This window comes from Kordia sp., assembly GCF_022447245.1.
Taxonomy (GTDB): Bacteria; Bacteroidota; Bacteroidia; order Flavobacteriales; family Flavobacteriaceae; genus Kordia.
Genome location: NZ_JAKVBC010000014.1, coordinates 57,672 through 115,342, shown reverse-complemented (window position 1 = coordinate 115,342; position 57,671 = coordinate 57,672). Strand labels below are relative to the sequence as shown.

At 34.7% G+C, this 57,671-nt stretch carries 43 protein-coding genes (1 of these 43 only partly in view); 28 read left to right on the top strand and 15 right to left on the bottom strand.

What is annotated here, in order from left to right:
* Positions 1–37: 37 nt before the first annotated feature.
* Positions 38–190, bottom strand: coding sequence for an SsrA-binding protein (locus MK119_RS11555; protein ID WP_290678672.1), 153 nt, complete (start codon positions 188–190; stop codon positions 38–40).
* A 519-nt stretch (positions 191–709) separates the two neighbouring features.
* Here MK119_RS11555 and MK119_RS11550 point away from each other — a divergent pair.
* The 6 genes from MK119_RS11550 to MK119_RS11525 all read left to right on the top strand — a co-directional run bounded on the left by MK119_RS11550 (position 710) and on the right by MK119_RS11525 (position 23,830).
* Positions 710–3,103: a hypothetical protein gene (locus tag MK119_RS11550; RefSeq protein ID WP_290678669.1), complete on the top strand. Its 2,394-nt coding sequence runs from the start codon at positions 710–712 to the stop codon at positions 3,101–3,103.
* Positions 3,103–6,591 carry a hypothetical protein gene (locus tag MK119_RS11545; protein WP_290678666.1) on the top strand — a complete coding sequence of 1,163 codons (3,489 nt, stop codon included), beginning with the start codon at positions 3,103–3,105 and terminating at the stop codon, positions 6,589–6,591. The genes MK119_RS11550 and MK119_RS11545 overlap by 1 nt, the downstream gene beginning before the upstream one ends.
* Positions 6,592–6,704: 113 nt before the next feature.
* Positions 6,705–15,368 (top strand): hypothetical protein, encoded by an 8,664-nt coding sequence (locus tag MK119_RS11540; protein ID WP_290678663.1) that lies wholly within the window; start codon positions 6,705–6,707, stop codon positions 15,366–15,368.
* Positions 15,369–15,403: 35 nt separating this feature from the next.
* Complete coding sequence (locus tag MK119_RS11535; protein WP_290678660.1) at positions 15,404–19,597, top strand: Ig-like domain-containing protein; 4,194 nt, start codon at positions 15,404–15,406, stop codon at positions 19,595–19,597.
* A complete protein-coding gene (locus MK119_RS11530) occupies positions 19,598–22,933 on the top strand; it encodes a hypothetical protein (RefSeq protein ID WP_290678657.1) in 3,336 nt (1,111 codons plus the stop codon). It abuts the gene before it with no gap.
* Positions 22,934–23,026: 93 nt separating this feature from the next.
* Positions 23,027–23,830 (top strand): hypothetical protein, encoded by an 804-nt coding sequence (locus MK119_RS11525; RefSeq protein ID WP_290678654.1) that lies wholly within the window; start codon positions 23,027–23,029, stop codon positions 23,828–23,830.
* Between the two features lie 83 nt (positions 23,831–23,913).
* On the opposite strand, the gene MK119_RS11520 is transcribed toward MK119_RS11525, so the two are convergent.
* Entirely contained in the window at positions 23,914–25,656 is a 1,743-nt protein-coding gene (locus MK119_RS11520; RefSeq protein WP_290678651.1) for a M56 family metallopeptidase, read from the bottom strand.
* Positions 25,656–26,015, bottom strand: a complete 360-nt coding sequence (locus tag MK119_RS11515) for a BlaI/MecI/CopY family transcriptional regulator (RefSeq protein ID WP_290678648.1) — start codon at positions 26,013–26,015, stop codon at positions 25,656–25,658. The genes MK119_RS11520 and MK119_RS11515 overlap by 1 nt, the downstream gene beginning before the upstream one ends.
* 196 nt (positions 26,016–26,211) lie before the next feature.
* Here MK119_RS11515 and MK119_RS11510 point away from each other — a divergent pair, with 196 nt between their 5' ends.
* Both MK119_RS11510 and MK119_RS11505 read left to right on the top strand, forming a co-directional pair.
* Entirely contained in the window at positions 26,212–27,159 is a 948-nt protein-coding gene (locus MK119_RS11510) for a calcium/sodium antiporter (RefSeq protein ID WP_290678645.1), read from the top strand.
* 84 nt (positions 27,160–27,243) lie between these two features.
* On the top strand, positions 27,244–27,414 hold the full coding sequence (locus tag MK119_RS11505) for a hypothetical protein (RefSeq protein ID WP_290678642.1): 171 nt from the start codon (positions 27,244–27,246) through the stop codon (positions 27,412–27,414).
* A gap of 119 nt (positions 27,415–27,533) precedes the next feature.
* Here the strand turns inward: MK119_RS11505 and MK119_RS11500 are convergent, their stop codons facing one another.
* Positions 27,534–28,550, bottom strand: a complete 1,017-nt coding sequence (locus MK119_RS11500; RefSeq protein ID WP_290678639.1) for a glutamine synthetase beta-grasp domain-containing protein — start codon at positions 28,548–28,550, stop codon at positions 27,534–27,536.
* Between the two features lie 188 nt (positions 28,551–28,738).
* On the opposite strand from MK119_RS11500, the gene MK119_RS11495 reads away from it, so the two are divergent.
* Positions 28,739–30,922 carry a glutamine synthetase III gene (locus MK119_RS11495; RefSeq protein WP_290678637.1) on the top strand — a complete coding sequence of 728 codons (2,184 nt, stop codon included), beginning with the start codon at positions 28,739–28,741 and terminating at the stop codon, positions 30,920–30,922.
* Positions 30,923–31,102: 180 nt separating this feature from the next.
* Positions 31,103–31,558, top strand: coding sequence for a GNAT family N-acetyltransferase (locus MK119_RS11490; protein WP_290678634.1), 456 nt, complete (start codon positions 31,103–31,105; stop codon positions 31,556–31,558).
* A 78-nt stretch (positions 31,559–31,636) separates the two neighbouring features.
* Here MK119_RS11490 and MK119_RS11485 read toward each other — a convergent pair whose 3' ends face one another.
* The gene (locus tag MK119_RS11485) at positions 31,637–31,855 is read right to left on the bottom strand and encodes a hypothetical protein (RefSeq protein ID WP_290678631.1); all 219 of its coding nucleotides are present in this window, start codon (positions 31,853–31,855) and stop codon (positions 31,637–31,639) included.
* A gap of 175 nt (positions 31,856–32,030) precedes the next feature.
* A complete protein-coding gene (locus tag MK119_RS11480; protein WP_290678628.1) occupies positions 32,031–32,327 on the bottom strand; it encodes a hypothetical protein in 297 nt (98 codons plus the stop codon).
* Positions 32,328–32,797: 470 nt separating this feature from the next.
* On the opposite strand from MK119_RS11480, the gene MK119_RS11475 reads away from it, so the two are divergent.
* On the top strand, positions 32,798–33,979 hold the full coding sequence (locus MK119_RS11475; RefSeq protein ID WP_290678625.1) for an AIR synthase related protein: 1,182 nt from the start codon (positions 32,798–32,800) through the stop codon (positions 33,977–33,979).
* A gap of 62 nt (positions 33,980–34,041) precedes the next feature.
* On the top strand, positions 34,042–34,434 hold the full coding sequence (locus MK119_RS11470; RefSeq protein WP_290678622.1) for a hypothetical protein: 393 nt from the start codon (positions 34,042–34,044) through the stop codon (positions 34,432–34,434).
* Positions 34,435–34,469: 35 nt separating this feature from the next.
* Here the strand turns inward: MK119_RS11470 and MK119_RS11465 are convergent, their stop codons facing one another.
* Complete coding sequence (locus MK119_RS11465) at positions 34,470–34,973, bottom strand: peptide-methionine (S)-S-oxide reductase (RefSeq protein ID WP_290678619.1); 504 nt, start codon at positions 34,971–34,973, stop codon at positions 34,470–34,472.
* 306 nt (positions 34,974–35,279) lie between these two features.
* On the opposite strand from MK119_RS11465, the gene MK119_RS11460 reads away from it, so the two are divergent.
* From MK119_RS11460 to MK119_RS11440, 6 genes are all read left to right on the top strand, one after another.
* Complete coding sequence (locus MK119_RS11460) at positions 35,280–35,684, top strand: hypothetical protein (RefSeq protein WP_290678616.1); 405 nt, start codon at positions 35,280–35,282, stop codon at positions 35,682–35,684.
* Between the two features lie 246 nt (positions 35,685–35,930).
* Positions 35,931–36,023, top strand: coding sequence for an AraC family transcriptional regulator (locus tag MK119_RS24285; protein ID WP_366512796.1), 93 nt, complete (start codon positions 35,931–35,933; stop codon positions 36,021–36,023).
* Between the two features lie 386 nt (positions 36,024–36,409).
* Positions 36,410–36,772 carry a hypothetical protein gene (locus MK119_RS11455; RefSeq protein ID WP_290678612.1) on the top strand — a complete coding sequence of 121 codons (363 nt, stop codon included), beginning with the start codon at positions 36,410–36,412 and terminating at the stop codon, positions 36,770–36,772.
* 30 nt (positions 36,773–36,802) lie between these two features.
* The gene (locus MK119_RS11450; protein ID WP_290678609.1) at positions 36,803–37,348 is read left to right on the top strand and encodes a YceI family protein; all 546 of its coding nucleotides are present in this window, start codon (positions 36,803–36,805) and stop codon (positions 37,346–37,348) included.
* Positions 37,349–37,382: 34 nt separating this feature from the next.
* Complete coding sequence (locus MK119_RS11445) at positions 37,383–37,739, top strand: hypothetical protein (RefSeq protein ID WP_290678607.1); 357 nt, start codon at positions 37,383–37,385, stop codon at positions 37,737–37,739.
* A 5-nt stretch (positions 37,740–37,744) separates the two neighbouring features.
* The gene (locus MK119_RS11440; RefSeq protein ID WP_290678604.1) at positions 37,745–38,596 is read left to right on the top strand and encodes a DUF5777 family beta-barrel protein; all 852 of its coding nucleotides are present in this window, start codon (positions 37,745–37,747) and stop codon (positions 38,594–38,596) included.
* 85 nt (positions 38,597–38,681) lie between these two features.
* Here MK119_RS11440 and MK119_RS11435 read toward each other — a convergent pair whose 3' ends face one another.
* The 3 genes from MK119_RS11435 to MK119_RS11425 all read right to left on the bottom strand — a co-directional run bounded on the left by MK119_RS11435 (position 38,682) and on the right by MK119_RS11425 (position 39,765).
* Positions 38,682–38,993: a hypothetical protein gene (locus MK119_RS11435; protein ID WP_290678601.1), complete on the bottom strand. Its 312-nt coding sequence runs from the start codon at positions 38,991–38,993 to the stop codon at positions 38,682–38,684.
* A gap of 158 nt (positions 38,994–39,151) precedes the next feature.
* A complete protein-coding gene (locus MK119_RS11430) occupies positions 39,152–39,460 on the bottom strand; it encodes a hypothetical protein (protein ID WP_290678598.1) in 309 nt (102 codons plus the stop codon).
* 155 nt (positions 39,461–39,615) lie between these two features.
* Complete coding sequence (locus tag MK119_RS11425) at positions 39,616–39,765, bottom strand: hypothetical protein (protein ID WP_290678596.1); 150 nt, start codon at positions 39,763–39,765, stop codon at positions 39,616–39,618.
* A 193-nt stretch (positions 39,766–39,958) separates the two neighbouring features.
* On the opposite strand from MK119_RS11425, the gene prfA reads away from it, so the two are divergent.
* The 4 genes from prfA (at position 39,959) to MK119_RS11405 (ending at position 43,445) form a co-directional block, all read left to right on the top strand.
* Positions 39,959–41,032 (top strand): peptide chain release factor 1, encoded by a 1,074-nt coding sequence (prfA, locus tag MK119_RS11420; protein ID WP_290678593.1) that lies wholly within the window; start codon positions 39,959–39,961, stop codon positions 41,030–41,032.
* A 73-nt stretch (positions 41,033–41,105) separates the two neighbouring features.
* Positions 41,106–41,921, top strand: a complete 816-nt coding sequence (pyrF, locus tag MK119_RS11415) for an orotidine-5'-phosphate decarboxylase (RefSeq protein ID WP_290678590.1) — start codon at positions 41,106–41,108, stop codon at positions 41,919–41,921.
* Positions 41,922–41,935: 14 nt separating this feature from the next.
* Positions 41,936–42,730: a helical backbone metal receptor gene (locus tag MK119_RS11410; RefSeq protein ID WP_290678587.1), complete on the top strand. Its 795-nt coding sequence runs from the start codon at positions 41,936–41,938 to the stop codon at positions 42,728–42,730.
* 586 nt (positions 42,731–43,316) lie between these two features.
* A complete protein-coding gene (locus tag MK119_RS11405; protein ID WP_290678584.1) occupies positions 43,317–43,445 on the top strand; it encodes a hypothetical protein in 129 nt (42 codons plus the stop codon).
* 97 nt (positions 43,446–43,542) lie between these two features.
* Here MK119_RS11405 and MK119_RS11400 read toward each other — a convergent pair whose 3' ends face one another.
* The 5 genes from MK119_RS11400 to MK119_RS11380 all read right to left on the bottom strand — a co-directional run bounded on the left by MK119_RS11400 (position 43,543) and on the right by MK119_RS11380 (position 47,001).
* A complete protein-coding gene (locus MK119_RS11400; RefSeq protein ID WP_290678581.1) occupies positions 43,543–44,622 on the bottom strand; it encodes a peptidoglycan-binding domain-containing protein in 1,080 nt (359 codons plus the stop codon).
* A 78-nt stretch (positions 44,623–44,700) separates the two neighbouring features.
* Positions 44,701–45,336, bottom strand: a complete 636-nt coding sequence (locus MK119_RS11395) for a hypothetical protein (RefSeq protein ID WP_290678578.1) — start codon at positions 45,334–45,336, stop codon at positions 44,701–44,703.
* 106 nt (positions 45,337–45,442) lie between these two features.
* On the bottom strand, positions 45,443–45,859 hold the full coding sequence (locus tag MK119_RS11390) for a hypothetical protein (RefSeq protein WP_290678575.1): 417 nt from the start codon (positions 45,857–45,859) through the stop codon (positions 45,443–45,445).
* Positions 45,860–45,864: 5 nt separating this feature from the next.
* Positions 45,865–46,068, bottom strand: coding sequence for a DUF2007 domain-containing protein (locus MK119_RS11385; RefSeq protein WP_290678573.1), 204 nt, complete (start codon positions 46,066–46,068; stop codon positions 45,865–45,867).
* 228 nt (positions 46,069–46,296) lie between these two features.
* Positions 46,297–47,001: a DUF4197 domain-containing protein gene (locus MK119_RS11380; protein WP_290678570.1), complete on the bottom strand. Its 705-nt coding sequence runs from the start codon at positions 46,999–47,001 to the stop codon at positions 46,297–46,299.
* A 169-nt stretch (positions 47,002–47,170) separates the two neighbouring features.
* Between MK119_RS11380 and MK119_RS11375 the strand changes: the two genes are divergently transcribed.
* The 6 genes from MK119_RS11375 to MK119_RS11350 form a co-directional block, all read left to right on the top strand.
* Entirely contained in the window at positions 47,171–48,055 is an 885-nt protein-coding gene (locus tag MK119_RS11375; protein ID WP_290678566.1) for an alpha/beta hydrolase fold domain-containing protein, read from the top strand.
* A 54-nt stretch (positions 48,056–48,109) separates the two neighbouring features.
* Positions 48,110–49,039, top strand: coding sequence for an MBL fold metallo-hydrolase (locus MK119_RS11370; protein WP_290678563.1), 930 nt, complete (start codon positions 48,110–48,112; stop codon positions 49,037–49,039).
* Between the two features lie 98 nt (positions 49,040–49,137).
* A complete protein-coding gene (locus tag MK119_RS11365) occupies positions 49,138–52,578 on the top strand; it encodes a methylmalonyl-CoA mutase family protein (RefSeq protein ID WP_290678560.1) in 3,441 nt (1,146 codons plus the stop codon).
* A gap of 176 nt (positions 52,579–52,754) precedes the next feature.
* Positions 52,755–55,796, top strand: a complete 3,042-nt coding sequence (locus MK119_RS11360) for a T9SS type A sorting domain-containing protein (protein WP_290678557.1) — start codon at positions 52,755–52,757, stop codon at positions 55,794–55,796.
* A 350-nt stretch (positions 55,797–56,146) separates the two neighbouring features.
* Positions 56,147–56,620 carry a T9SS type A sorting domain-containing protein gene (locus tag MK119_RS11355; RefSeq protein ID WP_290678554.1) on the top strand — a complete coding sequence of 158 codons (474 nt, stop codon included), beginning with the start codon at positions 56,147–56,149 and terminating at the stop codon, positions 56,618–56,620.
* 5 nt (positions 56,621–56,625) lie between these two features.
* On the top strand, positions 56,626–57,671 hold the 5' portion of the coding sequence (locus MK119_RS11350; RefSeq protein ID WP_290678551.1) for a hypothetical protein. Its footprint extends 55 nt past the window's final position; the window shows 1,046 of its 1,101 coding nt (coding positions 1–1,046); it begins with the start codon at positions 56,626–56,628; the stop codon falls past the right edge of the window.

Here is a 57,671-nt window from a genome sequence, read left to right as displayed (position 1 = left end):
TTAGAATAAATCTACACGATGTCAGTAAAAAATTCTTTCAATCTAAAGCTTTGGTAGTGACGTAATAACGCCAGCCAATGATAGCTAATTGAAATTTAGAAGCCTTGCTTAAATCTAATTGCTTTTTTGAAAAAGAAGGCAATAATATCTTATTCAATTTTGCTAATATTTTAAAAAATGACTTTTTCATTGTTATAAAAATAGTAAAAACAATTCAAAACAATCAGTTTACATTTCATTCTTAATAAAAACTTTTTTATCAAAAGTTGAAAAGTGTGAGTATTACAGGGATATTCGGTAAGTACTGCAACTACAGAATGTTTGAGTTTGAAAAATTACAATTGTGAATAATAATTTGGTTCTTTGTAATAAATATGAATGAATAAAAGGAGTGAAAGTTCTTTTATTGGTTTAAAAAACTGTTATTTTATGTGAAAAGCTTTCAATTCCCTGTGAAACTAATAATAAGTAAACATTAAAATGACAGGTTTTTTGAAATTAAAATAATTCTAAGCAAGAATTTTTGCTGATTTAGAGTTGAATAGCACCAATCTTAGCTATTTAATATTCCCTTCTTTTATAACCAGTAATTCACTATTGATAAAAAGTTAATTACTCCTCCCACGAAATTAAATGCCCAACAGTGATCATGGTGAATGGATTTAAACTATGCATTCATATATACTTTAATTGAAAAAAATAAACGAACATGGAAAACTTCTTTTTCTTTACTGATAAACAGTCATGGGAGAATCAGGATCAATCGAATCAAAGGGAGTTTGGTGCAATAGATGAAAATAAGTATAGGCTGCAAAGCACTCATAAATTTTCAAATTCATATCAAAATTTTGCGATTGCCACATGCAAATCTTTAGTACTCATACAAGAGGCAAGTGGTAATCCCGATTTGATTAATATTGCATTAAAACCTGTGAACCCAGTAGACTGGGAATATGATGGTATTGCTTACTTTATTTATAGAGGAATAAAGAAAGATTCAATCATTATTCCCAATCCAGATACGGGTACAGATTTCCCTGAAATATTGGCTTCTTCTCCAATTGCAGGAGCTCCTGATATAAAAACGGCTGTTATCGAAAACAAAGCGCGTCTCAATGCAGATACGCAAAACCCGGACAATGATCCGGCAATTCCGAGGCATTTAGGATATTCTTATTCAGCCTCAGCTGATCAAACGACAGATGATTACGTCGTAGATGAAGTCTTATTGGAAGAAATCTTCTTTAAAACACCTAACGACATTACATTTCAATTGCCCATAGTAGAAGCAGGTGCAATTTTAGGTAAATTTAGTACAGCGAACCTTGCTGGTTTTGAAATCATTGGTGACCAAATTGGTTTTGAAGCAAACATGGGAACACTTAGAGCATCTGAAGAACATATCTTAGATGTTTCTGCGTATTCAAACAATGAAAAAAAATACTATAAGCAAGAGGTTCTAAACTATTTTGATGCTGCAGCTTTTTATGGAAACTTTATCTTGGTAGATAACGAATTAAAAGCGTTTAACGAAACAAGTGCAACTTTCTCAGAGGTTCTAGATAAAGAACTTTTGTTAAGTGATTTTACAAACAAGCACAAAACGTATATCGATATTCGTCATCAAACAGGGCATTCTTATAATTATTATCAAAATTTCTATTATGAATATGGTTCTTCAACATTAAACAAAAGATTACATCATATTTTAGGAGATTTCATTCCATATCAACACGGAATAAATTCAAATGCATTTCACTATGGTGCTAATAACTGGCCAATATTTACATTTGATTCTATCTCAGCAACAAGACCTGAGGGGAAATTGCCATACTATATTTCTTTTGTAAATCAAGTAAAAAGTCTAGCTAATATTTATCCAACGTTTAATGTAGCTACACCATACAAAACTACGGATGGAGTAGAATGGAAAGATCGAACAAAAGGTCATATTCTAGAAAGAACTCTCTTAGTATACGGAAAAAGTATTTTAGACTTAAATGATGATTCGTATCAAGAAAGCAATTTCGAAGGTGGCAATTATGTGAAATCAATGCCATTGCTCAATTATGAAGATTTTATTGCAAATGGCGAAGATGCTATTTTTATTGGAGAAGCAGAATACAAAGATACCACTGTGAAGATTGTGATAAATAATCTATCAAACGGACCAACAAGCTCCTACCATCATATTAAAATGTTGCTAGACTTTAAGCCGACGCACAGTTTTAGAGGGATTGTCCCAAGACGTATTATAAACCCCGCAAATCCTGTCATAAACGCTAATTTAGAAGAAGCACTATTGAGACACGATGATCATGTACTTGATTTAATGTTTCCAATATTTGATATGAAATTGGGAACTGCTCATACAGCAGGAGAAGTATCAGCACGTGTATATTCTACAGAAAATGCATTTATGACTTCAGGGACTTATGGGTATTATTATGATCAACGATACATTCCAAAAATAGGCTTAGCTGAAGATGATAATAACCTAACTTTTTTTGCTTACATAGAAGAGAAAAATGTATACCGATCTGCACGAGTTAATAACGAACGTGAAATAGCTAATCTAACATCCTTTAAGATATCACAACAAGCAGATTTCCTTTTTGGGCTAACAAAAAAGGATTTAAATGTCACATTACAAAAACAAAGTTTTACAAACATACCGTACAAACGTTTGGTGTTTACACCAAGTGGTACAGTATCTGACTATGTAACCGATTCGGCAAGTCCTACGTTGCTATTCTTTTTGTCGAACAATAGTATCAATGATGGTGTAGAATTCGAACTCGACTTCGAATACTTTGATTGTGTTACCATCTCTAAAGATCAATTCAACACACTAAAAACGCTTAGAGATACTGAATTTGGAGTAAATAATGTCAACCAAGTGTACTTAGGAGTTCGCTACAGCAGTCTTTACGATAAAAAAGCAGAAAATACAACTATTGGTAGATATCAATTATTGCTTAAAGGAGTAGTTGAAAATGGAGGTATACTCAAGGAAAAGCATGTATTTACAAATATGTACATCTACACAAGAATCACGGATAATCGTGAAGAACCAGCAAGTAATTATAAAACAACATTCTAATGGCAATATATATAACAGAAACAGCAGCACAAAATGCGCTTACGCAAGAAGCTGAATTTTACCCAGATAATCAACCGCCATTAAGTTCTGAGTTATTTAGAAGAAATAGAACCTTAAATCGCATCAATATGGGAAAAGGTGCTTCTTTAGCTTTAGATCGAGAAAACAATGAAGAAGCGGTACGCTTATTAAATATTGCGTTATTCACAGTAGTTCAGGAAATACCGGGTATAACACCAGCAGAATTGACAAATGCTCGAAACTTAAAATGGGGACCAGCAGATGTTGATGGAGGTTTTGTAGGAACTTTTGCAGAAATTACAAAGTTAAGCGTAGAAGTTTTTCAGCAAAACACACCAGAATTAGCAGCAATAGCTGACGGTATAGTAGGTAGAAAAACAATTTTTGAGTTAGACAAAGCACTCAACAGAATTGGTGGGTATGATGCAATTAATGGTGGAACAATTATTAATTATGGAGAATCCGAATACATTGGTAAGGATACCGTTGTGTATAATACACCTTCCGGAGTGAATTATGTACGATTATTTGAAGAACCAATTGTAAACGCGAGTCAAGAAATTGTTCGATTAAAAGAAGGAGACATTATTCATGTATTAAGAAAACATCCATCTACAGCAGATGGTTGGTATCAAGTAGTAGTAGTCTCTGCTAGTAAACATACACAAACTCCCGAAGGAGAAGCAGAATTGTTAAGAGCTTTTAAAGATAATATTTCTATAGAAGGACATATTCAAGCTGCATATATATGGGAACATTGGGAAGAAGGACCAAATGGAGAATATAGAGCACCTATGCCTGACGTACATTCAAAATTATACAGAATTCCAGCACGCCCTACGACGCAAACTCCTTTAAATTTTACAAACACGCAATTGAAGGCTATTATTCAAGAACATTATTATGATGAAGTAAAAATATTTCCACAAAATGCAGATGGTGAAATTTTTGATCCAAACGATCCAGATAATCCAAATGCAAGTCCAGCGGATATCATCAGATTCCCTAGTAAAGGAACTTTAATTGAAGATATGCCTTTCTTTAAATTCTGTTTAAATCTGCTTATTTATGCTAATAACCCAGATCCAGAAGGAGATTTGCAGACAGATACTACGAGAAGTATTTATCCGCTGCCAGGGAAAAGCTTTTTTAAGGAAGTAGATCATCGTAGCGCTTATGATAGTTTAGAAACCTACTTGCAAGCAAATCAAAATCCAGTAGATTTATACGATACATTTTTACAGTATGTAACTGGGATAGACAGTAAGTACGATTATATTCATGAAGATGAACCTGTCGATGAAAAAATTCAAGTAAACCTAAATGCAAACGGAAATCACTATATGTGGATTCCTTCCAGACAATGTGCCGAATCGTTATGGCGAATTGTCAATAGAGAGTATTTGGATGCATTAGACAGTGGCGATCCTGTAGTAGAACTAGCAGAATTTGCTATTGAAACCTTGTTTCCTCGACGTTCAGAAGGGAGACGTTTCAAAATACAACTTGGAGCAACTTACGCGTTTATTGGAGCCGATTTTGAAGGAGATGTCTCTATCTGGAGAAAAGATACAGATACCATTGGAGATCATATTTTAAAAATTAGTGCTTTTGGCGAACTCAAAGTAGGAGCAGATGTTGGAGTAGAAGCTGGATTCGGATTTTGGTTTGGAGGAAATAACAGAAAACGTAAAAAAGATGGAATTAGAGCAGCTGTTGGTGCTTCTGCACAAGGTGGAGGAGCAGTCAATGCACTCATAGAATTTGAAATTCCTGTCACAGGAAATGATCCACTATCAAGAGGTCTTGCATCAATGATGTATACAGGTGCAGGAGTTGTATTACCAGTCATAGCGCCTTTTGCATTCTACAGAGCTGCACAAAACTTCAATGTTGATTTATGGAATTATATGACCAAGCTAAAAGTATATACTGGTGCTTATGCAGAAGCAGGAGCTGAAGCAAGTGCTGGTTTAAGTTTTGGGAATTCTGATGATCAAAATGCTTGGGCAAACAATAATGTGGATGAAAAATTTGCCAAGCCTACAAAACTTGCCTCATTATTATCTGGAGCTGCAATATCTGGAGGTATCGGAATAGGTGGAAATTTTGGTTTTGGTTTTGATATTGATGTAAATTATTTTGTAGGAAGTGATTACAGCAAGTGTATGAGAACAGATGGTACACGTGTACCACTCGAAATAAAAATGTTTGCATTTGGAGAAGGATCAATTCATGCTGAATTTTTTACCTCAATTGCTAAAGGGCTTTTTGGTTTCCCAATTCTTCCAGGTTTTGCTTTAAATCAGGGATTGGGAATGAAATTAGGACTTATCTATAATATTTCAGATGAACCAGATGTCATAGATAACGATACAAGTACATTTGATTTTACATTCCAGAAAATGATCAGAAACAGTAAAAAACTGATTTCATTCTATAATTTCTCAGGTGATTTAGATCGTTACTTAGAATACGGGTACGAAACTACATATAACTTTGATCTATCAGGAACCGTTGATGCCATTACAGGAGGATTTAGCGATAGCGCGCTGAAAATTGGAAATTATGCCAATACCACTTCATTTAAATTTGGGGAAACACTTCAAGACATTCTTGACAATCTGGATGGCGTTGAATTTAGAAAACGCTTCAATTTCGCTTATGCTTCAAGGAAGTTGAGGTCCATAAAAAGAAGTCAACGTATCGTTGGAAATCGCTGGATAGGCGCAAAAACGAAATTCATGAACGCTACCAGAGGTGTTGGAGGTTTTTCATTAGCGTCATTCTTAGATTTAGACTATAAAATTGCTGGACAAGACTATATCGAAGGTATCAAAGCTTTGATAATTATGACTCGTATTAGTATTGCACAATTAGAGTTAGATTCTCAAGACATACCTGAAGTCGCATTACTGCAAGACAGACTTGTTACATTCAACGAATTTGATGCTGTAGATGACAGAATAGCTTATGCCTTAACATTATACAATGATACTGCATTAACACCAATATTAGACGCTAATGCAGGTGTCGCAGCCGTATTCTCTAAGCTTCTAAAAATGACTGCAGCCGAAATTGGTAACAGAACTGGATTTTATAGTGGTGATGGAGACTCTTTCTCAAACATGGACCCAGAAATCAAGAAAATGCTGATAGCAATAGCAATGAACTATGTGAGCAAATGGGAAGACATCCGATTGTCGATTCACAATGAGCTTACGTTCGGAGTTGGAATCAGTGGATCATTAGGTCTTGGAGCCAAAGTGCGCGGATTCTTAGGGATAGAAGCAGGCTTAGTAATGCATAGTGATTTAATTGATAATGATTATGTCTATGATAATTATTGGGCAGACTTATTAAAATCACTCTTCGACGTCAACCCGACTGCATTACCAAGTGGAGAAATATTGTCTACTAAAGACAAAGAGACATTAGTTGGATTTCTATTCGATAAGCAACTATAAGCATATAAAGTATCTCGAATACTATGAAAAAACACACAAAACTACGCACTATGCGTATCACAATAACTAAGAACATTTTTTCCATTAAAAACTGTTCATAAATAATATAAATTATGCCGGAAAATAATAACATATTTTATCCTAGTGTAAAAGATCTCATATCTTTTGATAATCTTCCTGCAAGTTTGAGTTTCGTAGAAGAAGGCTTAGATACCATTCTGGAACATATATACTTTAAAGATTTTGTAGTTCACAAAACATTTTATAGAGAGTTTGGTGAATATCGTCTTACCGCAATTATTTTTGAAGATGTCGGAATCTCTTTTCCAGGAACTGATGGATTGAAACTATTACTAAATCCAGGAAATGTTGAAAACAGTATAGAAATTCCAATTGTATTAAATTACTATTGGACAATTATCCGATACAAAAATCAATTTAGCTTCAATAGCTTTGATAATGCTATCAATTCTATTGTTGAAATTTTATTTGAAATAGCTGGAACTACAAAAGAAGCTTTTTTACTAGATGCAATTGAAACCTTTATACCTGAAGGTGGCGGAATCGGAGAGTTTGTAAATCAATTTAACAATGAGTTTTCTGAAACTCTAGGGTTGACAGATGATCAAGATTTGCTAGTGAGTACTAATGAAATTATGGATTTTGTAGGTCAAAACAACTATGAAATTATAGATATTGTTGTAACTCTATTTTTAAACGATGCAGGATTTTCATTTGACGAATTATATGGTAGAGTAAAAGCCTTGTTTGATCGTTATTTTGGAAGATTAGAAAAAGAAGATTTCTATCAAATACTTATACCGCAATTCAATTTTGAAATTACAGATATTGATCTTGCGTTACAATTTCCTAGAAAATGGTTAAGACCTATTTATACAGGTGCAACAGATTATCCTGATGTAGATCCAGCAACGATTGAAATTGGAGAAGTACTGCCAGAACCTTATCATTCAAGATTGATTTATAATGTAGGTCGATTTAAAATTTCAAGTAAAAAAGGATTCGAATTTTTTAACGAAGATAGTTTCGACTTCAAGCGCTCTGAAATAGGAAAAACAGGATTGCAAGTAGAATTTTCTAACTTAAAGTTAGATCTGCGAAAAGACAGAAACATTCCAGAAGCAACAGCAGATGGAAGATCAGATGATTTTCGTGGAGTATACGCTGAATTAGCCGCAATTACATTACCAAATAAATGGTTCAATAATGTTGATAACTCTACATTAAGAATAGCTGGTTACAACATGCTTATTGGTACAGGAGGCGTTTCAGGAACAGTTGCCTTAGAAACTGTAAACGGAACACCAAATACAAACGACGATTACATGCCAGTAAATATTGGTAATTGGGAACTTGGTTTCAAAAACTTTGACATAACGTTCAAGCAAAATTCGATCATAGAATCTAATATTGCGGGACGCTTAAAAATTCCAAAACTAAAAGACGGAGACGGTAATGAAGCACTTATTGAAATCAATGGTCACTTAAATGAAGAAGGCGACTTTAATCTTACAGCCTCTGAACCACAAGGAATTCCATTAAATCTATTTGATTTTATGACAATTAACTTTCTAACATTAGAGTTAGGAAGAGAAGATGACAACTTTTATGTAGGTACATCTTGCGAAATCTCGTTCCAAAATGCGATTATGCAACGCGTATTAGGCGATCAAAAAATTGTGATTCCTAAACTACGTGTGTACGAAGATGGATCTATCGAAATTGTTGGAGGAAATGCGTTTATTCCAACAAATATCTCATTGAACCTTGGACCAATTGAAATTGCCGTAACTGGAATTCACTTCGGATCGCATCAACAAGAGCACAATGGTGTCATGCGTAAATACAACTATTGGGGATTTGATGGTGCCATCAGTTTAGATCCATTAGGAATTGATGCACGTGGAGAAGGAATCAAATACTACTACACAACCGATAATGATGAACATGGAGGTGATGGACACAGTTTCTTGCGCATTCAAACTATTGAAGTAGATTTAATCATTCCAGGAACTGCGGATCCAGATTCTGCCTTAGCAATCATCAACGGAATGTTATCAATTCCTGAACCAGGAGAATCTCCTGAATACGAAGGGAAAATTGGATTAAAACTTCCAAAAGCAAGAATCAGTGGAGCGGCACACATGCGTTTGCAACCAAAAGAACCTGCATTCATCATAGAAGCAGGAATTGAAATGCCAACGCCGATTCCATTGGCAGCAACAGGACTAGCATTCTACGGATTTGGAGGGTTGCTCGGATACAAATACGTTGCCGAAAAAGAAGCGATCGGGCTGGTATCAGGTGAAGATACTTGGTATGACTACTACACCTATCCAAAACGAGGCGTAAATATTGACAAATTCAGTGGGCCACCACGAACCAATCAATACAATTTGCCAGTTGCCGTTGGAGCAGGAACAGTACTAGGAACCATGCATGATGATGGATTCTTATTCTCTACGCGACTCATGGCAATATTATCCTTACCATCGGTATTTATCTTAGATGGTAGAGCCAATGTACTTGGAGAACGTTTAGGAATCTTAGATGACACAGAACCACCATTCTTTGCAGGTGTTGCTGTTGGAGACGATTCATTCGAATTCTGGTTTGGAGCCGATTATCAATTGCCAAAATCAAACGGTTGGATTATCGATCTATACGCAGAAGTACAAGCAGGATTCTTCTTTAACAATCCGTCAGCTTGGTATCTAAACTTCGGTACAAAGCAATCACCAATCTCAGCACGAGTCTTAACCATCATCACAGCTCAATCATTCTTAATGCTTTCTGCACGAGGAATTGAAGCTGGAGCAAGAGTCGATTTATCATTGAAAAAAAACTTCTTTGGTATCAAAGTCGAAATTAGTGCGTATGTAGAAGTTGGAGGCTTTATAAGCTTTGAACGATTCCAATTAGGAGGTTACATTGCCTTTGGAGGAACTATCAAAATCAGTGTATGGAAGATTGTTGGATTCCGAGTGAGCCTTGATGCAATTTTATCTGCAGAAGCAGCAAAACCATTCTTACTATTTGCGCAAATTAGAGTACGTGTATGTATCAGAATCATTGTGAAAATCTGTAAAACGTTCAAAGTAAAACTGAAGTGGGAAAAAAACAAAGAAGTGGACAGAACGCCAATTCCAGCTTTATCTGACGGAAGTAATCCAAACTATCCAGACAGAACCAAAGAAGCAGTACAAGGTGTACACATGTTAACAAATGAAACGTTTGAGTTGAATTACTTCCCGAACGTGCCAGTTGCGAGTAATATTGATAAAGTTATTCCTTTAGATACCTATATCGACTTCAAAGCAATGAAAGGTTTAGTGCCTGGAGCAATATCAGACAAAATTGGAGGTCATACAGGAGCTGCTAAAAACTTTACAGATTTAATTCCGCCAAATAAAGTAGTGCGTGGTGGACACGAATTACGGCAAGTAAAACACAAATACTCAATTGAAAACATTGGTATTTACATGGCAGATGGAAACACTTGGAAACCTTACCATCCATTCAAAGCAGTTGTGCCAACAGATCAAAGAGACAGTCTGGATCATTTGCCTATTGGATACAGGCAACGAAATGGAGAGCAATATGATTCTATCCGATTGTTAGCTACAAATCCATTCTCGTACATGGAAGCCGGTGAGCCAGGTTGGTTTATTCCTGAGGAATACGGATTTACACCATCTGAATTATACTGTGTTTCTACAGAACATACAGGCGATTGTTCTGATTTCTTAGAAAAACCATTAGGAACTAAATATTACAGACCAAATGGATATGTAGGTCATTATATTGATGGTGCTTATTACTCTATTGAAGAGGGAACAGGTGATTTGGAACAAACAATTTATGTGCAAGACATGAATTGGTCTATTCCATTAGTTCATGCTACGAATGGAGAAAATATTGATACAGTTTACCTTGATCGTATGCGTGCCTTAATAAATGGTTCAAACTCTTATCCTAATTTAGGAACAAATACTGCTCTTATTTATACGCAAGCAGATGGTATTGCCACGAATTTAGTAGCACTTGCAGAAACCTACTTAACTGCTATTAATACTTTATTATTTGATAAAAATAGCGAACCATTAACGAGCTTTGAGTTTACAAATGTGTCTGTGGATGCAGAAAACTTGAATGTTTCAGTTCGTGTAAAATCTGATTATGAATTTGCTTCTTCTGGAGCAAATGCACAAATCTTTAGCACCTTATACTTAAGCAGACATTACGGTAGTACAGGTGGATCTTCTTTTGCAGCACCAATAAGAAGTACTGAAACCTTACTAATTTCATCTAATGAGCCAGTAGCTGTAGGTTGTTTGGAAGTGACAGACGTAGAAAACAATCATGATTTTGCAAAATCATTACAATTTAGTAATGCAGACCGATTAATCATCATTTTACCAGAAGCTTCAGTCACTACAAAGTTGAAGTTAACAACCTATGCAGAAGGTGTTACAATTCGTTATTACAAGACAATCTTAAGTGATACGACAAGTACACCTCAATATGAGTTAATTGAAGAAGTATATAAAACAAAATTAGAATTAAACAGCGTTGTCACATATACAAATGAAGATGAATTAACATCAAAAATTACAGTGACACCAAAATCTGCCAATGCGCATTTAATTCGTGCGGTACGTGAGCAAATTGCAGAATTGCAAGAAGCAACCTATGATAGTGAAACAGGACAAATTATTCCACTAACAGCGGCACAACAAGCACAATTAGAAGAATTGCAAGCAGAATTAGCACAGTTAGAAGCAGAAGGTTGTTCAGTACAAGCCAATACAACGCCTAAAAAGCAAATTGTAGCAGAAATTTACAATGAAATCGATAACGATGGAATCGATGAATATCGATTCAGAGTATACAATGAGCAATGCGAAATTGTACTAAGTAGTAGTACACGCTATTATTCAAAAGAAGCGGCTATTAATGAATTAAAAATATCAGTGGCGGCTATTCTAAATGAAAAAGATAGCATTGTTGTTAAAGAAACAGTGGACAGAAGATATTACTTCAATATTGTTGACAACAGAGGTGAAGTAATTGCAAGACGTATTGAATACTTCAAAACACAAAAAGAATGTGATAATGAAATTGCAGCATTAAAATCATTACTGGCATCCAGTACTATGATCATTGGAGAAGAAGGTTGCGGTAAAACAAAAACTGAATTACAACCAGTTGCATCAGCAGGTGTAAAAAGTGTTGTGTTAAATACAAATGCAATCAGTGTTTCAAATACGATTTTTAACGCTTACAAATACTTCCATCCAGAGACGAACTCACAACGTGTGAATTGGTATTCAAAAATGAAATATATCGGAGGTAATTTCTATGCAGTTGGATATCCATCTGTAAATGTGGCAGGATCTAACTACAATGATGGTGTGTTGACAAAACTCAACGCTTTAGGAAAAGTTGTATTCAGTAAAGCGTATTACATTGATGGTTCAAAACCAGTTCGATTCAAAGAAATTGAAGAACTTTCAGATGGAAATTTACTAATCATTGGTAGAGGATATTCTAATAGGTTATACTATTTAAAAGTTGATACAAACGGAAACATTCTGTGGCAACGTTACTTTACTTGTGAGCAAGCTTTAGATGAATATAGAATGTCTGTTGTAAAAACGAATAAGAGAACATTCTTTATTACTTGTCTATCGAGTACAAGAGATCGTTTATACGTATTGGAGATCAATGAAAATGGTGATGTTATCAATCAAACAGGATTAAACAACGGTAGAAAATACTGGTATGAAGTTGGTGCTAGCTGTTTAGATCCGGAAGGAGGATTGATGATTGGAATTCGTAGAAGATCTACAAGTTCCCCACTTCCGCACAGCACAATAATAGTACATTTTGATGCCAATTTACAGTTGAAATTCAACTATTTGATCAACAGTAAATCACAGGTTGAAATTACAGATATGCTCATGCATGAAGATAGATTATACTTTATTCTTGACAATATCACTGCTTCAGAATCTACCATCACATACATTCCTTATAACGATAAAGAATTTAAGGAAATTAGTTCGCGTAAATTACCAATATTCAGAAATTGGAAACTTACAGGTTCAGACGTATCAAATAGTGTAATTGTAGCCAACAATGCAGCTCCAATCTACAGAATTGCTATTCAAAATGATGAAAGTTTAGCTATTGATGCTACGTTCGATTTTAATACGCCAACACCAATTGCTGGTATCAAAGATATCCACTTCGATGGTGAGCAAAAGAACTATACATTGGTTACAAATGAATACTTAGCAGTATTAAAAGACGAGTTGTCAAGTTGTGTGACGAAGAAAGAAGTGAAAACAACACAATTAGAAAAGCGATTATTCACATTCGTTAAAAACAATACATTAATTGACAATGCCAGAATACAACCTGTAGTCATTAGTGAGATTAGAACTTTAGAGCAAAACTTGCAATTAGAAAAAGAATTCTGTCCAGTCGATGATGGAGGTGGAGATTGTAATAAAGAGGAAGTGCTTTGCGAATTCCATACATTCTTAAAAGAAGCATTATTTGCCTGTATTGATTACAATGCCAAAGACTTGTTCAACGATAATTGGGCTTGTTTCTTAAAAATGATTGACAGTATTGAACTCTTTGATGCTCAAAATTCACAATATGGGTTATTAGTAGAATTATCTACTGATATAAATGCTTTAATCAGATATCCAGAAGTAGCAAGACCACCAACGTTAGATGGAGCACTTGAATATGCAAATATCATTTTAGACAAAATCTATGAACTTGGTGACTGCCAGTGTGCTGGAGATTGTAAAAAAGATCCTATCATCTGTGCTGCGTATGACGAATTGGTTCGTTTATACAACGAGTGTTTCTTAAATACAGAAACAAGCGAGCAAGTAGATGCCAATATCGATTGTTTTGATGCATTCAGACAAGTAATCAAAGACTTAGCAAATGTGCCAGGTGTAACATTGCCTGCTGCTGTATCAACAGAATATGATAACTATGTTGTCATACTAAACAGAATAAAAGGTTTAGTTGGACATCATGAGCAAATACTTCGATTTAGAGATTTAAATGCTTCTGCTGTAGAATTAATTAGACTTTTGGAAGAAGCAGGAGATTGTGGTTGTTCTGGTGGAGGAACAGATGAAGATCCGCAAGTATGTAACACATCTGTACAAGAAGTATGTTGGTTATCTATTGAGCAACACGAATACAATCAAACAATTCCAGGAATGGACGCTATTGAGCAAGAGCAAGAAGATATGGAAGAAGCAGTGCAAAGAACTGCACAACCTATCTGGAGACCAAACTCAACGTTCTATGTTCACTATCAATTAAAAGATGAAGTAGACAACGGTGAAAACGCAGGAGTATTCGATTACTACTACGGATTCAAAACGGCAGGCCCAATTGGACACTTCCACGATGCATATGGTGTCACCTATGGAAACGAATATGATGAAAATAATAATATCATCAACCGTGCAGATAGCAATGGAAATCCAAGTATATCAGGAAAACTTACAAATCCAGATTCATATCCATTAACATCGTTACGTCAGTACATAGACTATGACAAATCGTATCCAAATGCAGATGGAAGTTTATTGCAAGCAAAACCAGTATTCTATGGACAAGAGCAATGTAGAATTACGCTATACTTTACAAAACCGTTAGCGTACCATATGCTGCGTTCTTGGGAAGGATACTTAGGTTCCGATCCAATAACAGGTTCGATGCATATTGCCATCAAAGATCCAGTAAGTAATGTAACAATTCCATATCCGTTACCAATCGATTACAATGAAGAAACGGTGCCATTACCAGAAGGAAATGGAGAAGGCGGCGTACCATGGATTGATGATAACGATCCTAGAATTCCGTTGAATATCAGAATGCTAAACAATTTCATTGATTACATCAACGAAAATGATGAGGCAATCGAGTGTACGTTTACCATAGGAAATGCAATTCAGCCACAAAGCTATGCATACTCTGTAACCTTGACGAATTTGAAACCTCTAAAACTGTATACAGCGTTAGTTTACAATGCGTTTGAAGCAGAAGAAGATGTCGTTTCAAGTCAACAAGTACACAATTACGTATTCCAAACGTCACGTTATCAAAACTTTGAAGCACAAGTAAACAGCTATATGTTGGTAGATGAGGATGATCCAGCGAATAATAGACAAGCAGTCTTTAATGTGGAACTTCCAAATCTAACACCAGCTGATATTACAACAGCATACAATATTGTAGACGAAAACCCAGATGCAAATAGTGATGCCATAGAAACGCAATATCTAGATGTATTTGACAGATTGTTAGAAGGTGTGTTAGGAATGACACCATTAGATCCACCAGTAAACACAGAATTCAACAAAATTCTTGATGGTGATGGAAATGTAATAGCAATCTTAATCCGTAATCCAGAACCGTTCAATATTCCAAAAATTCCAATTGCACAAATTAATGGAGAAGAAGAAATATTTGAAGATGGAAGTACGGTTGGACACAGAGGTGCAATACGCGTATTTGATAAAGCTACAGATCAAGATGATGATGCATACAAAGTGCTATATTCAAAAGACTATTCGCAAGCAATCATTATGCATGACAGCAAGCAAATCAATGCAGCAAGGCTAAGCTTCAAATTCAGATACCTCATTTGGGAGGTAAATAAATATATAATTGATTACACAGCAAGAGCCGAAGACATCGTGCTAGCTCAGTAACAAAAAATAAAATTGACAGTTAAAAAAATAATAAGATGGCATTAAGTAATGACTTTTTTATAAAGAAAATCAAAGTAAACAATAGCTATGCTTTTGTAAGCTTCATAGGAGAAGTCGATGGATTTTTCTACTGGGGCACGAGATCATTTGTGAGTACAAATAAATTAACACTTATAAAAACGGATAGTAACTTAGAACTTATCTCTGTAAAAACATACGCAAACGGAGAAATAAGTTATGGGTTTCTAAAAAGTATTGTGCAAACAGCTAATGGAGATCGTTTGATAGTAGGATATTATCATAATATCAATACAGAGCAAAGCGATAAATATTGTATCATAAAATTAGACAGTGATGATAATATGATCTGGTTCAAAACATACGAACATGAGCCAAATATCTATGACTCACACAAAGTTGAACTCAAACCAAATGGTCCAAACTATTTGGTTTGGGCCAACAACCTGTTCTTCACAGTAGATGATAACGGAAACGTTCTTAAAAGTGTAGAAGAAACTTCTTCAAGAAGTGTGCAAGATGTAGTAACGGATGATAGCGGACAGGCAGTTGTGATTGGAAATGGAAGTACATTTCCAAGCGGAAGCCGCGGTGTTGTATCACTTGCAAAACTAAATGGAGACTTAGTGGCTACAGAAAATGTAGAATACTCTACTGTATTTGTACCGTCAGGACCATATGCAGTTGGAACTTCAGGATTTGAAAATAACGGAACACTATTGAGCTCAGGAAACATAGGAGACAGAGTTTTTTTCTTATCATTTCCATACACTAGCACATTTCCACAGGCTACTAGCGCTATGTGGTTTGATGATGGCAATTACAGTTCTGAACTATTCAATATAGATGATGGATATTATCGTCTAAATGTAGATAGAACAACAACACCGAGTTCAGCGGTAGTTCAAAAATTTGGTTTTAATAGAGCAATGCAATGGTCAAAAACAATTGACAAAATGAACTTGAATCCACGAATTTTTTATGCGCGTAACAATGCATTGATGTTTATTCCTTTTGGAGTTGGATATGACAATGATGTTTGGGATGATCAATCCATTGTAAAGGCAGATAAGGAATTAAATCAAAATACTTGTATTCGTGTAAATCAAAATAACAATTCTACACTCATAAAAGAAAATCTAATTCGTGAAACAGGAAGTTTTGCCTTTGAAGCTGTACCTCTTGGACAACAATCGCATGAAGCTGTAGAAGTTATTGAAAATAACAATGAAGTTACCGATGTATGTTTGGCAACTCCAGAACCAGATTTGGAAAACAGTATGATTATGGCGAATCCTACAGCAATTCCAGCTGATGGAAACAATACGTCAACAATTACAGTACAACTCAAAGACGCAGATGGAAATAATATCACTGTTGGTGGCGCTGATGTAGATATAACAACAAGTGCAGGAACCATTACACCAGCGGTTGATAATAATGATGGAACATATACATCTATTTTACAATCAACAACTACAGAAGAAATTGCAGAAACGAGATTTACACTCAATGGAACGCAAAGTTCACAAGTAGCACCAGTAGAATTCTATATTTCAAGTGATTGTTACTTTACAAGTGCATTCAGAAGTAATGGTGCATTTGATGGAAACAGTTCTGTATGCAAGCTTGGAAGCAACCGTATAATTATCGTGGGCGGAAATGGAAATGGAGGCGTTGTTACCTTATTAACAGACAATGGAGAAGTTGTATGGCGAAAACATCTAGTCTTAGTAGAAAGAAGCCTAGGATTATCTTCTGTGGCTGCATGTCCAGATGGACAAAGTGCTATTGTGCTTGGACATTATGCGACAGGCCAAACCAATAGAGTACACTTAGTAGTTTTCAGAATCGACATCACAGGAAATATTGTATGGTCTAAATTGCTTTACTCTCCAAATACGCGATTCAGCACAGGAATTAAGGCTCTTGAAAACACAAATGGTTCGCAAAAATATCTAATCACAGCTTGGTTCAATCAATTTGGTACTACTGACGATATGGAGTTGTATAAACTTGATGAAAACGGAAACATGATAACTTCTAGAAAAGTAGTAGGTGTTTCTGATGAGCAAATCATGGGAGTTGTAACGACACCTTTCGGATTTACAATTTTAGGTTCAGCGACAACGCCAAGTGGTCAAACAATCCGCCACGGCATCGTTTTATCATTCAATGATAACTTAGGACTTAGTTGGGGAAAACGCTTAGGAAATGGCTCGTACCTGTATACAACAGGCGCAATAGCAACATCCGTAACATCAGAGAACTATATAGTGGCTGGTATTCAGGACAATACAAACAAACTATTTATTAGTAGATTTAACAATGGACTAAATTCATACAGTGTAAAAACAACAAATTTAGGTGCTACTACCGATAAATTAAGTCCTTCTGTACGATTAGTAGATGGTGAAAACGGTGCATTCTATTGTATTGCAAACTATACTTCGGATCGTGCTGCTGAAGTACTAAAGTTTGATGGTCAATTAAACGAACTATGGCGAAGAAAGCTTGATTTTGATAGCAAAAATAGTATTAGTCAATTAGTAAATGATGCAAACCAACAACTATATTTAGTTGGAGGAATTGTGGACACAAATTCAGCATATTTAGCAAAAACTAATTTAGAATTACAAAACTGTATCTCTGAAAATGTTGCAGCAACTCCGTATGCACAAGAAACGTTTACAACTGCCGATTTTGCACCAACGCTTGGTGATTTATCATATACATTTCAAAACACTTCTATTAATGTAACAGATATAGCTGCTGAGCGCAGAGATTACTGTAGTGAGAATTGCAATACAACCTCAATTCCACCAAATGAACATACCGTAATTCAGTCACCTAATTTCTATTTACAAGCTGCCGGATCAACAGGGAATGATGGTAGCGCAGAAGGAATTCATACACGCTGGGTTTTCTCAGGAGCTTTAGGGGAGAAGCACTTGCCAAAAGGAAACTACGCGGGAAATACGAACAACTTCAACAAAGAAGACGATTTTGTACGTGTGTATAGAACGCCATATACGAAAGTGGCACAAACAATTGACTTTGCAACAGCGCCAAACATTGTAGATGATGCAAATGCTTTATGGATTTACAATATTGAAGGGAAAAATTTCCATGTATATTTTAGAGATCAAGTAAAATATACACAAGTCCGTTCGGTGGTCAATCCTGCTACGAATTCATTAGGATTCATGCAAAACTATGGTGACGAATTGGTAGAAGTAGAAAGCAAACGACACTTATTCTTTGCGGTAGAAGCAAAACTAAGTTCATCAGCTTCTGGTAGTTCATTACAAACAGAAACACTTTCAGTGTCTACAAACACATTGATCGCACTGAAAAAGGCAACCAATAGAAAAACATTTGCAGGAACAGCATTGCAAAATGTACGACTCTTATGTGAAAATGGACGTTCATTCAGATGTATTGGAACAAATACATATTTGACAGAAATCCGTGTAGAATTATATGGTGATTTCATTGAAAATGCCAACGAAAGCCAAGCGTGGACCCAAATGGGAAGTTATGCATTAACACTGGATGATACTACAGCTTTAGAACAATTAGAACCATCTGTAGGATTGGTAAACGGAAATTGGCCAAGATTTAATGATGACGCTACCGTAAATATTGCAAATTATGTAGATAAATGGAATGTAGTGGAGGCGGATATTCATGATAGAAACTTAAAGCAAGTTGTTGAAAAATATATTCAATTAAGTGATGATATCAACAATCCGAAAGCCATTGAAGAAATTCCTGTAGATGAAAACATTGTTGTAGAAGGAGAGGATGATGTTATGGAAGTTTCAAATCTTGACATGTTAAACATCGCTTCGTATGACTATCACATGGCGCGTATGTTAGGGTTAGGATTCTTAGACACAGCTGCGCAAGTACAACAAGGTGAATTTGTATACATTGCAGAATATGTTACGTTTGGCGATTTGGAAGATGGACAAGGAGCTCGTGAAGTACAACATTTAAGTATGAGCTTGCCAACAGCGACTTCTGATGAACGTTTGCCATTACCAATTGCATTAGATGAAGTAATTCCGGGAGCATATTTTGGAACGGAAACTAGCGAACCTTCAAGCATTACTGATGTTGATGGATACACTCATGATGGTAAAAAACGTTATGTAACGCTATATGCAAATCAAATTCCAGAAGATGTATACAATCCGCCATTCTAAGTGCAAAGTACAGAGTTTGAAGCAAAGGAATACACGATTCCAATCTATGCAGGATTAGAATACAGAAAGCAACGAACAAATCAGCCAGATCCTGGTGTTTGGGAGAAACCAGAAATCTCGCATGACAAACGTTACTTACACCTCGATTCAACAGTTTCAAATGCAACAGAACGTTATGAAGCGTTTCCAATTACCGTACCAGAAGTTGGACAACCAATCTTTGTGCATAAGCAAATTATTAGCGGAACACATTACTATGGTTCTTACGGAATTAATTGGTTCTCTAGAGCAACGACAAGTCCAATAGAAGTATCAATCGTTACAGAATTACAACCAACAAATCCGTTATTACCGCCGTCAAATATTCAGCCGCATCTTATTCAGAAAGAACAACCACTTTTGTTAACTTCTGCCGAAGAGCAAGCGCGTTACAATGCCATTACCGATAGTGATAAAACGTTGGTTAGAATCTCCTTTGATTACCATTCGTATCAAGAATTGATCGACTATTCTGTGCCTGAAGATTCTGCCATTACTGATGCACAGTTGGTGAGCGATACAACGTCTATTTTTGATGATGCAGATGAAATTTATGCCGAAGATATTGATATCTTTTTTAGAAATGAAATGCCAAACAATATCAGAGGGCAAGTCATCAATGTAGAAGACGATCCTGCTAATAATTTGGTATCTATCGTTACGGTTGATGAATATTATTTGGCAAGTATTGATCAGGCATTAACGCCAACAATTCTAAATGGTTTAGAATCTAATTATGAAGGTGGTGTATTCATTATTGGAGAACAACAACACATTATTCATGAAGTAATTCAAACTGCTGGTTTTCCACAATTCAAAGTATATAAAAAAGAAATCAGTGATGCATTGGTAGATGATATTCCAGCTCCAGATGCAGACGAATTACAAGCCATTGAAATTACAAATGATGGTATTTTTATGGCAATTGAAAACATGCAAACACCAGCAAGTTGGGGAACACCAAATCCACAACCTTTAAAAGTGAAATCAGATACATTCGATCAAATTCACCGAGAAGTTGTCATGATACAAGGTGATGATGGCGAATTAGAACGTCACTTGGAAAAAACACGTGGAATTTGGTCTGATTCAGCAAACAATCATACCACAATAACCAAAGTAGATGAAGTTATCGAGTTAGATGCAAATGGCGATCCAATTATGGGACACAAAGGAATGTACAATATTACATTTCATGGCATTGTACTCGATCAACATCCGCAGTACAGTACTAACAGTGATTCTGTAGAATGGTATCGAGGAATTGTTCGTGTACACACTGAAGGCAATTTAGAGGGAAAGCGAAAAGTCTTAAAAGTGGCAAAAATTCTCAACATTGTCAATCTAGGAGATACAGGAACGCCAAGCGATGTACAAGTACTAGCTTTTGATCCTATATTCTCAAACGATACAAGTTATGATCCTATTCAGATTGGTGTAAATGTTTCGGTAAACTTCTATCCAGGATACAAAGTGTACTTATATAAAAATCAATCCTATGGTTTAACAGCTGCAAACCTGTTGCCAGGCGATGATGAAGAAGTACACAATTCAATCATTGGATTACGAAGTCATGATACTGACAATCCGTTTTACTCGAATATCAGTATTCCGAAAATCATGTTTGCGCAAAAAATTGTGGAAGCAATGCAACCAGAACAGCCAGATGGTGCTAAATATGCAACACGCCCAGATTTCTTTGGACGTTCAACATATACTATCACCACAGAATACCAGCACAAACCGCATGGTGTATTGTTCTACAGAGCCAATGATGAAGCAATTTTAAATGCATTGTATGAAAAAGCAACGGTTCGTGAAATCAGGGAAGCGCTCAAAGTTCTGGGAGGAAACAATGAGCAATATTTTGCAAATCGTTGGGCAAATTTCTTAGACTTTGCAACCTTACAAACTGAAGGCGATTATCGAGTGTATCCACCAGTAGGTGTATCACCAGATAATTACAAATTTCCAAATCCTGATAAGGTAGCGTTATTTGAATGGGCAAATGATATCATTGATCGCATTAATAATAATACGGAATTTCCTCCGCCGCAGCCAGTAACACCATTTGTAGCAGATCCGCTAGCAGCGAATACAGATGTAGGAAACATTGCGGTAGGAGATCCACGATTATTAAGCTTTGTAAAAGGAGTTATTTTCAATGCGTTTGTACCACTGACAGAAGTGCCAGTAGTATATGCATACATTAATGGTCCAAATTACAAACTAGTCAATAAAAAACAAGTGTTGCGCGATGAAAATGGTAGTGTATTATTACCAACAGATCCAGCATTTGAAATGGCACCAATGATGAAATTCACAAGTACAAGTCCGCACACAACACAGTTTACAGACTTTAACTTGGATGGAACATCAAATAACATTTACTTCTATGCAGCGCGTGAATTAAGTTCGCAAATGAAACTAGGAGAATTTAGTAAAGCATTAGGACCAATCAAATTGGTAACTTCAAATGCTCCAGAAGCTCCAGAAGTGAAGCGAATCATGCCAGTTTTGGAAAATGTTATTACGGGAACACCAGCACAAATTCAATTGGAAATTAATGCCTATCCAGAAATTCAAAACATCAAAAAAGTGAATATTTACAGAGCGTTCAACAAATTAGATGCACAATCTATTCGTACAATGACGCTTGTTGATTCCGTTGATGTAAATGCTGCAGGATTGCAAGGAAATGAATTATGGAAAGTATATGATGACTTTGCGGACTTGGATGAAGTACCATACGGTGATGGATTGTTCTACCGATTGACAGTGTCAAGAGAAATAGAATATTCAGAAGCTGATTACGGTACCAATTCGCCACAAATCGTTACAGATTATGCGCCATCACAAGCTTCAAAAATTGTAGCTAGTATGATGGTAGAGGTGGCAAATCCGCCAGCACCAACAGTAAAATACATTTCTGAGCCAATTGCGGCAAATGGAGATATTGATCAAATAGCATTGCAGTGGGACAAAACATGTTATAGAGGAACCTATCACTTGTTCAAAATGAATGCGCAAGGAAACTGGGTGAAAATTCATGAGGTAACCACCAATGATGCAGAAGTTTTTGTCTTGTTAGAAGATACTGATTTACAAGATCACAGTCTGTCAACACAAGATGTAAACGGAAACATGATATATCACCATTTCAAAGTTGTGGCACAAAACACATCAGGAATGCAAAGTACTAAAGAAAACATATTAACGATACCAAACGAAGACAATTGGATTGATATTGGAGGTATTGGAGATATGATCATCAGTACCACATTTACCATTAGATAACTCATCTCAAAACTCGCTTAAATGGAAGCTATTTCAATGACAGTTAAAAGTTTAAGCGAGTTTAAAAAAATAATACACATAAAAAATTAGATCATGGCAGAAAAAAATAGAACAGAGCTAAAATCATATTTTGAAACAGGAGATCGTCCAACACAAGATGAATTTGGAGATCTTATTGACAGTGCAGTCAATATAGGGCAAGACAAAGCAAATTTAACAGAAGCATTAACTACAAACGATACAAAGTACATTACGCCAAAAACAGCTAATCATATTGTAAATACGGCTGTGCCAAACGCCACAATTTCTACCAGAGGAAAAGTAGAATTGGCAACACTTGCGGAAATAAATACAGGAACAGATACCAGTAGAGCTGTAACACCACAAGGAGCAAAACGTGCAGCAGAATTGCATGCACCTGTAACCAGCGTTAATGGACAAACTGGAGCCATTACGTTAGATGTTAATGATGGAACAAATGTAGGAAGTGTACGAAAAGGAATAGTTAAGTTTTTTACCACACTGAATGGAACAACTCAAATATTTCACATGAAGTTACCATATAGAGTTGATACTGATAATAAAATGTTTCATTTACATGCAACAGGATATGCGTACGGTTCTTCAGATATTATTGATATAACTTGGGTAGGATATTGCCATGCAAATAGCAGTTCACCTTTGTTAAAATTACGAAACACCAAAACGAGTATATTACACTCTACAGGAATTACTGCAGGACAATATGTTGGTTCTGACCAACATGTGTATGTATGGTTTAAAACACCATCTACCTACTTTACAACTTTTAGAGTAGATAGTATGCGTGTAGGTAATGGAACTTTAATCGAAGAAGGTGATGTTACTGTTACGGTAAGCACTAATACAACATTATAGTAAGCTATAAAAGCAAATAACAAAAGAAGAGCAGCTGTGTAAACAGCTGCTTTTTTTATGTATAGTGGATTGGGTATGGAGACTTATTTTTTCTTTGTTTCAATAAGAATGACACCATTTTCTCCTTTTTCTCCATGCATTTCTGTTGCTGATTTTCCTTTTAAAACAGATACTGATTTTATGTCATCAGGATCTAACTTGGTAAATTTTTCATAAGAAGCTTCTTTTCCATCAATAATGATTAATGGTTTTTCTTTACTATTAGAAGAATTTAAAACAATCTTATTATCATATTTTTTGGTAACTTTTACTTTTACTTCTTTTTCATCATCATCATCATCTCCATCGGAAGAGTAAGCGTATACAAATACATTGTTATCTCCATCACTTTTTTTGATTTCTATTTCTTCTTCGATAATTTCTTCTGGCGATAATTCTTTTCCGTTAATGATGATCACTTCTTTACCATCTTTTTTTCTAATATCGATGGTTTTTACGTCATCTTTATCAGTCCAGGTATTCAAAACTTTTACTTTGCCTTTATCTCCCGTTCTGAAAATAATTTTTTTGTTTTTAGAACCTTCTATTTCTCCATCTTCTTTGAATTCAGAAGTTACTGTATACACGTATGCGTCTTTTATAATTTTGTCAACTCCTTTAGATTTCACAAATAATTCATCACCGCGTTTTCCCAAGTGAATATCTGAAATTGATTTGTCATCTTTAGTTTCAAACTTTCCATTGGCAGCATTATTTTTTGTTTTCAACACTAATGAAATTCCACTAATTTCTCCTTTAGAATTAAAATTAACATCGCTGTATTCAAAAGTGATTTTTTGAGATTTGAATAGTTTCTTGTATGCTTTCAACTCTTCAACTGTAGTGTTTTTAGTAATCACCACAACTAAATCTCCTGCATCAGCTTCAATAATATTTGTATCGGTAGTTGTCGTAATTTCTTTGGCAACAACTTCGGTGTTAAACATAAATACAAAAGCAATAAGCATCGGTACAATAAGCGCTTGTTTCCAGCGATTTATTTGTGTAGACTTTGTTTTTTGTAACATAACGATTCGTTTTTTGATTAATGAATTATAAAAATTGTTTGTTAGTGCAGGACAAAATGTATTTCCAGACACTTTTAATAAGGTTAATTGATATTCTTTTTTAGAAGGAGTTTGTTTGACAGCCGCACTATCTGCTAAAAACTCTAAATTTTGCAACATAAATTTTTTGTGTACCCATGCAAAAGGATTGAACCAAAAGAAAATACAGTACAACTTTGATAAAAAGACATCTATAGAATGAAATTGACTGCTATGCGCTTGTTCATGCTTTAAGATAGCTTCTAACTCTGAACTAGAATACAGCTCAGGATTATAAACGATGTAATTAAAAAATGAAAAAGGTGAGAAGGATGCATTGGTTTCTATATAAATAAATTTACCTTCTTTTTTTGCAAAATTCGAAGTCCAAAGCAATCTAAATAAGGAGAAAAGTTCCACTAAAAATTTACAAAAGAAGAAAACAATACCACTTATGTATGTGTAAAATAAAAGACTTGTCCAAGAAATCCCTGGAGCAGCTATTGGTGTTTCACCAGTGGCATAAATATATGTAGCAGAGAGGTCGTCTGTAATTGCAGGAATTTCAATATACCTTGTAATTACTAAAAATGGTAAAGCCAAGGAAATCAGCATTCCTATTAATAAGAAAAAACGATTTTCTTTAAAAAAAGTTTCTCCGCGTAGTACCAAAAAGTAAACGCCTAAAAACAGGAACAAAACTCCAGCACTTTTTAAAAAATACATAACTAACGCTTCCATTATTGTTCTTTTTCTATAAGGTTAATAATCTCTTTTAAATCTTCAACGCTAATCTTTTCTTCTTTTGCAAAAAAGGACACTACGTTCTTATAAGAATCATTAAAATAATGTTGAATGGCGGAAGCCATGTACTTTTTACGATAGGCTTCTTTGGTAACAACTGGAAAGTATTGATGTGTATTTCCATAAGCTTTGTGACCTACATATCCTTTTTCTTCCAAATTACGCACAATAGTAGACAATGTGTTATAATGAGGTTTTTTCGTTTTAATTTCTGCCATAACATCTTTTACAAAAGCTTTTTCAAGCTTCCAGATGATATGCATGATTTCTTCTTCTTTATTTGTCAATTTTTGCATAACTGAATACAAGTTAATGTGATATGAAATTAATTTCAATACAAATATAAACTAAAAAAACAGTTATGCAACTATAAAAATAGTTAATTAACTAAAATTATAGTTTATTTAACAAAGAATGCCATAAAAGGGCACTCATATATAATTCACCTTTCACATGTAAAAGGAAATAGTATCTTCGTAAAAAAATATTTTAATGGAAAACATATTGTATGTACTTGGAGGATTGGCACTATTGGTTTTAGGAGGAGAATTTCTTGTCAGAGCATCAGTAGGATTATCTTTTAAATTGAACATATCAAAAATGGTAATTGGTCTCACAGTGGTATCTTTTGCTACGTCTGCACCAGAATTATTAGTAAGTATCAATGCTGCCATTAACGAGTCGCCAGCAATTGCTATCAATAACGTCATTGGCTCTAATATTGCTAATATTGGTTTAGTTCTAGGAATTACGGCAATTATTGGTCCCATGGCGGTCAACAATACATTTTACAAGCTTACCTGGCCCGCATTGATGTTGTTTTCATTAATTATCTATTATTTTTTATGGACAGAAAATTTACTCGCACGGTGGGAAGGAGGCATTCTACTTGTTGGTTTAGTAACGTTTTTAGTGATTTTAATTCGCTCAGCGCAAAAAAACAAAGATGATATTGACATTGAAGAAGTAGACGATGCAGCTGCAACCATTTCGTATTCAAAAATTTTCTCTTGGTTAGCAATTGGTGGTGCAGCTTTATACTTTGGATCAGAATTTTTAGTTGATGGCGCCAAAGCCGTAGCACAAAATATGGGCGTAAGTGAAGGAGTTATCTCTATCACTATGATTGCTATTGGAACCAGTGTCCCAGAATTGGCAGCTTCTATCATAGCAGCCGTTAAAAAAGAAAAAGCCATCTCTTTAGGAAACCTAATTGGTTCCAACATATTCAACATTGCTTCTGTATTAGGAATTACATCAGTCATTACAGAAATTCCAGTGATAGAACCACAAATATTAGCAAGAGACATTTTTTGGATGTTAGGATTTGCCTTTATTCTCTATCCGTTTGCATATATTCCACGAAAATATGGTATTGATCGGTATGAAGGAGTCTTACTGTTTGTAGCCTATGTAGTCTTTATTTATTTAGTTTTTTAACGAAAAAAAACTCTTTTATAATAAATTGGGTAATGAATTTTTGTTTTTGTCCCATGTAGATATAAAACATAAAATTTATACATAATGAAAAAGAGAACCCATACAACATTAGCCCTAAAGAAAAGTATTGTAGCTCAAAATTTAACGGGAGGAATTTCAGGAAAACCTAATAGTGCATTACCTGATCCAAAAACAGTACATAGAAAGTTATGTTATTTACAAGATAACACAGCATTACATTGCCCATCTTCCTGATGAATTGCCACTACTTTTTAAATCTCGATAGTCGAGTAAAAATGTGACATGAAAAAAGAGCTTAGCAGTATGCATAAGCTCTTTTTGTCAAATAATATATAATATAATTCTAAAATTTATTAGTACCCTGCAGATTTTACAGTCTTAATAATTCTCCCTGCAATCTTATATGGATCACCGTTAGAAGCTGGTCTTCTATCTTCTAACCAACCTTTCCATCCTTTTTCAACTGTTATAATTGGAATACGGATTGAAGCACCACGGTCAGAAATTCCGTAGCTAAAGTCATTAATAGAAGCAGTTTCGTGATCTCCTGTTAAACGTTGTTCGTTAAACTCACCATATACAGCAATATGTTCTTTAACAACTGGTCTAAATGCTTCACAAATTTCTTCATATACTTCTTGACTTCCACAAGTTCTTAGGGTTGTATTAGAGAAGTTTGCGTGCATACCAGAACCATTCCAGTCCATATCTTTCCCTAATGGTTTTGGGTGATATTCAATATAATATCCGTACTTTTCTGTCAAACGATCTAATAAGTAACGTGCAACCCAAATTTCGTCTCCAGCTTTCTTTGCTCCTTTAGCAAACAATTGGAATTCCCATTGTCCACAAGCAACTTCTTGGTTAATTCCTTCAAAGTTCAATCCAGCATCAATACATAAATCAGCATGCTCTTCAACTAAATCTCTACCGTGAGTGTTTTTTCCACCAACAGAACAGTAATACATTCCTTGAGGAGCAGGATAACCACCAATAGGGAAACCTAAAGGCAATTGTGTTTTTGTATCCATGATGAAATACTCTTGCTCAAATCCAAACCAGTAATCATTATCTTCATCTTCAATAGTAGCTCTTCCGTTTGATTCGTGAGGTGTTCCATCAGCGTTTAAAACTTCTGTCATTACTAAATATCCATTTCTTCTTACTGGATCAGGATAAATTGCAACAGGCTTTAACAAACAATCAGAAGAACCTCCTTCGGCTTGTCTTGTTGATGAACCATCGAAAGACCAAATTGGACAGTCTTCTAATTTTCCACTAAAGTTTTCTTCTACTTTAGTCTTACTTCTCATGTTTTGCGTTGGAAAATATCCATCCAACCAGATGTACTCTAATTTAGATTTGCTCATAATAATTGAAATTCCATTAATAAATTCGAAGGCAAATATAAATTAATTTTAAAAATAACCCGCTCAAAAGAAAGGTTAAGTTTATGTAAATTATTAAATGCTTATTAACAACCCCTATTTTTTTAGGGGTATTGTAAAATTGACATAAAAGATGTGTCAAAATTGATATATTTGTAAAAAAATAAAATATGTCTACACTCAGATTTGATGCTTTAAAGGAAACATTCAATAGAAAACCTTTTGAAATTCAAGAAAAAGGACGTCGTTCAGAAATATTTGGAGAAAATGTTTTCAATGAACATGCCATGCTACAATATCTAACTAAAGATGCATATCAAAGTGTAATGAACGCTATTGAATATGGAACTAAAATAGATAGAAAGATTGCAGATGCCATTTCTACTGGAATGAAAGAATGGGCTATTAGTAAAGGAGCAACACATTATACACATTGGTTTCAACCTTTAACTGGTGCAACTGCTGAAAAACACGATGCCTTTTTTGAAACGATCGGAAACGGTCGCGCTATGGAAAAATTTGGAGGTGGACAATTGGTACAACAAGAACCAGATGCATCAAGTTTTCCAAATGGAGGAATTAGAAATACTTTTGAAGCACGTGGATATACAGCTTGGGACCCTACATCACCTGCATTTATATATGGAACTACCTTATGTATTCCAACAGTTTTTGTGGCGTATACTGGAGAAGCGTTAGACAACAAGGCACCTTTATTAAGAGCATTGCAAGCTGTAGATCAGGCAGCAACAGCTGTTTGTAAATATTTTGATAAAAATGTATCTAAAGTCAATGCATCTTTAGGTTGGGAACAAGAATACTTCTTAATTGATGCAGCTTTAGCGGCGGCAAGACCAGATATTACCCTTACGGGAAGAACCTTATTAGGGCATTCTCCCGCAAAGGGACAACAATTAGACGATCATTATTTTGGATCTATTCCGAATAGAGTAATGAATTTTATGCGTGATTTGGAAAATGAATGTATTTTATTGGGAATTCCTGTAAAAACACGTCACAATGAAGTAGCGCCAAATCAATTTGAATTGGCACCAATTTTTGAAGAAGCCAATCTTGCAGTAGATCATAATTCATTATTGATGGATGTGATGGAAAAAGTATCACAGCGTCATCAATTCAAAGTATTATTTCACGAAAAACCATTTGCGGGCATCAATGGTTCAGGAAAGCATAACAACTGGTCGTTGGCAACCAATACAGGAGTCAATTTATTGAGTCCAGGGAAAACGCCAATGAAGAATTTACAATTCCTTACCTTTTTTGTAAATACGATCAAAGCAGTTCATAACAATGAAGAATTGATACGAGCTGCCATTGCCAGTGCTAGTAATGATCACCGATTAGGAGCCAATGAAGCGCCACCAGCTATCATTTCTGTATTTATAGGATCGCAATTGTCGGCTGTGTTGGATGAATTGGAAAATGTAACCAAAGGGAAATTATCACCACAAGAAAAAACAGATTTAAAACTGAATATTGTGGGTAAAATTCCAGAGATTCTTCTTGATAATACAGACAGAAACCGAACATCACCATTTGCTTTTACAGGAAATAAATTCGAATTGCGTGCCGTTGGTTCATGGGCAAATTGCGCAGGGCCAATGACTGTTTTAAATACGATTATAGCGAAACAATTAAAAGATTTCAAAGTTGAGGTAGATGCTTTGGTTGATGAAAAAGGCTTGAAGAAAGATGAAGCTATTTTCAATATTTTACGAGAATATATCAAAGATTCTAAAAAGATTCGCTTTGAAGGAAATGGGTATGGAGAAGCTTGGGAAAAAGAAGCTACAAAACGCGGATTGAGCAATAATAAAACAACGCCTGAAGCATTGAAAGCACAAATTTCTGAAAAGGCTTTTTCATTATACGAGGAAATGAATGTAATGAGCAAGGTTGAAGTAGAAGCAAGGCATGAAATTGAATTGGAAGAATATATTTTACGCATCCAAATAGAAAGCCGTGTGTTAGGTGATATTGCGCGTAATCATGTCATTCCAACAGGAATTGCGTACCAAAATACTTTGATTGAAAATGTAAGTGGATTGAAAGAGATTTTTGGAAATAACTTTAAAAAACTAGCTGCAGAACAAATCGATTTGATCGAACGAATTTCAGAACATATTGCAGGCATCAATTCCAAAGTAAGTGCAATGATTGAAGAACGTAAAAAAGCAAACAAACTCAGCGGACAAAAAGCTGCAGAAGCGTATTGCAATAAAGTAAAACCATACTTTGAGGAAATTCGTTATCACTGTGATAAATTGGAATTGTTAGTCGATGATAATTTATGGCCGTTAGTAAAGTATAGAGAGTTGTTGTTTACACGATAGATAGTTTAGACTTCTTAGATTTTTTAGATCGTTAGACATGCTTCACTCTAGACTTGCTGTCACTTTTTGAATGCTAGACCATTGTAATATGTCACTACGAGGAGTTTGCGACGTGTTAGTCTGTTTCTATTCAGTTTCATCTCGCAAAGACGAACCATGACAAAAAATGAATTAATAAACATGAATCTCAAAACGAAAAGAACAAACTCTAAAGACAAAGACTTTATCAATTTAGTGAAAGAACTCGATGCGTTTCTCTCAGTAAAGAATGGTGAAAGTGATGATTTTTACAGTCAATTCAATGGTTTAGAGGATTTACATCAGGTGATTGTTTTGTATGCAGATGAAAAACCGATTGGTTGTGGCGCGATTAAAAAATTTGATTCAACTACAGTTGAGGTCAAACGAATGTATGTCCGTAAAAAACTTCAAGGAAAAAATTTAGGTGTCACTATTTTAACCGAACTTGAAATTTGGGCAACTGAACTCGGAAACGAGCATTGTGTTTTAGAAACAGGAACGATGTTGCCAGAAGCCATTCGTTTTTATGAAAAACATCATTATAAGCGTATTCCGAATTATGAACCGTATGTCAATGCGCCCGAAAGTGTTTGTTTTGAGAAGAAACTTGAGTAGATTTCAGTAGTAATCACATAAAAAACGATCACTAAAGTATATTAGTGAACGTTTTCTGTTTGGTATTTCAATAATAATTTAAGCTACTGTACAACGACAAGTTTCGTCATTAACAGTATCTTGGCAGGCGCAGCTATCGAAAGTAGGGTCACAATCTGCAAACAATGAGTATATAAAAGTTACACCTTCTGTTACCGTTTGTATAATTACATGGCATGAGAATGGATCATGACTACATCCTTGACCTTTCACTTTAGCAGTTTGATACTTCGAAATGGTTCTTTTGTTGAGTCTCAAAGACTTAAATTCTTTTTTTTTCATAATTAGATGTTAAAATTTTATCTAAAATAGACCCATTTCATATTCTGGAAAAAGAAAAGTAGTCGAAATTATATAAATACGAGTGCTTTATGTTAGGTGGTTTTGCTAAAAAATCTTTTTGAGAATGTATGTCTAGTGAATGCATGCCAGATTAATATCCCTTGGATTTCATATCTTTATTATAATTATTCATCAATACTTGTGCTCTCTTTTTTAAGTCGGCTTGAACCGCTTGTGGAAGTGATTCTCTATCTATAGCATCAAACAAATCTCTTCTAATTTTGAAGCAAACATTATACGCCAACTGAGGATTTAAGTTGTATAAACTATGAAAATAATCGGTCATCTTTTTTGATAATTCTTTTTCGTTTAGAGAATCTTTATGTTTATTGTACATTGAATTGAAGTAATTGGCAGTGCCTGTTGTATTTTTGTAATTTCTCTGCAACGTACTTTTTTTACACTATGCAAAAATTGAAAAATCGGAAGTTACGGATGGGGTTGAACTTGAACTAGAATTTGAAATTTAGGTTGAACTTGTAGTGCTAAAATTTGTCGCAGTTCCATGGCAGGTATGGTATACAAAATAGAACATGGTGCTGAAATTCCACTTTTAATAGCTGCCAGATCGTCGAGTGTTGAAATGGATTTTTGTTTAGGTATAATGACTTTAAATTTCTTTTTTTATTATGTGATAATTTAAATTAATTTGGGATAAAACTCCTAAATAACAACTGAACATAAAAGCATTATAAACCGATTTTTATGAAAGTAGTAGTACGAAAAAAATCACTAGTTTATAAAAAGGTGCCAATTCTTTGAGCAAGTATAATTTCATCAATAAAAACAGCAAAAAAGTCGCTAACAGAAAATAAAATTTAAACAATAAAAGTATATTTGCAGCATAACACAACAACTATGAGTCAAGAAGTATCAAAGCGTTATGCAATGCGCGGTGTTTCAGCATCAAAAGAAGATGTACACAATGCCATCAAAAACATTGATAAAGGTTTATTTCCGAAAGCTTTCTGTAAAATTGTTCCAGATTATTTAACGAATGATGATGAATATTGCTTAATCATGCATGCAGATGGAGCAGGAACAAAATCATCATTAGCATATATGTATTGGAAAGAAACAGGCGATATCTCTGTTTGGAAAGGAATTGCCCAAGATGCGTTGATTATGAATATTGACGATTTGTTATGTGTAGGTGCCACAGACAATATTATGCTGTCTTCTACGATTGGACGTAACAAAAACAACATTCCGGGAGAAGTGATTTCTGCTATTATTAATGGAAGTGAAGCATTGATTCAGGAATTGAAAGAATTTGGTGTCACGATTCACTCAACAGGTGGTGAAACCGCAGATGTCGGCGATTTGGTACGTACGATTATTGTAGATTCTACCGTAACAGCACGTATGAAACGAAAAGATGTCATTGACAATGCAAACATCAAAGCAGGTGATGTCATTGTAGGTTTGGCTTCGTTTGGTCAAGCAACCTATGAAAAGGAATACAATGGCGGAATGGGAAGTAATGGTCTAACGTCTGCACGACACGATGTATTCCATAAATATTTAGCTGAGAAATATCCTGAAAGTTTTGACAATGCAGTACCAAGTGATTTGGTATATTCTGGAAAAACAAAATTAACAGATGAGGTTGCAGATTCACCAATTGATGCAGGGAAACTAGTATTATCGCCAACAAGAACCTATGCGCCAATTATCAAAAGTATCTTAGATAAGCATACTTCCGAACAAATTCATGGAATGGTACATTGTAGTGGCGGTGCACAAACCAAAATATTACACTTCGTGGAAAACTTGCACATCATCAAAGACAATATGTTTGAAATTCCACCACTTTTCAAATTGATTCAAGAGCAATCAAATACAGATTGGAAAGAAATGTATCAAGTATTTAACTGTGGTCACAGAATGGAAGTTTACGTTTCTCCAGAAGTTGCCGAAGATATCATTGCCATTTCAAAATCATACAATGTAGATGCACAAATTGTGGGTAGAGTAGAAGCCTCTGAAAGCAAGAAGTTGACAATTACTAGTTCGTATGGAACGTTTGAATATAATTAATTTAGAACTTTTTATAACGTTTTATGACGTAAACGTATAGAAAATAAAAACCGTAAGAAATTATGAAATTGCCAAAGAAAAGCATACTCATCGTTACATTTTTAATAGCATTTGTACTAGCTTATTTCGTAACCTCGGCTATTATGGCTGATCCTGACCTAACCAATGTAAAGGCTGAATATACTGGAAGGACTACGGAATTTTTAGATACAATTAAAGAAAATTCAAAAGATTGGACAGACAATCAAAAAGTAATTTCACTAACAGGTGTGATTACCATGAAAGAAAAAAAAGGAGTTTGGCTTGATGATAGTGCGTATTTCGAATTTCCAGAAGGAGTTTCTATAGATGATTTAGCTGAAGGTCAAAAAGTAGCCATAAAAGGTAGCGCAAAAGAGTATGATGCCGCGTTAAAAGAAATAAAACTTAAATACGCAGTTGTCGTCAAACAATAAACCTAAAGCGAATTCTGCCGAGTATCCAATACCTACTATAGATGCTTCAATTTGTCCTTAGCGGCAAACTGTGAAAATTCACATAATAACAATTTCAATTTTGGATTGATAAACTGTTCACAAAAAGGTTTTTGTGGATTGGAATAATAGTAATTGGTAATTGCTGAGCGAGAAGCTTTAAAAGCCATAAAAGGCAATACTTGCGTGATAATCCTGTCTTCAAAATTTGCTTGCAATTCAGATAACATTTCCGAAACCGCTTCTTGTTGTGATTGATTGTAATAATAAATCGCAGAACGGTATTTTTTTCGCATGGAATGTTGAACGGTAGATTTATGAGTATGCAAATGAATTTCAACCAGAACCTTCAAAGGAATTACATTCGGATCAAAACTAACAATAACTGCTTCAGAAAATGTATTGTTTTCTCCAATAGATTGTACCCAACCTTGCGCTACGTCTTTTACACCAACTAAAGATTGAAACACAGCTTCGGTGCACCAATGACAACCTCCGCCAAATGCTATTTTTTGAATCATACTACAAAAATAATCAAACTACAGAAAGTTATCTAAATTTTACAAAATCTAAGCTTTTAAATCGTAGAAGGTTGGATTATGTGTTTGATTTTTAGGAGACTGTTTGTTTTTGAGGAAAATGTAAAAAAAACCGTCGTCTTGTCGGAAATGTACAAGTCTTATGCGGTATCGTTATATAATAATACTAAAATTAGTACTACTTTTATAAGTGTAAATTTTAGTTTGTTTTCATGCTAAAGTCAAGATTGAATTAGAAATAAGCTCACGTAAACAAAATTATTTGTTAAACATCTTTAACCTAGTGAGATGAAAACAGTAAACAACGTAACAACAAAACAAAAAGTACCTGTCATGCAATTTTTTGCAAGGATACGTTCGAAAAAAACATGCCATATTGATAACTTGAATTTAGAGATAGCTAAGTTGCAAAAACGATGCTTCTACATAAAGTATATAGCTGCAATTATATGTTTAGTTGCATCTACTTTTTCTGGAAAAGCACAAGTAAAAGATAGTATTGCTGATGCTTTAAAATTTCAAATAGAAAAAGCCAAACACAACTTCAAACGCACATCGGAAATTCAAAAAAATAATGGTATTGCAAGAGGAAGATTGATCTCCTTAAATCGTTGGGGAGCTGTGTATGTTAAAGAAAAATATGATTCAGCATCTATTATTGAAATGGTCTTATCAGCGAAAATCAAAATTTAGTAGCATAAATCCCTTAACTTTTTGTCCAATTTTTTGTTGCTATTCCAAAATAATTTATGAGCGTATTGACAACAATTCACTTGTTGTACAAATGTTAACAAGAGAAATTGCCGTAAGTGAACGAAAGTTACAACGACGAATCAAAGAAACAACGAGTAAATCACCAAGTCAATTAATAATGTTTATTCGACTTAATAAAACAATAACTGTGTTGTTGGAGAATAATGAAATTGTAGCCGAAATGGCATTCAAATTGGTTTTTCAAGTTCTTCATATTTCTCAAAATGTTTTAAAAAAGAATTCGGAATACTACCTACGGAAGTGTTCAATTCGGAATAATAGCAAGTAGAAATCAATTGAAAAAAAGCGTCATAATATCGGAAATTCACTATCAAAAAGAGGTATTGTTACAGTAAAATGATCAAAAAGAAGGTACTTTTACTAGTAAATAGATTTTCATGCTCAAGTGCTATAAACGCTAAGAATAAGAGGTAATCAAAGAGCAAAAAGAGTTCCTTTTTAAGTCTCATATTTCCGTTTCAAGCAATTAATTTAGGAATTATAGGTATGACGATTGTTAATTTACAACGTTTCTAAATGATTCATGAAGAAGCCAAGAATCTAACTAATAAGTTAAATTTTAACTACATTAGTTCATGTGAACCTGTTGACGTTTGATTTGGAAATAAAATTATAAACGTAAACTAAGAATTAAATTAAAAACAATGTATCGAAAATTAACATTACTAACAATGTCGTTAATTGTTGTCACACTTTACAATTGTACAACAAATACCATTGACGAAGGTGACATTTCAGACTTGCCACCTATTGTTGAAAAGGTCACCTATGATGACGATGTAGAACCGATTATCAACGCAAATTGCGTAGGTTGTCATAGTGGATCAGCAGCTAGTGGCGGATTACAACTTACAGGTTATGCCAATGTAAGAGCTGCTACAGAACAAGGAAACTTATTAAATCGTGTAAACAACGCTTCAAATCCAATGCCGCCATCAGGACAACTTCCTCTAGCAACACGCCAAATTATTGATCAATGGGTTGATGATGGCTACTTAGAAAATTAAAACAATACCTAAAAAACAATAATAAATAAGATGAAAAAAATACTATACATGTGCTTGTTTTTTGCAGTTGGAACTGTAACAGCACAAAAATACTACACCAAAACAGGTCAAACAGATTTTAAGGCTTCCGTAGCAGCATTTGAACCTGTAGAAGCAAAAAGTAATAGTACTACAGCTGTATTGAAAGTAGATTCAGGAGATTTGGCAGCATTAATCTTTATAAAATCATTTCACTTTAAAGTGGCTTTGATGGAAGAACATTTCAATGAAAACTACATGGACTCTGACAAATTTCCAAAAGCAACCTTCAGAGGAAAATTGGAGGGCTTTAACATGTCCGATTTATCAAGTACAGCCAAAGAATATAACCTAACAGGGACGCTCACGGTAAGAGGAGAAAAAAAGGAAATCGCTACAACAGCAAAAGTGTCTAAAAATGGTGAAAAAATAATTATAGAATCATTTTTTTCTGTAAAACCACAAGAATTCGGAATTGAAATTCCTAGTATTGTACGTGAAAAAATAGCAAAAGAAATTAATATATCCTTGAATTATGAGCTCGTCGAAAAAAAGTAAAAAAAGAAAAAAAATCCTTCTCTATTCTCTAATAGTGCTTATACTTGCTGGCGTTGGAGGATATTTTTATCTGTATCAATCGCACAAATCATTACATGATATGGAAATGGTCTTCACTGGAAGTTCACAAGAATTTCAAAATGTCATGGAGGTAAAAGCTAAAACATGGGAAAAAGAAGGAGATAAGGTTGTAGAATTAACAGGAGTTATTACCGCAATAGATTTAAAAGGTATTTCTGTGGATGAAAGCTTCTACTTTCAATTGGAAGAAGGTACCAAAACGGATGGTTTAGCAGAAGATCAAAAAGTAAGAGTTAAAGGAAGAATTATCGGTTATGACGATTTGCTTGGTGAATTAAAACTCGATAAAGCGATCATTATCAAAAAATAACACAAATGAAACATTATTATATATTAATTATATGCTGTTTGTTCAGTATGGGATTGCATGCGCAAGATGATTTATTAGACGAATTAGAGAACGAAGCAACTCCTGAAACATTTGAATCACCTGCGTTTAAAGCCATGAAGATTGGTAACTTACAATCCACTAAAGTCGCAGCAAAAGGAGATTTCTATTTATATGTATCTCACCGTTTTGGAACTTTAGATGATGGACTTTCAACGTTCTTTGGGTTTGACAATGCAAATACTAAAATTCAATTAGTTTACGGACTTTTTGAAGGTTGGCAATTTGGAATTAGTAGAGAGTCATTACGACAAACGTATGCGCTTTCTACAAAAATGAAAATCAAGACTCAGTCAGATGATTTTCCAGTAAACCTTGTTGGATATGCTACTGCGAATATAAATACGCAAGTACGAAAAGATCGTTTTCCATTTTTAAGATTTGAAGACCGTTTAAGTTATACTACACAGTTATTAATTTCGCGCAGATTCAGCAATAACTTCTCGTTTGAATTAGCGCCATCGTATGTACGACATAACTTAACATTAGAAGCAGCTCAAAAACATGATCAATTTGCTATGGGAGCTGGTGGACGTTTAAAAATTAGCAAGCGAATGTCTATCAATATGGACTATGTATACAACTTTAGTAGAGCAGATGGAACAGCATTTAAAAACCCGTTGACTATTGGTGTTGATATCGAAACTGGAGGACACGTATTTCAATTGCTATTCTCCAATGCACAATCAACCAACGAACCAGGATTCTTAAGTTATGCAGAAGGCGATTGGGGAGACGGTGATATTTTCTTCGGGTTTAATATAGTACGTGTATTTTAAGAACACACAACATATAATGGATAAATAAAATAAAGGCTTTCAGATATCTGAAAGCCTTTATAATTGTTGTTAAAAATGTATGCTTCTAGTAGCATTGAACTCCTGGAGGGCAAACAGAATCTGATTGACATCCAACATTTGTAAATCCACATCCATTTGTTGGAGGAGGACAACCATTCGTTGGACAATTTTGTGTTTGCGGAGGGCATCCGTTAGTAATACATCCGTTTGTTTGGTTGCAACCAAAATCAGAGAAACATGGCTCAGCAGTTCCTGTCCATGACTGGAATCCGCCAGTCCATCCACTAGTTCCTCCTGTTAAATTTTCAGACTCTAATGATGCTACTCTTGATTTTTTTAAAGCTAACTGTCTTAAGTTTACTTGCTTTTTTTTCATGATTATAGTTTTGTGGTTAAAGCGTAAAAGTACTAAGAAGTTAAGCGGAATATCTATGGAGAATCCGTAATAAAAGTAGGTTCTTTATATTTTTAACATTAAAAAAGCTTCCAGAAATATCTGAAAGCTTTCGTTTTTATTCTATTCAAAAAATATGTCTAGTAGCAATATACGCCTGGAGGACATACCGAATGTGAGTTACATAAAAGTGTTGCTGGCGGGCAATTTTGTGTCGCAGGTGGGCAACCGTTTGTTGGGCAATTCTGTGTTTGTGGTGGACAACCTACACTTGGACAACCGTTGGTTTGGTTACATCCAAAAATTGTTTCACATACAAAATCAGAGAAACATGGCTCAGCAGTTCCTGTCCAAGATTGAAATCCTCCAGTTACACTATTGGATTCTAACGAAGCTACTCTAGACTTTTTTAATGCCAATTGTTTTAAATTTACCTTCTTTTTTTTCATGATTTATTAGTTTGTGGTCAATACATAAAGCTACTAAGAAACCATAAGTTTATTCGATGGCAAGTCCGTAATAATAGTAATGTTTGTAAAAAGAAAACGGCATTGCTTTTTATTTAAAAATAACGCCGTTTGTATTATTGAAATTTAATGTGCTGTTAATGTGTGTCTTGCGGATCACAATTACAGCATGTTTTTTCACATTCTCCATTTCCAAAGGAAGAACAATCACTATCTACTGGTACACGCCCACCTTTTAATTTCTTTATAGAAGAAATACTTCTTTTGTTGAGTTGCAATGAATTCAAATTTCTTTTTTCATGAGTGGTAATTTTAAATAGTTAATTAATTTTTATATTAAATATGTAATTTAAAAGTAAGATAAATCTATTTAAGTAAAAGGAAATTTAATACATTATTGTGCGTGTTTTAGAACTCTCAGAGAAAACTATAAACAATCAATAAAAATTGTAAATTTGCAAACCTGAAAAGAGAAGTTACATGTTAGAAAAGTTACAAATAGTAAAACAGCGTTTTGATGAGGTGAATGATTTAATTATTCAACCTGACATTATTGCTGACCAAAAAAGATACGTACAGCTCAATAAAGAATATAAAGATCTTAAAATACTCGTAGAAAAACGTGAAGTATACAAAGAGCTTATAGACAATATTGCAGAAGCAGAAGAAATCATTTCTGATGGGAGTGATTCAGAAATGGTTGAAATGGCCAGAATGCAATTGGATGAAGCGAAAGAAGCATTGCCAGCATTAGAAGAAGAAATTAAGTTCTTGTTAATTCCAAAAGATCCAGAAGATAGTAAAAACGTAGTAGTAGAAGTACGTGCAGGAACTGGTGGAGATGAAGCTAGTATCTTTGCGGGAGATTTACACCGTATGTATACAAAATATTGCGAAGGTCGTGGTTGGAATGTAAGTGTCGTAGACTATAGTGAAGGAACTTCAGGAGGATTCAAAGAAATTATTTTCGAAGTTTCAGGAGAAGATGTATATGGAACAATGAAGTTTGAGGCTGGTGTGCATCGTGTACAACGTGTTCCACAAACTGAAACTCAAGGTCGTGTACACACAAGTGCAGCAACTGTAATGGTATTACCTGAAGCAGAAGAGTTTGATGTAGAATTAGACATGAACGATGTCCGTATTGAACGTACAACTTCTACAGGTCCAGGAGGACAATCAGTAAATACAACGTATTCGGCTATTCGTTTACATCACGGACCATCTGGTTTGGTAGTAAGCTGTCAAGATCAAAAATCATCTCATAAAAACTTGGAAAAAGCCTTAAAAGTACTGCGTTCGCGATTGTATGAAAAAGAATTGGAGAAGAAGTTAGCTGCTGATTCTGCACGTCGTAAAAGTATGGTTTCTTCAGGGGATAGAAGTGCAAAAATTAGAACATATAACTATCCACAAGGACGTGTAACAGATCACAGAATTGGATTAACATTATACGATTTATCAAACATTATTAACGGAGATATTCAAAAAATCTTAGACGAATTAATGTTGGTAGAGAATACAGAAAAATTGAAAGAATCAAGTGAATTATAGAATATAAGCCTCATTTTTGGGGCTTTTTTTAAATCTAAAAACAAATACCCAAAACCCAATACCCAACACAACAATGACCACAACACAACTAATTGCAGAAATTCATAAAAAGAAATCGTTTCTATGTATTGGATTGGATGTAGACTTGCAAAAAATTCCAGCATTCTTATTAGAAACAGACGATCCGATTTTTGAGTTTAACAAAGCAATTATTGATGCCACACACCATTTGGCAGTTGCCTATAAACCAAATACAGCGTTTTATGAGGCTTACGGAATTAAAGGTTGGCAAGCATTAGAGAAAACAATTCAATACTTGAATGCAAACCATCCTGAAATTTTTACGATTGCTGATGCCAAACGCGGAGATATTGGAAATACTTCGAGTATGTATGCAAAAGCTTTTTTTGAAGATTTAGCCTTTGATTCGGTAACTGTGGCACCATACATGGGAAAAGATTCTGTAGAACCATTTTTAGCGTTTGAAGGAAAGCACACTATTTTATTGGCGTTAACTTCTAATCAAGGTGCATTTGATTTTCAAACGAAAGTGATTGATGACAAAGAAGTCTATAAGCATGTGTTAGAAACTTCTAAATCGTGGGAAAATAGCGAAAATTTGATGTATGTAGTAGGAGCAACCAAAGCCTCTTTTTTGGGAGAAATTCGAGAAATGATTCCCGAAAGTTTTTTATTAGTTCCCGGTGTTGGCGCGCAAGGCGGAAATTTACAAGAAGTTTGTAAATATGGAATGACGGGCAATATAGGATTGCTGATCAATTCTTCTAGAGGAATTATATATGCTTCTAACGGAGACGATTTTGCTTCTGCCGCAGCGACAAAGGCAGCAGAATTACAATCGGAAATGGAAGCAATTTTAAATTCCTAAATCATTTTATGTTGATGGATTTTACAGATCAAATGCAACGAACATTTACGTTGGCAAAAACACCCAAACGAATCATTTCGTTGGTACCTTCACAAACCGAATTGCTGTACGACTTGGGTTTGGAAGATTGTATTGTGGGAATTACAAAATTCTGTATCCATCCGTATCATCTAAAAAGTACTAAAACGGTTGTTGGTGGTACTAAAAACATCAAACTTGAAAAAATAAAAGAACTACAGCCAGATATCATTCTTTGCAACAAGGAAGAAAACACAAAAGAAATTGTAGAAGAACTTGAAGCGTTGTTTCCTGTGCATGTTTCAGATGTGAAAAACATTGAAGAATCCTTAGAAATGATTGCGCAATATGGTACGATGTTTAAGTGCAATACTGAAGCTTCAAAAATCAACAACAAAATTGAATATCGTTTAAAAGATTTTAAAAATTTTGTAAAAGATATTCCTGTGCAAAAAGTTGCATATTTCATCTGGCGAAAACCTTGGATGGTTGCAGGACAAGATACCTTTATTAATTACTTATTAAAGTTGTGCAAATTTGAAAATATTTACGAATCGCAAGGAAGATATCCAGAAGTAGAAATAAAAAAAATACGTTTAGAAGGCGATCCAGATATTGTGATGCTATCTTCGGAACCGTATCCATTTAAGGAAGAACATGCCTTCGAATTAGGAAGGTTTACCCATCATGCAAAAACGGTTTTTGTAGATGGTGAATATTTTAGTTGGTATGGTTCACGATTGGCAAAAGCTTTTGACTACTTTAAACAGCTTCACGAAAGGCTACAATAAAAAAATCGGGCAATGAATACCCGATTTTCTATTTTTTTTAACTAACCCAAAAAATGTTGTAGTAGATTATTACAACGGCACAAATATAAGTTGAAAACCTAGATTTCAATGTTAAGAGAATATTAGAAATTGATTAAAAAATGTTAAGAATTGTGAAAGTTTATAGGTTGATTATCAGTTGAAAAGTATTTTTTTATAAAGTCATTAAAATTTACAGTATCTTCAATGAAGTAAATTAATTCCCTTTATTATGAAAAAATTACTAATCATTTGTATTGCATTATGTTCCTATACATTTACTGCTCAGTAAAGTAAATGTGCCTGCTGTACTGAAAATCATCAAGCTTTTAATTTTTGGGTAGGAACCTGAAAAGTTACCAATACTGACGGTACGTTTGCAGGAAAAAATAGCAATACAAAAATAGAAGGAGAATGTGTTTTGCGTGAAAATTGGACAAGTGCGAAGTCGAATTACACAGGAACTAGCTACAATTTTTATAATGCACAAAAACAACAATAGGAACAAATTTGGATTGAGAATCAAGGTGGAAGTTTACACTTCAAAGGAAATCGAAAATGAAATCAAATGATTTTACTAAGTGATGAGGTTATTTCTCCAAAAGATCAAAAATATTTAAACAGAGTTACATGGACATTAAATGGCAATGGTTCGGTAGGTCAACACAGGGAAACTTCTGGCGACAAAAAAACATGAAAAACAGTTTTTGACGGATTTTATGTGAAAGAGAAGGAATAGCTATCACTAAATCTGTCATAAACTCTACATTGAAAACAAAAGTCCTTTTTGAAAGTTAGACTTTCCCTAATTGAACGGCTTCCTGCATGGCTTGATAACGTTTTTTCCATGCTACGCGGTCTTTATTTAAATGATCGTCGATATGAACAGGATCTTTTGTGTTGAAATTTCCGCCCCAACGCAATTCTGGATCGTCAATAATTAAACTTAAAAAGAATTTTACAGGATCGGGAACGTTAGGATATTTTGCCAATACTTTTGAATTGGCCCATCCACCATTTCCATACTGTAAATTCATATCGATGCCATGCCCAGCTAAATGGTTAGAAAAAGTAGCAGGTTTTACAATGGCACCTTGTACATTGGTTGTAGTCCTAAATGAACTTGTAACATATACAAACACATTTGCCTGTTTGGCATAACCATTAATTTTTTCAAGAGCAGGCACAAATTGTATGTCACCTCTACATGGCTTACCTGAAAAATTAGAACCTTCAAATAATACCAAAGGCGATTTCTTACTTGGTAAGTTTTTAGATGCTAAATCACTCCACTTACTTCCGTAATATTGATTAATATCTTTTAAAAATTGATTAATTAGCGGGCGAGTCAACAAGTCGCCATCTGATTGAATTCCGTTATCATTAGCATATTTAATCACAGCATTACGTGTACTATTTCCATAAAAACCATCGGCACCAAACTTTGCGAAATTCAATTGTTCTCCATAGCCTTCTGTATTTAAAAACACTTGAATTGCGGTTATGCTCATTTTTGTTCCTTTGGAAATATATTTCTTAGTACGAAGATCTGAAGTGTGTATTTCCCAAAGAACATACATTTCTGGAAGAAAATCGTGACGTTGTAAAATCAACTTTGCTAAATCATCTGTAACAGCATCTCCTTGACTATGATATCCATTTCTTTTAGCAAAAGCAGCTACAGCTGCCGCAGTGGCACGTCCATAATCGCCATCAGCTTGGTAATTATCCCATTTCAATTCTTTTCGAAAACCTAATTCGAATAGTGTTCTTTGCAAATCGGTAATTAAAACCTTATCGTTAGATCCTTTAAATAAAGATTGATTGATATTTCCTTTTTTTAAAGCTGCTTCAAGTAAATTAGAACATTCCATGTGTATACTTTTTTATCTGTAAACAAATTACGAAAAAATAAAAGGAGTGAAAAAGAGTGAAAACACTCAATTTGAATATTATCTTAAGTCGTCAATATATCCCTTAGCTGCACCAGTTCGTTTTGGTCTATTTTGTTTCCTTAAAAAGAATGTAAGTTTATCAAACTGAGCTCTTGTTACTGCTCCTTTTTTCCATTTATACTTTTTTGCAAGTCTAAAGGCATATTTATTATAATTTGGATGACTTCCGCCACCTTTAATATGATGCATTTTTCCCTTATCCAAATGCTTTAAGCGTAAATGATTGGTTCTTCTTCGCCCAGAAGGTAACATCATTCCATTAATGGCGCTATTTGCCCAGGCTTTAGGAATTCCGTAATCTCTACATATTTGTGCAGGAATTAAATGTTGTGCTTCACGACCACGTTTCCATTTTTTAAAATCGATTCCTTTAACTCTTTTTCCGCCGCCTCTTCTAAAACGGGCTCTAGCTAACTTTGCAGAATCTCCATATTTTGGACCTTTAACTAATTGAATGGGCAGACTTTGTACACTTGAATTCTTATTATTTTGCTTCGACAAATGTTCTTCAAGACTTGAAGTTTTCCTGTTGTCAACCAATTGAAAAGTTTGTCCACTACTTGGCTTATGTAGTAAGCTATGAGCAACAGAGAGTTGATTATCTTGCAGTGTTGTCTGAAGGTTTTGATACACGTAAAATTCTCTTTAATGGTTAATTTCAACAGAAATTTAAAGAATACTTTACAAGAAAGTTAGCCTTTGAAAACAAAACATACTCTTTGTCTACGATTTGTATATGCTAAGAAGAAAGCTGTGTGTTTTTAGTGAGTTTGATGGTGCATTCTGCATAGAAGATTACGACCATCACAAAAAATGGAATGACAGAATTAATGGTCTGTTTTTGAAACTCTATCAATTCAGAGAGCATAATATTTAGAGGAATGGTTACCATTAAAGGAGAAATCAATAATAGCCACAATTTAACACCTGACACAGTTCTTAATCCTAAAAACAAAAAAAGTAACTGTCCAGTAATAACAGAAGCCAAAGCAATAAAACTTATAAAATCTCCACGATGAAGAAACTCAGGAAAGTTTAAAATTCCCAACAATTCAAATAAAACCCAAGGACCACCAGCATGTCTTCCGTAAATCATAATAAAAAAGGAAGAAACAATTAGGGCCAAAAAAATCCAACGACGTATGCGTAATTGCATGAGAATTATTTTAGTTCTGCTAAAAGACTTAGTGCTTTTTCTACATTTTCCTTTGAAACATGTAAATCAACAGTGCCACCTAAAATTCCAGCATGTGCAGTATCCATTTTGTTGATTTCAAAATAGTTAATGCCAGCTTGGTTTAAAATGTTTTTAGCGTCCATAATATCTATTTGAACATTGCTTGTATATATTCGTACGTTCTCCATAAAATAAAAATTAATAGTAATACTATTAATATACGAATTAATGGTTGATTTTACTAAGGTTTTCACAAATATTTATACAAAGCATTAAATGTGAAATTTTACTGATTACGTTCTTTATAAATAAAACGACACTAAAAAAACACCATCACAAAATCTAAATTTCACAATGGTGTTTTTTATGTTTTTTACAGCAACTGTCACACCGAGTGCAGTCGAGATGCTAATAATCTAATCTTGCAACACAAAAACTTTTCTTAATAAGTCTGTAGTTCTTGAACCTACTTTATTACGAATTTCGTTCTCTTCAACTGCAATCATTCTGTATACACCTTTCAAAGCTTCAGTAGTTACATAATCTGTTAAGTCAGGATTCACTTTGTTTACAAAAGGAATTTTGTTGTAGTTATTGATCAAGTTTGTCCAAATACGATCTGCTCCAACTTTCGCAAAAGAACTCTGAATTACTGGTTGAAATTTACCATATAAAGCAGAGGTAGTTTTACTTTCCAAATACTGAGTTGCTGCGTTATCCTGTCCTAATAAAATATTTTTAGCGTCTGCAAACGTAATATCTTTCACAGCATTTACAAAAATAGGAGTTGCTTCTTTTACAGCGTCTTCGGCAGCTCTATTAAGCATTTTAATACCATCATCTGCTAAACTTCCTAAACCAATATCACGTAATGCTTTATCAACTTTTTGTAATTCTTGAGGCATTAAAATCTTAACAAGACTATTTCCATAAAAACCATTTTTCTGAGTCAATTTTGACACTTGTTTCTCAATTCCAAAGTCCAATGCTTGACGCAATCCCGCCGCAATATCTGCATTTCCTAGTGTTCCTCCTTGTGGCAATTGATTTACTACTTGTTGTAACTCTGCACAAGAATTCAACATCAATAATCCAACAAAAGCAATAATGATTTTTTTCATGAGTGTGTATTTAAGATTTCTAGACAAATAAAGTACAAAAGGTTTAATCAATTCCAAAATTGTACTCCACAAAAATACACGAATAATTAAAAGAAAACATTTATTCTTGTCGAAAATTAGTACGCTTATATCTCAATAAAAAATAATATCTTACTGAAAAATTATAAACATGAGGCAAAGTCTTTCGTACCACATTACAAAAGCTATTATTAAGTTAAAGGGCATCAAAAAGACATTCAGTCAGGACCCGATAGATTTTAAAAAATTACGAAAAGAAGATGTATATGCTCCAAAAGGAAGATTTTTTATACAACACACAGCAAATTTTTCAATTGAAAAAACACAAATTACAGAAGTAACCACAAATTCAGTCAAAAGTAAATTAGTTATCTTCATTCATGGAGGCGCTTTTGTTTCAGGACCAGCTAAACACCATTGGGATTCCATAAAAACCATTGTTAATAAAACAAATTGTATTCTATGGATGTGCAATTATCCCAAAGCTCCAGAGCATAAAATAACAGAAATCTCAAAAAATATTGATGCTGTATATCAACAAGCATTACAAAAGTATGAAGCCAATCAAATTACACTTATTGGTGATTCGGTTGGAGGAACATTAATTACAGCGCTTACTCAAAGATTAATCGTGCAAAACATTGAACTTCCTCAAAAAATCATCTTGATTTGTCCAGTTATGGATGCAAGTATGCAAAATGCTGATATACCACGAGTTGATAAAATTGATCCTATGTTATCAAAAGAAGGTATTTTAAGCGCTAAAAAAATGTGCGTAGGGACAGAAAGTTTACAACATCCAATAATCTCACCACTTTATGGAAGTTTTGTAGGATTTCCTAATACTGTAATATGCATCGCAACTCATGATATTATGTATCCTGATCAATTGTTAGCGATTGAAAAAATGAAAGAATCAAAAGTAAATGTAGAAATCATTAATGGAGAATATATGCCACATATATGGCCTCTATTACCAGTTATGAAAGAAGCAAAATATGCGCTACAATTAATAATAGAAAAAATAAAAGAATAAGCTCTTATGTTTTTAATGAAGCCTTGCATAAAAAAGAGATACAGTTTAACTGGTATGTTTCTTGTTGTTTTGTTTTTAGTAAGTTGTACTCAGGTATTTCAAAAAACTAAAAACTTACAGATACATAATAGACAATACATAACAGTACTTGGAACAGCACAAGATGCAGGTTATCCACAAATCAATTGTCAAAAGTCATGTTGTTTGTCATATCATGAAGGAAAAGTAGAAAAGAAGTTGATTTCTTGTTTAGGATTGATTGATCTTCAAGCAAAGAAAAAGTGGTTATTTGATGCCACACCAGATATCACACAACAAATCCAAAACCTTTCCAATCATTTAGAAACAGCAAGCGTAATTGACGGTGTTTTTCTTACGCATGCACATATCGGACATTATACTGGACTCATGTATTTTGGACGTGAAGCTATGGGAGCAACACAAGTTCCTGTGTATACAATGCCAAAAATGAAAAGCTACTTAGAAACAAACGGGCCTTGGAGTCAGTTAGTTGCCTTAAAAAACATTCAGTTAAAAACATTGAATCATAATGCTGCTGTAGATTTGACAAGCGGACTCAAAGTAACACCATTTTTAGTACCACATCGTGATGAATTTTCAGAAACAGTTGGTTACAAAATAGAAGGGAAAAACAAATCAGCACTATTCATTCCAGATATCAACAAATGGCAGCTTTGGGAAAAAGATATCGTGGCTGAGGTAAAGAAAGTAGATTATGCATTTTTAGATGCTACTTTTTTCAAAGACGGAGAAATTCCAAGACCGATGAGCGAAGTACCACATCCGTTTATTGTTGAAACTGCAAAACTGTTTGAAACAGAAGATAGGTTCACAAAAAATAAGGTCATATTTATTCACTTTAACCATTCGAATCCTGCATTGCAAGAATCAAATACATTAAAAGATAGTTTAAAAGCAAAAGGTTTCCAATTTGCAGAAGAAGGAATGAGTGTAGGACTGTAAAAAAATGGAATCTTGTTTTCTTATATATTTCTTAAAAAATTCCCGTTTTTTTTGAATATTCCGTAAATTGCAGCCCTAAATTATAGACTTCATTACAGATGGAACAAGCGCAACCCTACAAACCAACTTATAAAGTACGAATCGTAACTGCTGCATCACTCTTTGATGGACACGACGCAGCTATCAATATTATGCGACGAATTATTCAATCTACAGGAGTGGAAGTAATTCATTTAGGTCATGATAGAAGTGTTGAAGAAGTAGTAAATACTGCTATTCAGGAAGATGCAAATGCGATTGCAATGACTTCATATCAAGGTGGACACAATGAGTACTTTAAATACATGTACGACTTGTTACAAGAAAGAGGCGCGGGACACATCAAAATATTTGGTGGTGGTGGCGGTGTAATCCTTCCAGAAGAAATCAAAGAACTCATGGAATATGGGATTACCCGTATTTATTCGCCTGACGATGGCCGTGAAATGGGATTACAGGGAATGATCAACGATTTAGTACAAAAATCAGATTTTGCCATTGGTGATACTTTAAATGGAGAAGTCAATATTTTACACGAAAAAAATCCAAAAGCAATTGCTCGTGTGATATCTTCAGCAGAAAACTTTCCAGAAGTTGCCAAAGACGCTTTAGATACAATTCATGAAAAAAATAAAACCTCGCATACACCAGTATTAGGAATTACAGGAACTGGAGGAGCAGGAAAATCAAGTTTGGTAGACGAATTGGTACGCCGATTTTTAATTGACTTCCCAGAAAAAACAATAGGATTGATCTCGGTCGATCCATCAAAACGTAAAACTGGTGGAGCATTGTTAGGAGATCGTATTCGTATGAATGCCATTAATTCACCAAGAGTTTACATGCGTAGTTTGGCAACACGTCAATCGAACCTAGCACTTTCAAAATATGTAAATGAAGCGGTAGAAGTACTAAAAGCTGCGGAATACGATTTAATCATTCTTGAAACATCAGGAATTGGACAATCGGATACAGAAATCATGGAGCACAGTGATGTGGCTTTATATGTAATGACGCCTGAATTTGGAGCTGCAACACAGTTAGAAAAAATCGACATGCTTGATTTTGCTGATTTAGTAGCGATTAACAAATTTGACAAACGTGGTTCGCTAGATGCATTACGTGATGTGAAAAAACAATACATGCGCAACAACAATCTGTGGGACATTCCACAAGATCAATTGCCTGTATACGGAACAATTGCTTCTCAGTTCAACGATCCAGGAATGAACACCTTGTACAAAGCAGTGATGGATAAATTGGTAGAAAAAACAGAAGCAGATTTACAATCAACTTCAAAGATTTCTAGCGAAATGAGCGAGAAGATTTTCGTGATTCCTCCATCAAGAACACGCTACTTATCTGAAATTGCAGAAAACAACAGAGCATACGACAAAAAAGCAGAAGCACAAGTAGAAGTTGCTCAAAAACTATACGGAATTTACAAGACAATTGGTTCTATTTCAAATGTAAAATCGCATGAAGTAGAAATGTCATTCATGTCAAAAACTGGCTTGGACGAAAACATTATTTTAGAGCGATTAGACGAAGAGGCAGACATCGAATTGGTAAAATTATTACTAAAAGAATTCGATCGTGTAAAGCTAAATCTTGATCCTTACAACTGGGAAATCATAAACGGTTGGAATGACAAGATTAACAAATACAAAAATCCGATCTACACGTTTAAAGTACGTGACAAAGAGATCAAAATTAATACACACACTGAATCCTTATCACACTTACAAATACCAAAAGTAGCTTTGCCAAAGTATCAAGCTTGGGGAGATATTTTAAAATGGTGTTTACAAGAAAATGTACCAGGAGAATTTCCGTATGCGTCAGGATTGTATCCTTTTAAACGTACAGGAGAAGATCCAGCGCGTATGTTTGCAGGAGAAGGTGGACCAGAACGTACCAACAAGCGTTTCCATTATGTAAGTCAAGGAATGCCAGCAAAACGTTTATCTACCGCATTTGATAGTGTAACTTTATACGGAAACGATCCAGATTTACGACCAGATATTTACGGAAAAATTGGAAATGCAGGAGTTTCTATCTGTTGTTTAGATGATGCCAAAAAACTCTATTCAGGATTTAATTTGGCAGATAAAATGACATCGGTGAGTATGACGATTAATGGTCCGGCACCAATGTTATTAGGTTTCTTTATGAATGCGGCAATTGATCAACAATGTGAGATTTACATCAAAGAAAACGGTTTAGAAAAAGAAGTAGAGGCAAAGATTGCTAAAATATACAAAGGCAAAGAACGTCCACAATACAATGGTGATTTACCAGAAGGAAATGACGGTTTAGGTTTACTGTTATTAGGTGTTACTGGAGATCAAGTATTGCCAGCAGACATCTATGAAGACATCAAAGTTAAAACAATTGCTCAAGTTCGTGGAACAGTACAAGCAGATATCTTAAAAGAAGATCAAGCGCAAAATACGTGTATATTCTCCACAGAATTTGCCTTACGTTTGATGGGAGATGTACAAGAATATTTTATTGATAATAATGTGCGTAACTTCTATTCAGTTTCTATTTCTGGATATCATATTGCAGAAGCTGGTGCAAATCCAATCACGCAGTTAGCATTAACCTTATCAAACGGATTTACCTACGTAGAATACTATTTGAGTAGAGGAATGGACATCAATAAATTTGGTCCAAACTTATCGTTCTTTTTCTCTAACGGAATCGATCCTGAATATTCTGTAATTGGTCGTGTAGCACGTAAAATCTGGGCAAAAGCCTTAAAACATAAATACGGAGCCAATGCGCGTGCACAAATGTTGAAATATCACATTCAAACATCTGGACGTAGTTTGCACGCACAGGAAATTGATTTCAACGATATTCGTACAACATTACAAGCGTTATATGCGATTTATGATAACTGTAACTCGTTACATACGAATGCGTATGATGAAGCCATTACGACACCAACAGAAGAATCTGTGCGTAGAGCGATGGCAATTCAGTTGATCATCAACAAGGAATTAGGGTTGGCGAAAAACGAAAATCCAATTCAAGGTTCATTCATCATTGAAGAATTGACCGATTTAGTTGAAGAAGCAGTATTGGCAGAGTTTGACCGAATCACAGAACGTGGTGGTGTACTAGGAGCAATGGAAACTATGTATCAACGTTCAAAAATTCAGGAAGAAAGTTTATACTACGAAACTCTAAAGCACAACGGACAGTTCCCAATCATTGGTGTAAATACATTCTTAAGCAGTAAAGGTTCTCCAACGGTAGTTCCAAAAGAAGTGATCCGTGCTACAGAAGAAGAAAAACAATATCAAATCAAGATTTTAGAAAATCTTCATAATGCACATGATACGAAAGGTTTATTATACGATTTACAATTAAAAGCAGTCAACAACGAAAACATCTTTGAAGCTTTGATGAATGTTTGTAAAGTATGTTCGTTAGGGCAAATTACAGCAGCCTTATTTGAAGTTGGAGGACAATATCGAAGAAATATGTAACAAGTCAAGAAGAACTTTCTGTCTTTTTTAATACTCAAAAAAAACAACTAGAGGTTCCAAACAAAATATATATTACCAAAAATGTATGAATCGTGTCGGTTCATACATTTTTTATATCTATCTATCTGTAAACAAAGTACTTTGCAACTAGTAAACTAAAACTAGAAGCATATTACATGAAGACAAAACTACTTTGTTTATCAGTCTTTCTATTCACTAATCTTTATTGTTATGCACAAATTCCAGCAAATGATAATTGTGCAAATGCAGAAATTATCTCTGTAACTAGTACAAATTCCACTTTGGTAAATTTTAATAACGGGATGGCAACACAAAGTCTATTGAGTAGTTGTGATACTGCAGCAACCCCGTATTTGGATGTTTGGTATGAATTTACGATGCCTGTCAATGGAAATATTCAAATAACTGGTGTAAATTTCACCGATGGTTTTTCTTTATATAATACCTGTGGAGGAGCAGAAATTGCCTGTTTTTATGATGATGGATTCTTTTACAATCTTTCAGTAGGAACATATAAATTACGAGCGGTGAGTACACAAGCAAATGCAGGCGCTGATAGTTTTAATATACAAGCTTTTGAAACTGTAGTCAATGACGAATGCGCTACTGCAGAAGTAATCATGGATGATATTACCACGCAACGCTCATTCAATTATGACAATAGAGGAGCTACCGAAAGTTTAGATGCAAGCTGTGATAACGCGATTAATACTTATTTAGATATTTGGTATGAATTCACCATGCCTGTCAATGGAAATCTACAGATCACTGGGGTAAATATTTTTGATCGATTTACACTATACGATACTTGTGGAGGAACAGAAATTGTATGCAGTGCAGACGATACGTTTGCCTACAATCTTATGACAGGAACATATATTTTACGCGTGAGCAAACAAAGTATTTACGCTTCTGCAGATAGCTTCAATTTACAAGCCTTTGCTTCAGTTGCCAATGACGAATGTGCTACTGCCGAAGTGATAACAGATGATGTTTCAACGCAAAGAACGATTGCTTACGATAATCGTGGCGCTACTGAAAGTTTGGATGCAAGCTGTGATAATGTAAGTAATACTTATCATGATATTTGGTACGAGTTTACCATGCCAGTGAATGGAAACTTACATATTACTGGAGTTAATATTTTTGATCGATTTACACTCTATGATTCTTGTGGTGGAGCAGAAATTATGTGTGATGCAGATGATTCTTTTGCATATAATCTTACCACAGGATCATATCTTTTAAGGGTGAGTAAGCAAAGTATTTATGCGTCTGCGGATAGTTTCAATATTCAAGCGTTTACAGTAATTGCAAATGATGAATGTGCAAATGCCGAAGTGATTACAGATGATATTACCACAGAGAGAACGATCAATTATGATAATAGAGGTGCAACAGAAAGTCTAGATGCAAGTTGTGACAATGCCGGCAATACACATTTAGATATCTGGTATGAATTTACCATGCCTGTGAATGGAAATGTCCGAATTACTGGTGTAAATATTTTTGATGAATTTACCTTGTATGATACGTGTGGCGGATCAGAGTTAGCTTGTTTTAATGATGATGGTTTTGTGTACAATCTTACGATAGGAACATATATTTTAAGAGTTTACAAGCGAGATATTTACGCTTCTGCAGATAGTTTCAATATTCAAGCTTTTGAAGCAACTCCAAATAATGAATGTGCTACTGCGGAAGTGATTACAGATGATATTACCACACAAAGAACAATCTTTTTTGATAACAGAGCAGCCACCGAAAGTCTAAATGCAAGTTGTGATAATGCTAGTAATACATATCTAGATGTTTGGTATGAATTTACCATGCCTGTGAATGGAAATCTTCGAATTACTGGTGTGAATTTTTTAGATAGATTTACCTTATATGACGCATGTGGAGGAAGTGAACTATTTTGTGATGCAGGAAGTTTCTTTGTATATAATTTAACTACAGGAACGTATTACCTTCGCGCGTACAGTCAATCCATTCATGCTTCTTCAGAGAGTTTTAACATTCAAGCGTTTGAGCAATTAACAAACGATGATTGTGCCAATGCAGAAATGATTTCTGTAGCAGGAATTGGAGCTTGTGGAACACAAAATATAACAGTCGATCTAAGAGGTTCTTCGGAAACTGTTGCTCCAAACATTGGAGATTGTTTTAGTACCTCACAAACTTGGTTAGACGCTTGGTATAGTTTTGAAGCTCCAATCACAGGAAATACAACGCTTACAAGTACAAATTCTAACAATACATTTGCAGTATATGAAGCGTGTGGAGGGTTTGAAGTTGCTTGCTTTCCAGATGATGGCGTAATTCCTGTTACGTTTGGAAACACCTATTATATACAAGCAGCTAGAGCTTCTAATTTTGCAGGAGAACTGACCTTTTGCTTAGAAGGTTCGCCTGCTGTAGCTCCAGGCAGCGTTGGAGTTTGTGAAACTATGCCTGCCATAGAAATCTCGACTGCACAAGATAATACCAACGAATGGGTACCAATTTTTGATGCTTCAAGCAATATAGTAGCAGCAATCAACGCAAATGGAAATGATTTGGGGAACTTAAATACAACTTTATTCATTGAAAATGCTGATACACGAGACTTCTCTGGGCAACCGTATTCACGGCGAGAAGTCTCTATCAGTACCTCAAACGCACCGTCAACCAACGTAACTGTTCGCCTATACATGTTAGGTGATGAGGTAGACGATTTAATTCTTGCAGATAGCAATCTCACCAATATTACTGGTATAGAATTAATTAAAGTGTCTGGAAATACTTGTACAGCAGGATATGTTTCTGGAGGCAATTTTATCAATACAAGTAGCAGTTCATATTTAGATACTGATTATTACTTGCAATTTTCAATCAATTCGTTCTCAGTATTCTATCCTACATCTACCAATTTAAGTGAAACCTTAAGTATTCCTTCGATTGAAAATAATGTGTTAGGCATTACCATCTCGCCAACTCTTACAGATGGAATCATTTATATAAAAGCAGATACATCTCTTGCAGATGTCACCCTAGATGTATTTGATATGACAAGAAGAAACATCTATCAAGCAAGTTTTGAACATATCAATCAAACGCAGCAATCTGTGAATCTTAGTGGGTATACGTCTGGTGTGTATTTTATGAAAATTACACATCAAGACAAACAATTAACTAAAAGAATCATATTAAAATAGTTAGTAGTATGATACTTTAGATAAGCAGTGTCACAAAGTGTTTCTTAGTCTTTACGCAGCGTGACGCTGTTTTTATTTAAGAAAAAACCGTCATGCTAAAACTGTAACGGTTTTTTAGGACGTGTCAAATTACATGGAAGATATAAAAAGAAAGACATCCTTAAAAGCGCTAAGAATGCATTGTTTTTTTTGAAATTATAGGCTTGTGCAACGGTTACCTTGTTACCATTAGTTATTTTAATAAGCTTATTTCATCACTATGTACTAAACTTATAAAATCAGGTAAAAACCCCTGTATTTTTTTTATGCAAAATGTATATTTTTGAAATAAAATTTATAACAAATTAAAAATGCAAAGAAACTTATTAGTAGTATTGCTGTTTTTTATGGCACATATGTTAAGTGCCCAAGAGAGCATTGCAGTATCAGGCACAAATGCCACAGGTAGTGGCGGAAGCTCTAGTTATACCGTTGGTCAGGTGTTTTACACTATCAATTCTGGTAGTGGTGGTACCGTCACTCAAGGTGTACAACAAAGTATAGAGCTGAATACTTTAAGCAATCTAGAATTGACTACTGTAAATCTATCAGCAATTACCTATCCTAATCCCGCATCTGATCACATTATACTTAAAATTTCAGATACTGCGTTCGATAATTTAAGATATAATCTTATTGACGTTAACGGAAAAGCCATAGCTAATGGCACCATTACAAATATAGATACGCAAATTAGTTTGCAAAGTTTAGCTTTAGGGATGTATATACTTAAAGTAAACCAAAATAACCAAGAATTAAAAACTTTTAAAATTATTAAGAAATAAAGACTATGAAAAAACTGTACACATTTTTAGTAGCAATAATACTTACAGCAACCACTTTTGCGCAAGCACCAGAAAAAATGAGTTACCAAGCGGTTGTAAGAGACAGTGGTGATGCATTTGTAACAAACCAAGTAATAGGCATGCAAATAAGCATTTTGAAAACTACAGCGACAGGAACAGCAGTGTATGTAGAAACCCAAACGCCAACTACCAATGTAAACGGATTAGTAACTGTAGAAATAGGAACTGGAACACCAGTTACAGGCACCTTTGCAGGTATTGATTGGAGTGCAGATACATACTTTATAAAAACAGAAACCGACCCAGCAGGCGGTACAAATTATAGCATAACAGGTACCAGCCAGTTATTAAGTGTGCCGTATGCTTTGCATGCTAAAACAGCTGCTAGTGTAACAGAAACACAAACTTTAACAGATGTTGTGGCTTTAGGCAATACAGTAAACAATCAATTAAAATTGGTTACAGACCCAACAGAACCCCAAGATGCTGCAACCAAGGCTTATGTAGATGCTCTAGAAGTACAGTTAGCTGCCTTAGAAGATAGGATTACTGCCTTAGAACCAAAAATTGGTGATTCTTATCTTGGAGGAATTATATTTTATATTTATGAACCAGGAGACGCAGGTTATGTACCTGGAGAAAGTCACGGTTTAATAGCAGCAACGTCTGATCAATCAACAGGTATACAATGGACATTATCTGCTTTTCATACTGCAATAGCTGGTGCAGCAAGCTATTCAGATGGTGCTGCAAACACTGATGCAATAATAGCGCAAACAGGAGCAGCTCCAGCCAATACGTATGCAGCAGGTTTGTGTCGTTTATACAGTACCTCGGGGAATAATGACCAAGGGCTATGGTATCTACCTTCTAAAGACGAACTAAACCTCATGTATGCGAATATAGGACAAGGAGATGCATTGGGACTTGGTAACATTGGTAATTTTTATAATAGTGGGTACTACTGGACTTCTACGGAGCTCATAACCAATGCCGTGTTTCTTCAGGGTTTCTTATATGGAAATGTGGT

What these genes read in the sequence shown, in the direction of transcription:
- MK119_RS11555 (WP_290678672.1), bottom strand. Translation starts at nt 190, where the DNA reads ATGAAAAAGTCATTTTTTAAAATATTAGCAAAATTGAATAAGATATTA.
- MK119_RS11550 (WP_290678669.1), top strand. Translation starts at nt 710, where the DNA reads ATGGAAAACTTCTTTTTCTTTACTGATAAACAGTCATGGGAGAATCAG.
- MK119_RS11545 (WP_290678666.1), top strand. Translation starts at nt 3,103, where the DNA reads ATGGCAATATATATAACAGAAACAGCAGCACAAAATGCGCTTACGCAA.
- MK119_RS11540 (WP_290678663.1), top strand. Translation starts at nt 6,705, where the DNA reads ATGCCGGAAAATAATAACATATTTTATCCTAGTGTAAAAGATCTCATA.
- MK119_RS11535 (WP_290678660.1), top strand. Translation starts at nt 15,404, where the DNA reads ATGGCATTAAGTAATGACTTTTTTATAAAGAAAATCAAAGTAAACAAT.
- MK119_RS11525 (WP_290678654.1), top strand. Translation starts at nt 23,027, where the DNA reads ATGGCAGAAAAAAATAGAACAGAGCTAAAATCATATTTTGAAACAGGA.
- MK119_RS11520 (WP_290678651.1), bottom strand. Translation starts at nt 25,656, where the DNA reads ATGGAAGCGTTAGTTATGTATTTTTTAAAAAGTGCTGGAGTTTTGTTC.
- MK119_RS11515 (WP_290678648.1), bottom strand. Translation starts at nt 26,015, where the DNA reads ATGCAAAAATTGACAAATAAAGAAGAAGAAATCATGCATATCATCTGG.
- MK119_RS11510 (WP_290678645.1), top strand. Translation starts at nt 26,212, where the DNA reads ATGGAAAACATATTGTATGTACTTGGAGGATTGGCACTATTGGTTTTA.
- MK119_RS11505 (WP_290678642.1), top strand. Translation starts at nt 27,244, where the DNA reads ATGAAAAAGAGAACCCATACAACATTAGCCCTAAAGAAAAGTATTGTA.
- MK119_RS11500 (WP_290678639.1), bottom strand. Translation starts at nt 28,550, where the DNA reads ATGAGCAAATCTAAATTAGAGTACATCTGGTTGGATGGATATTTTCCA.
- MK119_RS11495 (WP_290678637.1), top strand. Translation starts at nt 28,739, where the DNA reads ATGTCTACACTCAGATTTGATGCTTTAAAGGAAACATTCAATAGAAAA.
- MK119_RS11490 (WP_290678634.1), top strand. Translation starts at nt 31,103, where the DNA reads ATGAATCTCAAAACGAAAAGAACAAACTCTAAAGACAAAGACTTTATC.
- MK119_RS11475 (WP_290678625.1), top strand. Translation starts at nt 32,798, where the DNA reads ATGAGTCAAGAAGTATCAAAGCGTTATGCAATGCGCGGTGTTTCAGCA.
- MK119_RS11470 (WP_290678622.1), top strand. Translation starts at nt 34,042, where the DNA reads ATGAAATTGCCAAAGAAAAGCATACTCATCGTTACATTTTTAATAGCA.
- MK119_RS11465 (WP_290678619.1), bottom strand. Translation starts at nt 34,973, where the DNA reads ATGATTCAAAAAATAGCATTTGGCGGAGGTTGTCATTGGTGCACCGAA.
- MK119_RS11460 (WP_290678616.1), top strand. Translation starts at nt 35,280, where the DNA reads ATGAAAACAGTAAACAACGTAACAACAAAACAAAAAGTACCTGTCATG.
- MK119_RS11455 (WP_290678612.1), top strand. Translation starts at nt 36,410, where the DNA reads ATGTATCGAAAATTAACATTACTAACAATGTCGTTAATTGTTGTCACA.
- MK119_RS11450 (WP_290678609.1), top strand. Translation starts at nt 36,803, where the DNA reads ATGAAAAAAATACTATACATGTGCTTGTTTTTTGCAGTTGGAACTGTA.
- MK119_RS11440 (WP_290678604.1), top strand. Translation starts at nt 37,745, where the DNA reads ATGAAACATTATTATATATTAATTATATGCTGTTTGTTCAGTATGGGA.
- MK119_RS11435 (WP_290678601.1), bottom strand. Translation starts at nt 38,993, where the DNA reads ATGAAAAAAAAGCAAGTAAACTTAAGACAGTTAGCTTTAAAAAAATCA.
- MK119_RS11430 (WP_290678598.1), bottom strand. Translation starts at nt 39,460, where the DNA reads ATGAAAAAAAAGAAGGTAAATTTAAAACAATTGGCATTAAAAAAGTCT.
- prfA (WP_290678593.1), top strand. Translation starts at nt 39,959, where the DNA reads ATGTTAGAAAAGTTACAAATAGTAAAACAGCGTTTTGATGAGGTGAAT.
- pyrF (WP_290678590.1), top strand. Translation starts at nt 41,106, where the DNA reads ATGACCACAACACAACTAATTGCAGAAATTCATAAAAAGAAATCGTTT.
- MK119_RS11410 (WP_290678587.1), top strand. Translation starts at nt 41,936, where the DNA reads ATGGATTTTACAGATCAAATGCAACGAACATTTACGTTGGCAAAAACA.
- MK119_RS11405 (WP_290678584.1), top strand. Translation starts at nt 43,317, where the DNA reads ATGATTTTACTAAGTGATGAGGTTATTTCTCCAAAAGATCAAAAATAT.
- MK119_RS11400 (WP_290678581.1), bottom strand. Translation starts at nt 44,622, where the DNA reads ATGGAATGTTCTAATTTACTTGAAGCAGCTTTAAAAAAAGGAAATATC.
- MK119_RS11390 (WP_290678575.1), bottom strand. Translation starts at nt 45,859, where the DNA reads ATGCAATTACGCATACGTCGTTGGATTTTTTTGGCCCTAATTGTTTCT.
- MK119_RS11385 (WP_290678573.1), bottom strand. Translation starts at nt 46,068, where the DNA reads ATGGAGAACGTACGAATATATACAAGCAATGTTCAAATAGATATTATG.
- MK119_RS11380 (WP_290678570.1), bottom strand. Translation starts at nt 47,001, where the DNA reads ATGAAAAAAATCATTATTGCTTTTGTTGGATTATTGATGTTGAATTCT.
- MK119_RS11375 (WP_290678566.1), top strand. Translation starts at nt 47,171, where the DNA reads ATGAGGCAAAGTCTTTCGTACCACATTACAAAAGCTATTATTAAGTTA.
- MK119_RS11370 (WP_290678563.1), top strand. Translation starts at nt 48,110, where the DNA reads ATGTTTCTTGTTGTTTTGTTTTTAGTAAGTTGTACTCAGGTATTTCAA.
- MK119_RS11365 (WP_290678560.1), top strand. Translation starts at nt 49,138, where the DNA reads ATGGAACAAGCGCAACCCTACAAACCAACTTATAAAGTACGAATCGTA.
- MK119_RS11360 (WP_290678557.1), top strand. Translation starts at nt 52,755, where the DNA reads ATGAAGACAAAACTACTTTGTTTATCAGTCTTTCTATTCACTAATCTT.
- MK119_RS11355 (WP_290678554.1), top strand. Translation starts at nt 56,147, where the DNA reads ATGCAAAGAAACTTATTAGTAGTATTGCTGTTTTTTATGGCACATATG.